The organism is Tenacibaculum aquimarinum (assembly GCF_022478115.1).
In the GTDB taxonomy this organism is placed as follows: Bacteria; Bacteroidota; Bacteroidia; order Flavobacteriales; family Flavobacteriaceae; genus Polaribacter; species Polaribacter aquimarinum_A.
The window spans coordinates 1-57,671 of sequence record NZ_JAKGSC010000010.1 but is presented as its reverse complement, the minus strand read 5'-3'; the positions used below and the strand labels follow the sequence as shown (position 1 = coordinate 57,671).

Here is a 57,671-nt window from a genome sequence, read left to right as displayed (position 1 = left end):
ACTGACGTTTATATTCCTCCAAGTAATTTTTCAGCAACTCCTTTTATGGGCTTCACAAAAAAAGAACCAACATTTATTAAAAATAATGAAGTAGCCAACAGTATAACTGTTTTAGTAAGTGATTTACTTAATAATGACAATATTACTAGTAAAATTATGAGTACTTCTTATATGAAAGAAATTAGCGTACCTTGCTTTAAACTAAACAATTACATCGTTTGGGGAGCAACGGCAATGATTCTTTCAGAAATTAAAGAATTATTGAACTCTTAACTTGGTTAATTCTTTTGTATTTTTGTAACTCTTACAAATTAAAAACTTATGCCTTTATTTAAAAGGAACCCTTTTGGACATATCTTATTCTTAAAGAAATGGCTTATTCGAATATTCGGAGTTATCTCTCACGGAAGATACAGACGTTTTAATAATTTACAGATTGAAGGTTCTGAAATTCTTAGAAATTTACCCGAAAACAATGTTCTTTTTGTCTCTAACCATCAAACTTATTTTGCTGATGTAGCTGCAATGTTTCATGTTTTTAATGCTTCTTTAAAAGGAAGAGATAATACCATTAAAAATATCGGATACATTTGGCAACCCAAATTAAACTTATATTATGTTGCAGCTGGTGAAACAATGCGAGCTGGATTGTTGCCTAAAATATTTGCTTATGTTGGTTCTGTTTCAATTGAAAGAACTTGGCGTAGCGAAGGAAAAGATGTAAAAAGACAAGTAAAAATGTCTGATGTTTCTAACATTGGAAAAGCACTAAATGATGGTTGGGTAATTACTTTTCCGCAAGGAACAACTACAGCTTTTAAACCAATTAGAAGAGGAACTGCACATATTATAAAAAAGCATAAACCTGTTGTTGTACCTATTGTAATTGACGGTTTTAGGCGTTCTTTTGATAAAAAAGGATTGCAAATTAAGAAACGAAATGTATTACAATCTATGGTTATTAAAGAACCTTTAGATATTGATTATGAGAATGAAGATGTTGCCGATATTGTGACTAAAATTGAATATGCAATTGAACAACATCCTTCTTTTTTAAAGGTACTTACACCTAAGCAACTTGAAGAAGAGCAAGATTTTATTGAAAGTCGTCGTTTTTGGGGAGCAGATTCAAAGGAAAAAGAAAATAAAAAAAAGTTGTAAACTAAGTTTAATTTAACAACTCTTCTAACTCTAATTTATAATCGTATTGTAAATCTTCATGTAAGGTTGCTATTGCTTTTTCTATTAAAATTACCTGTCTGTCAAATGAATTTAATAGTTGCTGACTATTCTTAATTGAAGGCTTAAAATTCTTGAGTTTATAACAAAAATGCAATAACAGTTCTACTTCTGTTTCTTTCTTTTTTGAATATCTGATAAACTTCTTTGCAAGCTTTAAAATTTTACGAACACTTTTTCTGATGTAAAAGAAACTCTTGGTATTTATTTGTTCAAACAAATCGTCCATTTGTTCTTTTACACTCTCTATATAACCTTCTTCGTTATGAGATTCAAAAAGTAAATAAGTAAGTAATTCTTTATTTTCTTTTTTAAATTTAGAAAGCTGTAAGCACAACTCAATCAACTCATTGGTTGATTTATGTGCTAGTTCATCTTTTATTTTTTTAACGGTAACTGCTTTCATATTTATTTTTTTACAAGATAAAAGTAAAAAAGAAACCTCATAGAATTTCTACGAGGTTTTTAATATCTTTTGAATATTTATTATTGAATACTTGGTACTTCAACCAATTCATTAACATCTGCATCATAATCTATTCCTGGTACTTTAAACCCAAATAACTTAAAAAATTCGTTGCTATATTCTTCTAAATCTCCAATTTCTGATAAATTTTCAGTTGTAGCTTTTTTCCATAATTCAGAAATTTCAACTTGCACATCTTCACGCATTTCCCAATCATCAACTCTAATTCTTCCTTTTGCATCTAAAGCTAAATCTCCACCAAACAAACGTTCGCTATACAAACGTTGAATTTGCTCAATACAACCTTCGTGAATTCCTTTCTCTTTCATCACTTTAAATAATAAAGAAATATATAAAGGAATTACTGGAATTGCAGAACTTGCTTGTGTTACTAATGCTTTATTTACTGAAACATAGGCCTTTCCTCCTATTGATTTTAAATCGTCTGTAATAGTAAAAGCTGTAGCTTCTAAATGGTCTTTTGCAGCACCAATTGTTCCGTTTCTATATACTGGTTTTGTAACTTCTGGGCCAATATAAGAATAGGCAACAGTTTTTATTCCTTCTGCTAATAAGTTTTCAGCTTGTAAAGCGTCCATCCACATTTTCCAATCTTCTCCACCCATAACAGTTATCGTGTTTTCTACATCTTCTCCTTCTGCAGGATTTATAGAAATTTCTGATACTTTTCCTGTATGGAAATCTACTGTTTTATTGGTAAAAACTTCGCCAATTGGTTTTAAAACCGATTTAAAACGTTTTCCTGAAGTTGGATGTGTTCTTACAGGTGAAGCTAAACTATATATTACCAAATCAATTTGACCTAAGTCTTCCTTAATTAAGTTTACAACTTGTTCTTTTACTTCATTTGAAAAAGCATCTCCATTAATACTTTTCGCATACAAACCAGCCTTGTTTGCTTCTTGTTCAAAAGCAGCTGTATTGTAAAATCCTGGTGAACCTGGTCTTCCTGCTGTTGCTGGCTTGTCAAAGAAAACACCAATTGTTGCTGCATCTGATCCAAATGCGCTTGCAATTCTTGACGCCAATCCAAAACCAGTTGAAGAACCTAAAACTAATACTCTTTTAGCGCCTTCAATTTTTCCTTTAGATTTTATATATTCAATTTGATCTTTAACATTTTGAGCACAACCTGTTGGATGCGATGTTAAACAGATAAATCCTCTTGTTCTTGGTTCTATTATCATTGTTGTTTGTTTTTATTGAATTTTAGATTGACTATCTTTTATTCTTTGACCAATCATGGTTAAAATTCTTTTATTAATTTCTGAATCATTCTCTTTATAGAACTCAAATTCGGTAATTGTAAACTGACCTACAGTTAAACCTATAAATTGATTTCTTAAAGCGATGTTCTTTTTTGTAACTGTATTTATAACTTTATTAAACTTACTTTTTTCTAAGTTTAAAATGTCTATTTTTTGTTTCAGACAGAAAAAAGTAAAAACCTTTAAAATAAGATCGTGTTGTAACTTTAAAACAGGACGAACAGTTTTATTCTGAAAACCTTCAATTGGTATTTCTGAAGATAAATTTAATACTGGTCTAATGCTTAGTTTTAAACTATCCATTTAAAAACTCAGTTACATTCTTTTCTATTCTTGCCAATACATTTTCTGTGGAAGCTTTTACAAACTTCTCTCCTGTTATTTGTTCGTATAATTCAATATATCTGTTAGAAATTTCGATAATTTTTTCATCATCCATTTCTGGAATTTGTTGTCCGTCTTTTCCTTGAAAACCATTTTCAATTAACCATTGACGTACAAATTCTTTTGATAATTGTTTTTGAGATTCGCCTTTTTCTTGGCGTTCTTTATATCCTTCAGCATAAAAATAACGAGAAGAATCTGGCGTATGAATTTCGTCAATCAAGACAATTTTACCGTCTTTTGTTTTTCCGAATTCATATTTTGTGTCCACTAAAATTAATCCGCGAGAAGCAGCAATTTCTGTTCCTCTTTGAAATAAAGCTCTTGTATATTTTTCTAAAACTAAGTAATCTTCTTCTGAAACAATGCCTTTAGAAAGAATGTCTTCACGTGTTATGTCTTCATCATGATCTCCATTGTCTGCCTTAGTTGAAGGCGTAATTATTGGATTTGGAAACTTATCATTTTCTCTTAATCCTTCAGCCATTTCAACACCACACAAAACTCTTTTACCAGCTTTGTATTCTCTTGCTGCATGACCAGACATGTAACCTCTAATTACCATTTCTACTTTAAATGGCTCACATAAATGACCAATTGCAACGTTTTCATCTGGATTTGCAACTAACCAATTTGGAACAATATCTGCTGTATCGTTCATCATTTTTGTTGCAATCTGATTCAAAATTTGACCTTTAAACGGAATTTGACGCGGTAAAATTACATCAAAAGCAGAAAGCCTATCCGAAGCTATCATTACTAATACTTCGTCATTTATATTGTAAACTTCTCTTACTTTTCCTTTATAAACACTCTTCTGTTTTGGAAAGTTAAAATTCGTTTCGTTAATTGTATTCATCTATTTATTTGTTGTGTTGTTACTGCAAAAATACTTTAAACACTATTGATTAACAACTAAAACCTACTCCGTTTCTATACTTTTATAAGCTATAATAATTTTTCTTACTAATTTATGACGCACAACATCTTTATCATCTAAAAATACTTGTGCAATTCCGTCAATATCTTTTAAGGTAAGTAAAGATGCTTTTAATCCAGAAACCTGTTTTCTAGGCAAATCAATTTGACCTGGATCTCCAGTAATAATAAACTTTGCGTGTTTTCCCATTCTGGTTAAAAACATTTTCATTTGGTTGTGCGTTGTATTTTGTGCTTCATCTAAAATTACAAAAGCATTGTCTAAAGTTCTACCACGCATAAATGCTAATGGTGCAATTTGGATTATTCCTTTTTCTATATGAGATTCTAATTTTTCATGCGGAATCATATCTCGTAATGCATCATATAATGGTTGCATGTATGGATCTAACTTTTCTTTTAAATCTCCTGGTAAAAAACCTAAATTCTCTCCTGATTCTACAGCGGGTCTTGTTAAGATAATTCTACGTACATCTTTTTCTTTTAGTGCTTTTACAGCCAAAGCAACAGCTGTGTAGGTTTTACCTGTACCTGCAGGACCAACGGCAAAAAGCATGTCGTTTTTTTGCATTAAAGAAACCATTTTACGTTGATTTAAACTTTGTGGTTTTATTTGCTTTCCGTTAACTCCATGCACTAAAATATCATCTCCTTTTCCTGAAGATTTACGGGTTTCTTCTTCTTTTCCTGTTGAAGTAACTAAACGTTCAATACTATTTTCGTCTAATTTATTGTATTTATTAAAATACTTAATTAACATTTCAACTCGTTTTTCAAACTCATCTAAAATATCTGATTCTCCATAAATTTTCAATTTATTGCCACGTGCAACAATTTTAATTTTAGGAAAATATGTTTTTAATTGAGTAATAGTACTATTCTGTGCTCCAAAAAAATCGTTTGGATCAATTTCTGTCAATTCAATTATACGTTCTGTCAAATGATAAATTTTTTAAAAATTAACAGCCATAGACTGTTTTGTTAATATAAACTGCGTTAAAAAATATTTGATTAAAATACAGTAGAAATTTAGAAATTATTTTTGAGGAAATCATTAGATTTGCGTTAAATAGTCAAAAACTTTTTCACAACTAATTAACAGTTATTTTTTTAATGTCTCTAATTACTTTAACTACAGATTTCGGAACTAAAGATCACTTTGTAGGTGCTGTAAAAGGAGCTATCTACACAGAACTCCCAGACGTTAAAATAATTGACATTACACATCACATTACTCCTTTTAACATTACAGAAACTGCATACATTTTAAAAAATGCATATAAAAGTTTTCCTAAAGGAAGCATACATATTGTTGGTGTAGACTCTGAGTTATCTATAGAAAACAAACATATTGCTTTAGAATTAGATGGGCATTTTTTTGTATGTCCAAATAATGGATTAATTTCTATGATTGCTTCTGAAATTAACCCTACAAAGATTGTAGAAATTAATATTCACGACAGAATTGAAAGCAGTTTTCCTGTTTTAGATGTCTTTGTACAAGTTGCTTGCCATATTGCTCGTGGAGGAAATTTAGGTGTAATTGGTAAAGAAATTAAAGAATATAAAAAGTTAGTTGAAATTCAACCAAAAGTAAATCAAACGCAAACTATTATTAATGGAGGTGTAATTTATATTGACAATTACGGAAACGTAATTAGCAACATAAATAAAAAAATGTTTAATGAAATTGGTAAAGGAAGACCTTTTAAAATTTCTGCTCGTCGTTATTCATTTTCAAAAATATATAGTAGATATAATGAGTTTGTAGATTTTTCTGTACCAGAAGAACGCCGAAGAAATGATGGTGAACGTTTAGCAATCTTTAATTCTGCAGGTTTTTTAGAAATTGCTGTATATAGAAGTAATCTAACCACTGTTGGTGGCGCATCTTCTTTGTTAGGAATGAATTATAGAGACACAATTTCTATAGAGTTTGAAACAATTAAATCACCTGATTTTATAACCTTAAAATAAAAAAAATGTTTGTACGCATCGTGAAATTAAGTTTTCACCCAGAAAAAGTTGAAGAATTTTTATCAATTTTCGATAAAAAAAAAGAGTTTATTAGAGGATATGAAGGTTGCTCTTTATTAGAAGTATATAGAGATAAAACTAACCCAAATGTCTTTTTCACTTATAGCTATTGGGAAAAAGAAGACCATTTAGAAAACTACAGAAACTCTGTCCTTTTTAGGGGGATTTGGGCAAAAATTAAAGTTTTATTTAATGATAAACCTTTGGCATGGAGTGTTGACAAAACAATAAGTTTGAAATAATGAACTTTAATTTCTCTTCTTTTCCTGTTTTAAAAACTGAACGATTAATTTTACGTCAATCTAACTTAGATGATGCAGCTACTTTTTTAGAATTACGTTCAAACCCTATTATAAACAAATATATTGAGCGAGAAATTCCTACAAAAATATCTCAAGCCGAAGATTTTATCAATAAAATAACACAAGAAGAAATTGATGAGAAAAGCATTACTTGGTTAATTACTTTAAAAGAAAATAACAAAGCAATTGGTTCTATTTGTATTTGGAATATTAACCATGACAATAAATACGGAGAAGTCGGCTACTCTTTACTCCCTGAGTTTTTTAAAAAAGGTTTTATGAGTGAAGCCATGGATACTATTTTAAACTTTGGTTTTACTAAAATGAATTTAAAAACCATAGAAGCTTACACTCATAAAAATAATATTGCTTCCATTACGTTGTTAGAGAAATACAATTTTGTTTTTCAACCAGAAAGAAAAGATGATGATGTTGAGGACAATATAATTTATAAAATAGTAAACAATTAAGTAAAATGAAAAATTCTTTTTTTAAAACCAAGCTTTTATACTTTAAACAATTACAAGCATAAACCAATAAACTTTTTCACATTGACACCAATATTAAAAAAAGAATTCACTGCATTTTTTGCATCACCAATTGCCTACTTGGTTATTGGAGTTTTCTTGGTTATAAACGGATTATTTCTTTGGATTTTTAAAGACGATTTTAATATTCTAAACGCAGGTTTTGCTGATTTAAACAACTTCTTTTATTTAGCGCCTTGGGTGTTTTTATTTTTAATTCCAGCAATTACCATGAAGAGTTTTGCTGATGAATTTAATAGCGGAACTATAGAAATTTTAAAAACAAGACCAATTACCAATTGGCAAATTGTATTAGGTAAATTTTTAGCTTCGCTACTATTAGTTGTTGTTGCTCTCTTACCAACTTTAACTTACGTTTACACGGTTTATCAATTAGGAAACCCTATTGGAAACCTGGACTTTGGAAGCACAATTGGCTCTTATATTGGTTTATTATTGTTAGCTGGAACCTATACTGCTGTTGGTTTATTTACATCTACATTATCAAAAAATCAAATTGTGGCATTTATTTTAAGCGTTTTTATAACCTTCTTTTTATACTTCGGTTTTGATGCTTTTGCAAATTTAGTTGGCAATCAAAATATTTCTAAATTCGGAATAAATGAACATTTTAAAAGTATTTCCAGAGGTGTTATAGACACTAGAGATATTGTTTATTTTGCATCTGTAACAGCTTTCTTTTTATTCATTACAAAAACACAATTAGATGAATAAGAAAATAAAAAATATAGCTTTGGTTTTAGCAGGAGCTTTTCTGTTGAATTTCGCCAATCAATCAATTTATAAACGATTCGATTTAACACAAGACAAACGTTATACTTTATCAGAAATTACAACTTCAATTCTTGATAAATATGAAGATCAAGTTACTATAAAAGTATATTTAGAAGGTGAATTCCCTACAGAATTTCAACGATTACAAACTGAAACTCGTCAGTTTTTAGAAGAATTAAAGGCTCAAAATTCAGTTATAAAAATCCTTTTTATCAATCCTGATAATCAACGAGAACAATTGACAAAAAAAGGAATGTATCCGAGTCAATTAACCGTTGAAGAAGATGGAAAATTATCGAATGCCATTATTTTTCCTTGGGCTGAAATTTCTTATAAAAACAAAGCAGCAATTGTTTCTTTATTGCCAGAAAGTCAAGCAAAAACTCAAGAAGAACAATTACAAAATGCAGTTGAAGGTTTAGAGTATTCGTTTGCAAATGCATTGAATAACTTAAAGCAAAATAACAAGAAAAAAATTGCTATAATCTCAGGAAACGGAGAGTTACAAGACATTGAATTGTTTAGCTTTTTAAGTGAAGTTAGTAAGAAGTATCATTTAGCAAAATTTACATTGGATTCTGTTGCAAAAAACCCGCAAAAAACATTGCAAGGTTTAACAAACTTTGATCTTGCTATTATTGCAAAACCTACAGAAAAATTTACCGCTGAAGAAAAATTTACGCTCGATCAATTTATTACAAACGGCGGAAAAACGTTGTGGATGCTAGACAATGTCCAAGCTGATACTGATAGTTTATTTAACAACGGTAAAATGCTAGCGTATCCTAGAGAACTAAATTTAACTGATCTACTTTTTGCTTATGGAGTTCGAGTAAATAGCAAATTAGTGCAAGATTTATATGCGTCTAAAATTCCGTTAGCAACAGGAAATGTTGGAAATCAAACACAGTTTCAAAACTTACCTTGGTTTTACAATCCGTTAGTTTCTGGAAATCCTAATCATCCAATTAGTAAAAACGTTTTACCTGTTCGTTTACAATTTGTAACACAAATTGATACTTTAAAAAACAACATTAAAAAAACGCCTTTATTAGTAAGTTCAGTATTAACAAAACAAGTTGGTTTACCTACAATTATTGAACTATCAAGCATTGCAAATGAACCTACTGAACAAGAGTTTTCTGGAGGAAATCAATTGTTTAGTGTGTTGTTAGAAGGCGAATTTAATTCAGCCTACGCAAACCGAATTAAACCGTTTAAAAGTTCAATTTTTAAAGGAAAATCTTCAGACAATAAAATGATAATTATTGCTGACGGTGATATTGGAAAGAATCAAATTTTAAAAGGAGAACCACACGATTTAGCAACTGATAAATGGACAAACGAGCGTTTTGGAAACAAAGATTTTCTTCTAAATTCAGTAGATTATTTATTAGATGATTCAGGTTTAATCAACTTAAAAAACAAATCGCTTCAACTTAATATTTTAGACAAACAACAAGCTTTTAATGAAAAAGGATATTGGCAATTTCTAAATATTATTGTTCCGCTTTTATTGTTATTTGCTTTTGGGTTTGGTTTTAATTATTGGAGAAAGAAGAAGTATCAGTAGACAATATTCAGTATTCAAAAATAAAAAACTCCTCTAGAACTGGCAGATTAAATAACTTTGAAACTTAAATTGACAATAAATCATCGTGAATAAAAGTATAACCTAATACTTCTTGCACTTTTTTAGAACTGATAATTTTCCACTCATAAATCTCATTATTTTCAAATTCAGGAAGTGCTAATCCATTACTTAATTTTGCAAATGAATAAAATTCTCTTCTAGTTGGATGATGATTAGAACAGGCGTTTAAAGTAATATTCCAACAATTTTGATCTATAATTTCATGAATAATTTCTATACAATCTTCTTTATGAATCATGTTTACAAATCCTTTTGGTTGTGGTATTTTTCTCGCCTTAAACCAATTAGAAGGGTGTCTTTCATCTCCAAATAAACCAGCAAAACGTAGTATTGTAGTTTCAAAAAAAGTGTTTTCTCTAAACAGATTTTCAATTTCAGTTAATGGTGTTTGTAAAACTTCATCTTCTTCAGTCATTACTTTATTTAGCCTTCCATAGACCGAAGTAGAACTGATAAATAGTACTTTTTGAGTGTTAGAATTTTCAATTTGAGAAATTAAATTTTCAAAGCCATCAATATCTTTTGAGGTAATTGCGATGATTAAAATATCAGAATTTAAAAAGCTATCAAACTCTTCAAAATCAGTAATATCAATTATATAAGGCTCTATATTATTGAATTCTAATGTTTCTAATTTTTCTTCACTTGTGGTAGAACCTTTTACTGAATAACCATCATTTAACAAAGAAACAGCTAACGATTTCCCTAACCAACCACAACCTAAAATACTAACACTTTTCATTATCGCAACAATTTTCGTCTTTTACTAATTTACAAGAAACAACTGCCAACAAAGCACCTAAGATTGGTGCTAAAAGATATAACCATAAATGTTCTGTATGACCTGAAATTAACGCTGGTGCTATTGAACGAGCAGGATTCATAGAGGCTTTTGTAACGGGACCAGCAAACATTGCTTCTAACAAAACTACACCACCAATTGCAATACCTGCAACCACACCAACCTCTTTACTTCCTGTGGAAACATTAATGATGGTAAGCATTAAGAAAAAAGTTAATAGTAACTCTAAAATAAAGGCTCGCCAAACATCTATTGTGGGTATTGTTGCTCCGTAAAATTCACTTGTGGGAAATAAAATCCACAGCATTAAACTACCCAATAAAGCGCCAAGAACTTGTGCAATTATATATTTCGGAACTTCTTTCCATGCAAACTTTTTTGCATAGGCAAAAGAAATAGTAACTGCTGGATTAAAATGTGCTCCAGAAATATCTCCAAAAGCATAAATCATTGCCATAACAATAAATCCCCAAGTAATTGCAATACCAACGTGTGTAACATCACCGCCAGTAACTTCATTAATAGTCATTGCTCCTGTTCCACAGAAAACCAAAGCAAAAGTCCCTATAAATTCTGAAATATATTTCTTCAATTTTATAAATTTTAGCAAAGATACAACCTACTATTTTAAGTTTTCATTAACATTTATCGTTTTAATTCATCGTAAATTTAGCCTCATAAATTAAAAACTATCTAATCATGAAAAAAATACTATTAAGCTTATTGGTAATCGCTTTTACAGTAAGCACAAATGCACAAATTAAAACACCTGCTCCAAGTCCATTTTCTAAAGTGGAACAAGTTGTTGGTTTAACAGATGTTACTTTAGAATACTCAAGACCAGGAGCAAAAGGACGTACAATTTTTGGAGATTTAGTTCCTTTTAATAAAATTTGGAGAACAGGAGCAAATTCTAGAACTAAAATTACATTTTCTACTGATGTTTCTATTGATGGACAAAACTTAAAAAAAGGAACGTATGCTATTTTTACTAAACCAAGCGCAACATCTTGGGAAGTATATTTTTACACAGAATATAAAGGAAATGGAGCACCACAAAAATGGGACGACACTAAAATTGCAGCAAAAACTACAGCACAAGTACAACCAATGCCAATGAAAATTGAAACATTTACAATGACTTTTGACGATTTAACTAGCAGTTCAGCTATGTTGGGTATGTTATGGGAAAATGCTTATGTTGGTGTAAAAATTGATGTGCCAACTGGTAAAATGGTTGCTGATAACATTACAAAAGTAATGGCAGGACCAAGTGCAGCAGATTATTACGCTTCAGCTTCTTACTATTTAGAGGAAGGTAAAGACATACAAAAAGCAAAAGCTTGGATTAACAAAGCTGTTGATATGACTAATGGAAAAGCTCCTTTTTGGTATTTACGTAAACAATCTTTAATCTTAGCTAAAGCTGGTGATAAAGCAGGTGCAATTACTGCAGCTAAAGCTTCTTTAGCAGGAGCTGAAGCAAGAGGAAATGCAGATTATATTAAAATGAATAAAGAGTTCTTGAAGAAAATGATGTAAGAATTATTTCTTTCTTAAAATATTAAAACTCGCAGGAAACTGCGAGTTTTTTTGTGTCTTTATTTTTATGTTTAAGATAAACACTTCTCCTTTTACAGGAAATTCCCTTTTGAAATTTCATTTTTTTAACGCTATATAACTTGGTACTTACACTTGCAACAACAAACTTGTACTTGCCTAATTTTGTGGTAGTTAAATGATAATTAATCCTATTGTAATTTAAACAGATTAAATATTTATTTAACTAAAACCAAAGTATTAATAGTGTAAAATTAATTAAAATGAAAAAACTACAAACAATCTTAAAGCAAGATCATTCTAAAAAAACAAAAAAAGAATTGATCGAATTATTAACCGGAATTAATGAAATAGTCGGTGATGATTTTGGAAAAATTACTGGTATTCAATTAAGTGAATTATCTAAAACCAAAAATGATGATTTGGTGGCAATAATAAATTCATTTAAAGAAAATTATGATGTAAAATGGGAAGAAAGCTTTGGAGAAGCATCTACTAAAATATTAAAAACAATTTTAGCACAAATAGAAAAAGATGAAAACCAGTTCTCTACCTCAAACGCTTCAAATGCAGATTTTGCTGCTGAACTTGGTAGTATTGATTTTGAAAACTTAATTGGTGGTCCATTAAATGCATGTGTTACAGCACAAGCTAATGCATCTATGTCTACTGTAAACTTTATTAAAGAAGTTGGTTTTGAAGACGACGGAACTCTTAGAATGGTTGATTTTTCATACACAAAAACGGTGCCTAATGATGATGGAACAGGAACTACAACAGAAGATATTTCATTAATTGTTCCTTTTGTATCTGTATTAAATGTTCCTAGTTTAAGAATAGAAACTTGTGAGGTAGATTTTAATGTTAAATTAAATTCTGTTTACACAAAAGACGTAAGTAGCGATTTTGGTATTGATGCAGAAGTTAGTGGTGGTTGGGGGCCCGTAAAATTTAAAGTATCTGCTTCTTACAAAAGATCTTCTAGCACTGGTGTAAAAGTAGAAAAAGAATACACGATGGGTGTAAAAGTTGTTGCTACAAACGATCAAATGCCTGGTGGATTAGAAAAGGTTTTAGGAATTTTATCTGAATAAAATTATGATAAAGCTATCTGATTATATGGACTATCTCAATGAAGAGATAGTCCTTGCTAGAAAAAAAGCCGACGAACAAGCAATACTTATTGCTAAAGAATATGCTAAAGATCCGTATCTAAAATATTTTAGAGTACCTAGATTTACAATGCCTTCTGTTAAACTAAATATTCCTATTAAAATTTCTGAATTAAACTCGCAAACAAAGTATAATTTTAAAATGGATGATGATGCTTTTATAAGCGAAGTAAATGACAAAATAGCCATAATAAATAAAGAAAAAAGCTTAAAAATAAACCCAATAAATAAGGAAACACTTAAAGCTGATGACTTTAAAAAAGTAGTTACAAAACTAGAAAAAGTAGATTATAGTTACGTTAAAAAATTAGATGATAATTTAACCAAAGTAGATATTAAAGCACCTATAAAAAACATTGTTAAAAAGCAAGGTTTTAGTGTTGCCAACAAAGAGCTAGAAAGTGAAGAAATGGCTATAATTTTAAAAGATGCTTTTAAAAATAGATACACACCCGTTTCTGCTAAATTAGACGACATTTATTTCGACCCAAATACAAGTAATGAAACTGATAAGGGCAAAATTTTACTTACATTAAATGTAGAAATGGTTGAAGAAGGTATTAGAATACATAATGCAACTGATGAAAAAGGAAACAAAATTGAAGAAATAATTTTTGAATAATGAACGTATTAATTCATTTTAAAAAACAACAATTAGAAGCTTTTTTAAAACTACTTATTCTAGAGAATGAAAAGTTTATAAAAAAGGACTTTAATCTTGATAAATCATTAATGATATTACTTAATGATGTTCAGGAGTATTATAGAAAAATTGGAGAAAGTACAGAAGAAGGAAACGTTAGTCAATTAAAAACGCACTTAGATATTGCCGTATCTGGAATAGACCCAGTAAAATTAGAAAGAGTAAAAACTAGAAGAAGAGATATTGTAAAAATTGCTTGTTATCATTGTTTATCTAGTTTAAATCAAACTTTAGAAAACTCACTAGTTCAAGTAAAAAACATTATTAATGAAGCTACAGAAAACATTAACCAAGTTCTTTTATCTGCTTATCAAGCTAAATTAATTACAGACGCAATTATTAAAAAAGTAGACACAATAGATAAATGCACTTCTTTATGGGAAAAACTAAAAGAAAACGAGCAAATTTTACTTTTAGATAAGAAATTAAAACTAACCATTTTACAACAAGATATAAGCATAATTTTAGATCAAGCTTTATCTAAACTTAATAATTAAACCGCCATGAAAACTACTAAAAAATATATCATTCAATTAAAAGACGACAGCAAAAGTAGTCTTTCAAAAGCAGCAAAAGTGTTAAGCTTAAAAATTACATCATCCGCAGAATTGAGTTCTAAAGTAAGAGCGCAAGATGTATTAGATTCAGGTAACGGATTGTTTCTTAAAAATTTAGGTTTAGCAATTGTTGAAGATTATGAGGTAGAGAAACTTCATCATTTAACAAATACATCATCTAACCCAATAATTTACTGGGAAAAAGAAAGAGAATTTAAACCTGTTACAGAGTTAGGTTTATTAGATGAAATGAAAATTAATCTCAATAACATTTCAGAAAAAATAGCACAATTAAAAGAGTTAATTGAGGCTAGCAATAAACTTAACATTAATAAGAATTTAACTTGGGGTTTAAATGCAGTTGGAATTGAATTAAGTAATTATACCGGTAAAGGAATAGATATTGCTATTTTAGATACTGGTTTCTATAAAGATCATCCAGATTTTGTTGGAAGAAATATTTCTGGAAAATCTTTTGTTCCTGGAGAAAAATGGGATCTAGATGGACATGGACATGGAACTCATTGTACAGGAACCGCAGCAGGAAGTACTTCTCTAATAGATAACAAACGATATGGTGTAGCTCATGAAGCAAATATTGTTATTGGTAAAGTTTTAAGCGATTCTGGAAATGGATCTACTAGTGGTATTATTGATGCTATTGATAATAGTTTAGAAAAAGGACATAAAATTATATCTATGTCTTTAGGCTCTTCAGTAAAAATTGGAGAGAAACCTTCACCTATATTTGAACAAGTTGGACGAAAAGCATTAGAAAAAAACACATTAATAATTGCTGCGGCTGGTAACGACAGCAATAGACCAAACTTACCAAAACCAGTTAGCAGTCCAGCAAATGCAGAGTCAATAATGGCCGTAGCGGCTTTAGATGAAGCTTTAAAAATAGCTAACTTCTCTAATGGTGGAATTAATGCAAGTAACGGAGGAAGAGTAGATATTTCTGCTCCTGGTGTAGATATATTTAGTTCGTATTCAAAAAATGGCTCTCAAAACAAATTATACACAACCATGAGTGGTACAAGTATGGCAACACCACATGTAGCAGGTATTGCAGCTTTATATTGGGAAGCATTCCCCAATTTATCGGCAGAAGGTATTTGGCTAAAATTAGAAAAAAGAGCAAAACAACTTTCAGACCAATTGTATAGAGATATTGGCCAAGGAATAATACAAGCAATATAATTATGTATGTTTATTTAGCAGTTTTAAAAGAAAATGTAATACTTAATAAAGATGTATTAAGCTACTTTGCAGACATGAATTTTACGCTACTTGCTTACTATCCTAAATTAGGTATCATAAAAATTGATAGCGCCGTTTTATTAGAAGACACAGTCTTAAATTTTATAAGTTCAATTGAACAAGAAAAAACTATAGGTTTATAGTTTTTTTTGTAAGTTATAATTAATCAATTTTCAAATAATGATGATTAGTATTTGAGCTTAAGCTTATCTCAATTCTCTGAAACAACTTGTTTGACATTGTAGTATGTACACCAATTCTATCAGCATTTAAATAAATACTGATATTTCCTATTTGATTATTTATGTCATACTTACCTTTTCCATAATAATCACTATTAAAAGTTCCATCTTTATATAAAATTAAAGTATCGGCTATATGTGGTGTTTCAAAACAACAATATTTAGATTCATAATTCTTATTTATATAAGTTCCAGAAGCATTATAAAGAGGTACATCACAACTTAGAATTAAAATAAAAAATAAAAAAGACACTAAAATTGTTCTTGAAATATATTTAGCAATCTTATTCATAACTTTTTTCCTTCTTTCCCATAAACAACTGTAAAATAATTGCAATTCCCATAACCAAACCACAACCTAAAGCGTTTAACCATAAATACGGTAACCAATCTAAAAGAAAAACCCAAACTATTAAAGCTTGTGTAATTAAAGCCGCAATAAAAACAGCATTTCCTTTCACAAATTTTATAAAGAAAGCCAATAAGAAAATACCCAAGACATTTCCATAGAAAATAGAACCAATTATGTTTACCAACTGAATTAAATTATCGAATAAATTGGCAACACAAGCAACAGAAATAGCTATAATTCCCCAAAGTAAGGTAAACCATTTAGAGGCTTTTACATAATGTTCGTCGCTCTTTTCTTCACCAACATTACGTTTATATAAATCAATTGCAGTTGTACTTGCCAACGCATTTAATTCAGACGCAGTAGAAGACATTGCAGCAGATAAAATTACAGCTAATAAAAGCCCGATTAATCCTCTTGGTAAATTGTTTATTATAAAATGAATAAAAACATAATCTTTATCGTTCGATTCAATTTTCTTGATTGATTTTTCATTAACCTTTTCAATAATCTCCTTGGCTGAAGCTTTTAAAGCTAAATCTCTTTCGTTTAATTTTTGAATCTTCTCTTTCTCTTCAACCTGAAAACCATCTAAAAATATGGCTCTTTTATCATTTTCAATCTCAATATGCTCTGCTTCTAATTGCTGATATTCAGCAACGTATTCAGATCTTAAAACTTCCTCGTTTGCACCTGGATTAAAATTTAAAGGCGATGCGTTAAATTGATAAAAAACAAAAACCATTACACCAATTAACAAGATAAAAAACTGCATTGGCACTTTTAACAATCCGTTAAATATTAAACCTAATTGGCTTTCTCTAACAGATTTCCCTGATAAATAACGCTGCACCTGACTTTGGTCTGTTCCAAAATATGATAACATTAAAAACGTTCCGCCTAAAATACCTGTCCAAACAGTATATCTATTGCTTAAATCGAAAGAAAAATCTAACACTTCCATTTTATTACTTGCGCCCGCAATTTCAAGCGCTTTAGTAAACGTAATATTTGCAGGAAGCTGACTCATAATCATAAAAAACGCGATTAACATTCCTATAAAAATGATAATCATTTGTTGTTTTTGGGTTACGTTTACCGCCTTTGTTCCTCCAGAAACTGTGTAGATAATTACCAAGAAACCGATAACGATATTCAACAATAATAAATCCCAACCTAAAACTGCTGACAAGATAATTGCAGGTGCAAAAATGGTGATTCCGGCAGCCAAACCACGCTGAATTAAAAATAAAATTGCCGCTAAACTTCTCGTTTTCAAATCGAATCTTCCTTCTAAAAACTCGTAAGCCGTGTACACTTTTAACTTGTGATAAATAGGTATAAAAACCAAGCAAATAATTACCATTGCAATTGGCAATCCAAAGTAGAATTGCACAAAACCCATTCCGCTATGAAATGCTTGTCCTGGCGTAGATAAAAACGTAATTGCACTCGCTTGCGTTGCCATAACAGACAACCCAATTGTCCACCATTTAGAGTCATTTCCACCTTTTATATAGTCCGTAACGTTCTTGTTTTTTCGGGTTACATAGGTTCCGTAAGCAACAATAAAAATTAAAGTTACCGATAAAATTATCCAATCTATTGCGTGTAATTTACTTGCTACTTCCATCGATTAAACTGTAAAAATATTTGTTATAAAATAGAATGCAATAATGTAAAGTATATTGGCAATTAATACCAACGAATACTCTTTTTTCCAGGTGTATTTTTTAGAATCCATATATTTTTATTTGAAGCTATTTCCTGCTTTCCGCTATATCTTTTTGTGAAAAACAAAAAGGATGTCACTGCAATCAGGGCTAAGCATTTTTATTTTATTTCTCGTTTATTCTAACGCAATCGAGAACTAATTTCCTTCAACTTACTTTTTCCCAACCGAAAGCATATTTGCAAACAATTTATACGCACCAGAAACGCCAACAGGCAATTCTCTAAAGAAACTTAAACCCGTATAAATGTAATTCCCTTTACCATATTTTGCAATTAGTAAACTACCTTTTTTAGTAGATTCACCTTTATCATTCATTGCTAAAATTGGTGTGTATTCCGAGCTCCAAGTATTTGGAAAATACAAACCACGTTCTTGCACCCAACCTTTAAAATCTTCTTTGGTAATCTTATTTGGGTAATTTAAAATTGCATGATCTTTTTCTAATAAAGTAACCTCTGCATTTTCATCGGTAACTCTATCTCTCGATAATCCTAATTTAAATGGCGCAGCAACATCAACACGTCTATTGGTGTTGTATTGCACAATCATATTTCCACCATTTTCAACAAATGTTAATAAATGCTTTTGCTTGAATTTTAGTTCAGAAATTGTATTGTAAGCTCTAATTCCTAGTACAACAGCATCAAATTGTTGTAAATTTTTATCGTTTATTTCATTCACATTTATTTCTGTTACTTGATATCCAATCTGACGTAAACTTTCTGGAACTGCATCTCCAGAACCTTGAATATAACCAATTGAATTTCCTGCTTTTTTAATATCTAAACGCACAATCTTTGCTTCAGAATTTAATAAAACCGATTGTTTTGGAATGTGATTGTAATTAATTTCCACCAATTCTTTGGTGTATTTTTTTCCGTTTGCAGTTGCCACAACTTTTAACTTTCCTTCCGACTGATTTTTTGGTGGTATTACCATAAAATCAACAGTTTTTAAATCGTTTTTCTGTGCAATTGTAAAATCGATAAACTTAGGTGAAACCGACCAATCTTTTGGCATTTCTAAAGAAACACTTCCGCTTGTGTTTTGCGCTCCTGCTCTAACTGCAACTGAAACTTTTTGCGGCGTATCATCAGAAAAAATTAATACTTTGTTTTTTAATTTAGTTGATATTTTAGGTAAAACCTCAAACGGTTCGTAAATTTCTCCAACATCTCTTTTAGAGTATCTACGAACAACATCTTTAGTAATTGTAATTGACTCATTTTCAATCATTAAATTAAATTGAACTTGTAAAGGTCTTGGCGTTTCTGGCAAACCAATTAATTGCTGATTATCAACTTTATACATTCCTAAATCGGCTTCTTTATTTAACCAATATGGCGAAGAAAAATCGGTATTTGCAATACTAACAGTTTCTTTAAAATTCTTTTTTTTATTGTTTCCTAAATCAATATTTTTAGAAACAACTTTATTAGCAGGCAATAACTTTATTGAGGTTAATTCCACTTTAGCGACACTTCTATTTAATGTTTCAAAACTTACATCAATAGTAGAATTTGGTGTTGCACTTGAACTGCTTGCCGAAGCTTCTAAATACAAACCTGCACAAGCTTCAATAATTTCTTGTAATTCTTTTGACTTTATATTTTTCCAATGCGCATCTTTTAAATTCTGAACCAATTTATAAGCATCCATTAATGCTGGTAAATGTTTCGCCGGATTTACAAAATCAAAATTATTTTCTACATCGTATAAAATATCACCAATTTTCCCACCACCTTCTACTCTATTCCAAGTTGTATTTATGCCAGAAAAAATATCGTTTTTATCTTTTGGTTCGTTTCCTTTTAAAAACTCTACATATTCGGTTTGATTTCCACGAGTTGATAAACGTCCAAAACCTTGACATAAATGCTGGCTACTTGCCATGGAAGCTAACTCGTTGTTAGAAACTCCTTTTAACGGATAATACACACCAACATCAAACGATGTAAAGTTTTTTGAAGCTTCTTCAAATTGTTTTTTATCTCTATAAAACCATGAAGAAGTATTGTAAAACAAACGTTTTGGCTGCCAAGTTTCTGTATATTTTAATTGATTAGAAAACTTGTTTTTATCATTTGCCAAATCAAAAGCCTCAACACTTAACATTGCAGAACTTGTATGATGACCATGCGTTGTTCCTGGAGTTCTGTGGTTAAATCGATTGATAATAACATCGGGTTTAAAAGTTCTTATTGCCCAAACAACATCTGCTAAGACCTTTTCTTTTTGCCAAATTTCTAAAGTTTCATCTGGATGTTTAGAGTATCCAAAATCGTTTGCTCTTGTAAATAATTGTTGTCCGCCATCTACATTTCTTGCTGCTAATAATTCTTGGGTTCTTATTACTCCCAACAATTCGCGCATTTCTGGGCCAATTAAATTCTGTCCACCATCTCCACGTGTTAACGATAAATACGCCGTTCTTGCTTTTACATTGTTTGCTAAATAGGCAATTAAACGTGTGTTTTCATCATCTGGATGCGCAGCAATGTATAAAGCAGTTCCTAAAAAATTAAGTTTTTGAACTTTTTCGTATAGCTGATTTGTGTTAAGTTTTTGTGGTTTTTGGGCAACTATTGATGTAATTATCAATAGAAAAGAAAGCGAGAGTATTGCTTTTTTCATTTTTAATAGTTTGATTGAAAACAAAAGTAGTTTTTTAGTTTTCTAAAATGGTTAAAGAAATTCTAAATTTTGCCTTTTTAAAAAGGTACTCGTTTCAATGCTACGTATTGATTTCATTTGTTATTAGAAAAACCCAAAATTGTAGAAATAACAAATTGCTAACAAATAAGCCCGCGTTAGCGATTGCAACGGCATCCTTTTTTGGAGGAACGAGAAAAAAGATATAGTGGAAAGCGCGACCTGAAAGGGAACGCCCAAATAATAATGAACAATCCGCTAAAAACTGTTAATAATTTTATTTTAAAACCCAGTAAAATAGAATATATTTGTAATCCATTTTTAAAAAGGAAAATACATGAAATTTATAGTTTCAAGTTCGCAATTATTAAAACAATTACAGGTTTTAGGCGGCGTAATTAATAGCAATAACACCTTACCAATTTTAGATAATTTCTTATTAGAATTGTCTGAAAATCAGTTAAAAATATCGGCTTCTGATTTAGAGACAACAATGAGCTCTATTGTAGCTGTAGAAAGCACTGACGAAGGCGCAATTGCAGTTAATGCTCGTTTGTTATTAGACACTTTAAAGACGTTTCCGGACCAACCTTTAACGTTTAAAACTGAAGGCGAAAGTACTATAGAAATTAGTTCTGACCAAGGTAAATACGACATGGCATTTTTTGGAGCTGAAGAGTTTCCGAAGGCTGTAGAATTACCTTCTCCAAGTAAAACTTTAGTGCCTGCTCATATTTTAGGAACGGCAATTTCAAAGACAATTTTTGCTTCTGGAAATGATGATTTACGCCCAGTAATGAGCGGTGTTTTCTTCCAGTTTTCTTCTAATAGCTTAACTTTTGTTGCTACAGATGCACATAAATTGGTGAAATATACAAGAACTGATGTTACTGCAGATAAAACGGCAGAATTTATAATGCCTAAAAAACCTTTAAACTTATTAAAGGGAATTTTAAGTGGTTCTGAAGAAGAGGTTTCTATTGAATACAACGATTCTAACGCTAAATTTACGTTTGATAATACGGTTTTAGTGTGTAGATTAATTGATGGAAAATATCCTAATTATGAGGCGGTAATTCCGAAGGAAAACCCGAATAAATTAACGGTTGATAGAGCTTCTTTCTTAAACTCGGTTCGTAGAGTTTCTATATTTTCAAGCAAAACTACGCATCAGATTCGTTTAAAAATGGCGGGAACAGAATTAAATATTTCTGCGGAAGATTTAGATTATGCTAACAAAGCTGATGAACGTTTAAGCTGTGACTACCAAGGTGATGACATGCAAATTGGTTTTAACTCTCGTTTTTTAAGTGAAATGTTAAGTAACTTAAGTGCAAACGATGTGTTAATTGAAATGTCTTTACCAAACCGTGCTGGAATTTTAACGCCAATTGATGGAACTGACGAAGGTGAGCAAATTACAATGCTTGTTATGCCTGTTATGTTGAATTCTTAAAATTTAACTCAATATATATATTTAAAAACCACAACTTTTAGTTGTGGTTTTTTATTTAATAGATATTTCTTTGTCTAATAAATCCAATATTTCTTCATCAAAATCTATATCAAATTTTCTTGCAAATAACTTCGAAGAAGGTTGATTAATAAGTTCCGATAAATCATCTTTATTAAAAGTTACTGGAAGTGTACACTTTTTACGAAACCAATTAACATATGTAACAGAATCTTCAACATTAATAGAGTTATCCGTTTTCATTAAAGTATTAATTATTGTTTGGAAAAATATTTCATCACTACAATGTGTGTATTTAAAAAATGAAAATAAATCTTCTTTATTTTTAGAAATATAAGTGTTTACTTTAGCAATAGTTTCTGTATTTAATGCCCACCAATTAGATCCTCCGTGAAAATTAACTGTATTTTTAAGTTCTTTTTTATAAAAAATAAGCCTTAAAAATTGTCTGAAAGTAATTTTACCTTTAAGTAAACATTTTACAGAATACTTATTTAGTTTACTTACAATAACACAATCTCCTCTTTTAGATGAATAATTAAAACGATATGATTTAACTCTAGAGTCACATTCTTTTTTTGACCATAACTCATTAATAGGCTTTAAAGAGATGAAATTTCCCTTTTTATTTTCTAATAAAAAACTTTCAATAGTATTTACATTTTTAATAGGATAATCTTGGCCACTTAGAAAAACAACAAAACCAGAACGATTATCTCTAATAACATTTTTAATTAAATTTAATGTCGCTTTTACTTGACTAAAGTCTCCCCAAATACAATCAACTCTTTCTTTAATAAAAAAAACATTTTCTAATGAAATTGTTTTTTTAAAATCTTCAATATTTGATTTTACATCAATATGTACATAGAACGAAGCATTTTTAGTATTTAAAACAGTTATCAGTCTCTTTAACTGAAGAGGATGCTTATGTGCCTGAATTATATATGTAATATCCATTAAGTTAGAGATTATAATCAATAATCTTTTCAAATTTAAATAAAACCAAATATAATTTATATAAAATTATATATTTTTACAAAAAAAAAGTTGAATTTCTTAGCCCATTTATACTTATCTAACAACCATAAAAATATTATGATTGGTAATTTTATTGCCGATCATATTAGAGGAAATAAGTATGAAATGTATAGTAAAGAAATTCAACAAGGAATCTTTTTACACAGAGAAATAGACACCTTTACCGATGCGCATCCAATTGTAAGAAAAAGTAAACGTCGTTTACATGAACGTTACGGACATTACGATGGTGTAATAATCGATATTTTTTACGATCATTTTTTAGCCAGAAACTGGGATAATTATTCTACGATTCCGTTGGAAGTGTACACACAATCTGTATATAATCTATTTGAAAAAGAATCAGATAATTTACCAGAAAAATCGCAACAGTTTATAAAATATATGATTGAGTATGATATTTTATTCAACTATAAACTTGAAGAAGGAATTCAACAAGTTTTAAATGGAATGAACAGCAGAACAAAAGGAAAATCTCAAATGAACTTAGCTATTGAAGACTTACAACTTTACAACAAAGAATTAGAAGAAGATTTTACCATTTTCTTTGAAGATTTACGTAACTTTTGCAATCAAAAACTATTAGAAATTAGCCAAACAACTTTATAATTATGAAAAAAACATTTTTACTTTTCACGCTTTCTTTATTACTTTTCAATTGTAAAACTACTCCGAAGAAAGAAAAAATAACCGGGTTAGTTACAGAAAAAGCTATGGTTGTTTCTGCTCGTGAAGAAGCTTCAAAAATTGGTACAGACATTCTTAAAAAAGGTGGTAACGCTTTTGATGCAATGGCTGCAACAGAATTAGCTTTAGCAGTTGCGTATCCGTATGCAGGTAATATTGGCGGTGGTGGATTTATGGTTTATCGTAAAAATGATGGACAAATTGGTGCGTTAGATTATAGAGAAAAAGCACCGTTAGCTTCCAGTAAAGATATGTACTTAGATGAAGACGGAAATATTATTAAAGGAAAAAGTACTATAGGCGCAATGGCTGTAGGAATTCCAGGAACCGTTGCTGGAGTTTTTGCTGCTCATAAAAAATTTGGTTCTTTACCTATTGAAGACATTTTAAAACCTGTAATTGCTTTAGCTAAAAGAGGTGTTATTGTTACTAAAAAGCAAGAAGATAGAATAAAAAAATACCAACCTTATTTCTTAAAAGCGAATAAAGAACCTATTATTTTCAATCAAGATTGGAAACAGCATGATACTATAAAATACAATGCATTAGCTGAAACTTTAGGACGAATACTTAAAAACGGTAGAGACGAGTTTTATAAAGGTGAAACTGCAAAACGTTTGGTAAAATTTATGCAAGCCAATGGCGGAATTATGACTGAAGAAGATTTGGCAAAATATGAAGCTCAATGGAGAACTCCTGTTACTTTTACATATGACGACTTAAAAGTGATTTCAATGTCGCCACCATCAAGTGGTGGAATTTGTTTAGCGCAAATTATGAACGGAATTGAATCGTATGATTTACATGAATTTGGGCATAATTCGACCAAAACAATTCAAGTTATTGCGGAAGCAGAAAGAAGAGCGTATGCTGATAGAAGTTTCTTTTTAGGCGATCCTGATTTTGTAAAAATTCCATTAAAAACATTAATTTCTAAAGAATATACCAAAGGAAGAATGGATAATTTTTCATTTAAAAAAGCAACAAAATCTTCTGATGTAGCGCACGGAACTGTAGAAATGATAGAAAGTGATGAAACAACCCACTACTCTATTGTTGATCAATTTGGTAACGCAATTTCTGCAACTACAACCATAAATGGCGCTTATGGTTCTAAATTATACTGTGAAGATTTAGGGTTCTTTTTAAACAATGAAATGGACGATTTTTCTAGCAAACCTGGAGTTCCAAATCAGTTTGGATTAGTTGGTGCAAAAGCCAATGAAATTATGCCAGAAAAAAGAATGTTAAGTTCTATGACACCAACAATTGTAGAAAAAGATGGTAAACTTTGGATGGTTGTTGGAACTCCAGGAGGTTCAACAATTATTACTTCAGTTTTACAAACTATTTTAAATGTGCATGAATTTAACTTCGGAATGCAAGAAGCTGTAAATCAACCTAGATTTCATCATCAATGGTTACCAGATATGATTATGATGGAACCAAATAAATTTGATAGAACTGTTGTTGAAGACCTTAAAAAAGTTGGCTATACAATTAATGAAGAAGATGCTCCTGTTATTGGAAAAGTAGAAGGTATTTTAAGATTACCAAACGGAAAATTAGAAGGTGGCGCAGATCCTCGTGGAGATGATAAAGCTGTTGGATTTTAATATAAATCAATTTCTATGTTTACATTTTTGCTTGAAAAATTAGAGGAATTAAAAGAATTAGATACTGACTTTAATGTATTTGGAGCTAATTCACATAAATACTCTTTTAACCCAACAATAAATGAAGAAGAACTTGTTTTATTTGAAAACAAATTTGAAGTTAAACTGCCTAAAGATTATAGAAATTTTATAACCAATATAGGTAATGGAGGTTGTGGTCCTAATTTTGGTTTCTTTCGACTTGAAAATGGAATTTATGATATTCCCTTAAACAAAAAACAATCAGAAATTATAACACTTAAAAAAGAATTCAAATTTAAAAAAAGTTGGAATCTTGAAGATTTCCCTAAAAATGATTATGATAAATGGTTAGATGAATATGATGATATAAAATGGACAAATGGAATGCTTCGAATTAATCATTTAGGAAGCGGAATGTATTCTAATTTAATTATATCTGGTATAGAAAAAGGGAATATTTGGATAGATAGTAGAACTAATGAAGGAGGAATTTATCCTTCAAATTATTACAATAAAGAATTAAAAAATGATTTTTTATCCTGGTATTTAAATTGGATAGAAAGCTCAATTAAAAAACTAAAAAATAAATAGTTACATGAATATTCAACCATTCCATTTAGCAATTCCTGTTCAAAATCTAGAAAAATGCAGAGCGTTTTACAGAGATATTTTACAATGTAAAGAAGGTAGAAGTACTAATCATTGGGTAGATTTTAATTTCTTTGGACATCAATTTGTTATTCATCAAAAAGAAGGTTTTATACCAACTGAAGCAGTTACAAATCCTGTAGACGGACACGCAGTTCCTGTTCCGCATTTTGGTGTTGTTTTAACTTGGGAAGATTGGCACGCTTTAGCTGAGCGATTAAAAGTAGCAAACACTCAATTTATTATTGAACCAACTATTCGTTTTAAAGGCAAAGTTGGAGAACAAGCTACAATGTTTTTTAATGATCCAGAAAACAATGCTTTGGAGTTTAAAGCTTTTAAAGATATGAGTCAAATTTTTGCAACTTAATGCAATTAATAGAATCACATAAAGTTCCTGCTTTAGAAAAATCAATTCGTTTACAAGATTATGGTGTTGGAATTTTTAGCACAAATCCCACCAAATCTGGACTTAAAAAAGCCATTAAAAAAGGACTTGTTTTTGTTGATGGAAAAATTGCAACAACAGCACTTTATATTATTGGGAATGAAACTATAGAATTCTTTCAATCAGAAGAAAACAGAAAGGAATTCGATTTTGATTTAAAGGTTTTATTTGAAGATGATTTTTTAGCCGTTATTTACAAACCTGCCGGAATTTTAGTTAGCGGAAATTCTTTTGCAACTATTGATAACGCACTCTTTCAAAATATAAAAAAAAGCACCCAAACTGATGCTGTAAAACCAAGACCAGTTCATAGATTAGATTATCCAACAAGCGGATTATTATTAATCGGAAAAACAAATTCTTCAATAATTGCATTGAATAAACTATTTGAAAATAAAGAAATTCAGAAAAAATATCACGCAATTTCAATCGGTAAAATGGAAACTCAAGGCACAATTAAGTTGCCAATTGATGATAAAAAATCGCTAACTCATTTTAAGGTTTTAAAAACAGTAACTTCTGAACGCTTCGGGTTTTTAAACTTGGTGAAATTATCACCAAAAACTGGCAGAAAACATCAACTTAGAAAGCATTTAGCATCTTTAGGAAATCCTATTTTAGGCGATAAAGAATATTATTTAGACAACTTAATTTTAAACGGAAAAGGTTTGTATTTACATGCTTCCACTCTTGAGTTTGTACATCCGTTTACAAAAGAGAACATCCGTGTAAGTGAAAATCTTCCGAAGAAATTTAAAAAAATATTCCCACATTAAATATATCTTTGCCAAATGCGAATAGATATTATTACCGTTTCTCCAGAATTAATTAAAAGCCCGTTTGAACACTCAATGCTTAAACGAGCAATTGACAAAGGTTTGGTTGAAGTTCATTTTCATAATCTTCGCGATTACGGAATTGGTTCTTACAAAAAGTTAGACGACACACAATTTGGTGGCGGAGCAGGAATGGTTTTAATGATTGAACCTATTGATAAATGCATTTCAAAACTACAATCTGAACGAAACTATGATGACATAATTTACATGACACCAGATGCAAAAACGCTAAATCAATCAGTTGCAAACACACTTTCTTTAAAAGAGAATATCATCATTCTAACTGGTCATTACAAAGGTGTTGATCAGCGAGTTAGAGACAAATTTATTACGCGAGAAATTTCTATTGGCGATTACGTTTTAACTGGAGGAGAATTAGCAGCTGTAGTTTTATGCGATGCTGTTATCAGATTAATTCCAGGTGTTTTAGGTGACGAGCAATCTGCGTTAACAGATTCTTTTCAAGACGATTTATTATCTCCACCAGTATACACAAGACCTGCAGAATATGACGGAATGAAAGTTCCAGAAATACTACTATCAGGTAATTTTCCTAAGATTGATAAGTGGCGAGAAGAAAAAGCATACCAACACACAAAAAACATAAGACCCGATTTGTTAGACGAATAGTTTTAACTATTTGATTATTAAATAGAAAAAACTTTTTCAGAAAACATTTTATCTATTAAAAATAATCACTAAATTTGCACTCGCAAAAATAACCTCTGACGAAGACATCGTGTAAGTTGCTTTTGTATGAATCCAATATAACATATTAATATGGAAGCTTTAGTAAAATTTGTACAAGAAGAATTTGTAACAAAAAACGAATTACCAAAATTTAGTGCAGGAGATACAATTACAGTGTATTTCGAAATTAGAGAAGGAGACAAAGTACGTACACAGTTCTTTAGAGGTGTAGTAATCCAAAGAAGAGGAACAGGAACATCAGAAACTTTTACAATCAGAAAAATGTCTGGTACTGTAGGTGTTGAGCGTATTTTCCCTGTAAACTTACCAGCAATTCAAAAAATTGAGGTAAACAAAAGAGGTATTGTACGTAGAGCACGTATCTATTACTTTAGAGATCTTACTGGTAAAAAAGCAAGAATTAAAGAAAGAAGAGGATAAAATCTTCTATTCATATAATTTAAAAGCCTTGAGAATATTCTCAAGGCTTTTTTAATTCACAATTGTTAATAACGTCAGTTAATAACTTGTTGATTTCTAATTCGTTAAAAATTTTCAAAAAAGCATATTGTAATATATATTTGTACAAGAGTTTACAAAGTAATTGATTCATAGTCGCAAGATAATTGTTCAACAAAACGTAAATGATAAAGTAACGTTCTTTATATAGATTGATTTTCTTAAAACTGAAATAAATTTTGGATTTAAGCTAAGATTGATAAATGGTAATAAAAACTAATTTTTAAAGGAAAATTTTTAAGTAGACTTTAGCAACTTAAACGAAAGTTTAAGGAGATAAAGAGTAACTAATAAAGACACTTTGTTTATTTAATAGGATTTATAACTTTTTAAAAAATTAAAGCTTAAGTAAATATTTGAATTCTATTGAAGTATAAAAAGAAATCAATTAGAAACATTAATAAAGTCTAGCAAGTATTTGCTTGTTATGCAAGGATGTTTCATTAGAGATAGTGTAAATAAATAATTTCTTCTTTGTAAGAAATACAGCGTTTAGAGCGGTGTTTGATTTGTAGCAATACAAATCAATATTAAAAAAACTATTTCGAAAAGCCATATTGTAACATTAACTTGTTAAATATGGCTTTTTTTATACTTCCTTTTTTTATTATTTGTTAAATCCGCAAAAAACTAAGTTAAATAATAAGATTTTAGCAATAAAAATCTCAAGCAAAAGTTGTAAATTTGCTACCGTTTCAAATTAAATTTATTCGTTGTTAACGCAACATAAAAAAACACATATAAAACATGAGTACAACAGCTAAAATTATGTACACAAAAACGGATGAAGCGCCAGCATTGGCAACACGTTCGTTCTTACCAATTGTAAAAGCATTTACAAAATCTTCAAACATAGAAATTGTAACAAAAGATATTTCTCTTGCTGCAAGAATTTTAGCAACTTTTTCTAGTTACTTAAAAGAAGATCAAAAAGTAGAAGATGCATTAGCATTCTTAGGAGAGTTAGCAAAAAAACCTGAAGCTAACATTATTAAATTACCTAATATTTCTGCTTCTGTACCACAATTAAAAGCTGCAATTTCTGAGCTACAAGCTTTAGGATATACTTTACCTAATTATCCAGAAGAAGTAAATACAGATGAAGAAAAAGCTGTCTTAGCGCTTTATAATAAAGTAAAAGGTTCAGCTGTAAATCCTGTTTTACGTGAAGGAAACTCTGATCGTAGAGCACCAAAAGCAGTTAAGAATTATGCTAAAAAGAATCCACATAGAATGGGTGCTTGGTCTGCAGATTCTAAAACTCATGTTGCAACAATGTCTCATGGAGATTTTGCACATACAGAAAAATCTGTAACCTTAACAGATGCTACCGATGTAAAAATTGTACATACAGACACAAACGGAACACAAACAGTTTTAAAAGCAAGTACACCTTTATTAGCCGGAGAAATTATTGATGCTTCTGTAATGAATAAAAAAGCGCTATTAGAATTTTTAGATGCACAAGTTGAAGATGCAAATAAAACTGGCGTATTGTTTTCTTTACACATGAAAGCAACAATGATGAAAGTTTCTGATCCAATTATTTTTGGACACGCAGTAAGAACATTCTTTAAAGATGTATTTGCAAAGCACGGAGAAACTTTCGAAGAAATTGGTGTTGATGTAAATAATGGTTTTGGTAACTTATTAAGTAATCTTGATGAAGTTTCAGAAGAAAAAAGAAAAGAAATCTTAGCAGACATCCAAACGGTTTATGACAATAATCCAGATGTAGCTATGGTAAATTCTGACAAAGGAATTACTAATTTACACGTTCCTTCAGATGTAATTATTGATGCATCTATGCCTGCAATGATTAGAACTTCTGGTCAAATGTGGAACAAAGAAGGAAATCAACAAGACACAAAAGCTGTAATTCCAGACAGTTCTTATGCAGATTTATATGAAGCAACTATTGCTTTCTGTAAGAAAAATGGCGCTTTTGACCCTACAACAATGGGTACAGTTCCTAATGTTGGTTTAATGGCTCAAAAAGCTGAAGAATATGGTTCTCACGATAAAACTTTTGAAATTTCTGCTGAAGGAAAAGTTGAAGTTTTAGATTCAAATGATACTGTTTTACTTTCTCATAATGTAGAACAAGGAGATATCTGGAGAATGTGTCAAACAAAAGATGCACCAATTAAAGATTGGGTAAAGTTAGCAGTTACTAGAGCTAGAGCTTCTCAAACTCCAGCTGTTTTTTGGTTAGATGAAAACAGAGCACACGATGCAGAAATCATCAAAAAAGTAAATAAATACTTACCAGATCACGATACAACTGGTTTAGAAATTAAAATTTTAGATGTTGCAAAAGCAACAACATATACCTTAGAAAGAGTTAAAGAAGGTAAAGACACAATTTCTGTTTCTGGAAACGTTTTACGTGATTATTTAACAGACTTATTCCCTATTTTAGAATTAGGAACATCAGCAAAAATGTTATCTATTGTACCATTAATGAATGGCGGTGGATTATTTGAAACTGGTGCTGGAGGATCTGCTCCAAAACACGTGCAGCAATTTGTAGAAGAAAACCACTTACGTTGGGATTCTTTAGGAGAATTCTTAGCATTAGCGGTTTCTTTAGAGCATTTAGGTACTTCTAACAACAATGCAAAAGCATTAGTTTTAGCAGAAACGTTAGATGATGCAACTGATAAATTGTTAGAAAACAAAAAAGGACCTTCACGTAAAGCTGGTGAAATAGACAACAGAGGTTCTCATTTTTATATAGCAATGTATTGGGCACAAGAATTAGCAAATCAAGACAAAGACGCTGAGTTAAAAGCACAGTTTTCTTCAGTTGCTAAAGACTTAAAAGAACAAGAAGATGCAATTATTTCTGGGTTAAATGAAATTCAAGGAAAATCTTTAAACATTGGAGGTTATTACGAACCAAATGATTCTTTAGCAGATTCTGCAATGAGACCAAATACTATTTTAAACAGTATATTAGAAAAAATATAATTCAAATACATTTTACTAAGAAAAAGCAGACTTTTAAGTCTGCTTTTTTTATTTTTGAAAATATGAGTTTTACCAAAACAACAGAACAAGCATCAAAATATAATCATTTAGAAAAAATGAGTATTTCTGAATTATTAACTAATATTAATAATGAAGACAAAACCGTTCCGCTTGCGGTAGAAAAATCGCTACCACAAATAGAAAAGCTAACAGAAGTCATTGTTGAAAAACTAAAAATTGGCAGACGTTTATTTTACATTGGAGCAGGAACTTCCGGAAGATTAGGAATTGTTGATGCTTCGGAATGTCCACCAACATTTGGTGTTCCTCATGAACTTGTAGTTGGTTTAATTGCTGGTGGAGATTATGCTATTAGAAAAGCTGTAGAATTTGCTGAAGATTCAACAGAACAAGGTTGGGCAGATTTACAAGAACACAACATTTCTAAAAATGATGTTGTAATTGGTATTGCTGCTTCAGGTACAACTCCTTATGTAATTTCAGCGCTAGAAAAATGTAATAAAAACAATATCATAACAGGTTGTATAACTTGTAACACAGGAAGTCCTTTAGCTGAAACAGCACAATTTCCTATAGAGGTTGTTGTTGGACCTGAATTTGTAACAGGAAGCTCGAGAATGAAAGCAGGAACAGCTCAAAAATTAGTTTTAAACATGCTTTCTACTGCTGCAATGATTCAGTTAGGAAAAGTAAAAGGCAACAAAATGGTAGACATGCAACTCTCTAATAATAAATTAGTAGATAGAGCAGAAAAAATGTTAATTACTGAATTAAATATCGACCAAGAAACTGCTAGTGTTTTATTAAAAAAATACGGAAACGTTAGAGAAGCTTTAAAAAATTATACAAATGCCTAAACCTGCAACTTTTGAAAAAGGAATTAAGCAACTACTAATCTTATTAGGTTTGTTAGTCTTCTCTCCTATTGTGTTAAGTCTTGGTTTTAAATCGTTAAGAATTTATACAGAGAGTCCGCAAATATATATTTCTTACTTTTTATTAGCAATTGGAGGTTTACTAATTCTATTTACAGTGTACTTTGGTTTTAAAACCATTAAAACATTTTTAGACACCTTATTTGAAAAATAATTTGAGCACTAAAAAAAGCATACAAAAACTCTTAAGCTGGGAATATTGGCCAATGTACATGTTTTACTTGCCAAACATTCCGTTTGCTTTATATCAAGCCCTAAAAGGAGGCAGTTTAACTTTTTTTACAGCCACAAATCCGGCAATAGAAAATAGTGGAATTGGAACAGAATCTAAATACAAAACCCTACTTCTACTTCCAAAAAAACACTTACCAAAAACGGTATTTCATAAAGCAAACTCATCCATAAAAAACACTTTAAAAAGTTTAACTTCTGAAGGAATTACCTATCCAATTATAGCAAAACCAGATATTGGTTTTAGAGGCTTATTAGTTAAAAAAATTGAAAATGAAACTGCTTTAATTACCTATTTAGAGAAGTATAAAATAGCTGTTTTAATTCAAGAATTTTTAACCCAGGAAAACGAATGCGGTATTTTTTACCATCGTTTACCAAACGAAGAAAAAGGCACAGTTTCTTCAATTACTTTAAAGGAATTTTTACATGTAATTGGTGATGGAAAATCTACTTTAGAAGCCTTAATTTTAAAAGATAAAAGAGCTACTATTTACCTCAATTTAGTTAAAGAAAATCCAGCTTTAGATTTAGATGAAATTATTGAAAAAGATAAAAAAGTAAACCTTTCTGCTATTGGAAACCATTGTAAAGGAACTCGCTTTATAAATGGTAATTATTTGATTTCAAACAAATTAGAAAACACATTTGATATTCTAAACAAACAGTCTAAAAATTGGTTTTATGGTAGATTGGATGTTAAATATAATTCTTTTGAAGATTTAGAAAATGGCGATTTTAAAATTCTTGAATTGAACGGAATACTTGCAGAACCAACTCATATTTACGATGCTGAAAAAACCACGTATTTTAAAGCATTAAAAACAATGAGAACTCATTGGAAACAGTTAACTAAAATTGCTATCTACAATAATAAAGTACAAAATGTGCCGCATAGAACAACTTTAGGTTTGCTAAAAGATGTTAGAAAATTAAATAAATACACCAAGTATATTTCTAAGCTAAATAGAATTGACTAAATCTTTTTTTGGTGTGGTTGGATTGTAGCCAAAATCGGCATCAGGTAATTCAATTCCTAATTGATAAATTATAAAACCAATACTTGCAAAATGATGTATTGCATGGCTATGTGCTTGTGCCAAAGCGCTTCCTAATGTATAATTTGCTGTTATTTTTCCTGTTCCTAAATCGTCTGTTACCGAAATAATTTGATCGAAATCTACAGTTTCTAAATTGTATAACTGAGTTAATACTTGATCAAAATAAGCCAAACCTGCTGCTGTAGTTTGTTCTGCTAAACAGTTGCGTTCTCTTGCCGAAAAATCTACATTTTTACTTTCTAAACCGTTAAAAATACAGGTAAAAGCATCTAAAATATGACGCATATTACAACCAATACTAGAATTATATGGAAGAATTGTTGCGTTGCTATATTGTTCGTCTGAAATAGAATTTAATAATTTTATTCCTCTTTGTAAGTTTTTCTCTATTGCTTTAATCATTAAGAATTAGGCTTTTTAAGATAAGTCGCATAAATATATAACTATTTACTTTTTTAAATAAAATATTCTAAAAAAATCTATTAACAACTTAATTGTAATAAAAGCTGCAAATAAGCTTAGCCCTGATTGAACGGCGTGTTTGAGCTCTTTTTGAAGTATGAAAAAAAGCGAGTAGTGAAAGCAGGAAATAGCTCCAAAAAAGAAAAAAAAGAGACCAGAAAACTACTTACTGAATACCGCTAACTAAGTTTTGGCACGCTTATTGAAAACTATACAATAATTGCGGAAGCCGAAAAGCATATAGAGTAAGCGTAACCCTAAATCTAGAATTATGAAAAAAGGGATATTTTTATTAGTAGCATTATTAACTTTAGGTACAACAGTACAAGCTAAAGAAATTGCACCAACTAACAAAATTGGGGTTAACTATACTTATAGTGAAGCCGTTAGTTTTGTAGAACGAAACATTAAGTTTCACGTATTTTTAAACGGAGATTTTGATTTTGATACTCATTTCAGAAAAAATAACGGCGTTAGAATTGAAAGAAATTACAGAGGTCAGGTATCTCGTATTGGAAACACATTTATTAATTATGATGTTCGCGGAAACGTAAAACGAATTGGTAGTGTGTATATAGATTATAGCTTTGGAAACTTAGCAAGAGTTGGTAATTTAGAAGTGAGGTATGACAGATGGGGAAATCCACGTTTTTACGGTCATGTAAAAAATTACAACACGTATTATAATTCTGGTAACGGAATTAGCATACACATTGGAGGTATTTACGATTATTATGATAACTACTTTTACAGAAACGATTTTAGAAGAGATTATACTCGTTTTAGAGAAGACAACAACTTCTTTTACTACAGAGCAAATACTAATGCTAAAATTGGTAAGCGTAGCAAAATTATAAAAAGAAGAAAGCCAAGTGCTACACACAACAGAACACGTGGTAACACAACTTATAATAAGAAAGTAAATAAAAGAAGCGCTGTTAATAAGGCTCCTGTTAAAGTTGCTCCAAAAAGAAAAGCAGTAAAAAAAGTTACACCTAGAAAAGTTGCACCAAGAAAAGCAACCGTAAAAAAGGTAACTCCAAAGAGAACAACTTCTACAAGAACTACTACTAAGAAAGTTACTCCTAAGAGAGCAATTTCTAAGAGAACAACTCAAAAGAAAGCTACTCCAACTAAGAGTACGACTAAAAGAAAAGTAGCTAAAAGAACTACTAGAAGATAAATTGAAGAAGAAGAGTAAATTAGAAATCCCGCATAGTATGCGGGATTTTTTTGTGCTTTATATTTTTTAAAAACTAAACTTAATGAATTTCTAATAATTGTAAAGAACTGGTATTTTTAATTGCAACCTCTTCAGAAAAATTACCATGAATTAATAAATTGTTTTCATGACGATTAACCAATTCTTTCATTTTTTTTCTATTTAAAAGAAGTATGGTGGCTTTTCCTGAATGATCTTTTGTCTCTAAAATATTTTCTCCATTAAACTCTACTATCCAATTACTTTCATGAATATTCTCTGTATAATCAAATTCTATTTTAGGCATTTTATAAAAGTTAACATCTTTAATATACCCTAATTCTACTTTAACTCTTAAATTTCCTCCCTCTACTGTATACACTTCATTTAAACCAGCATCTTCTAATGTAAACTGATTAGCAACTGCTTTTTCCATTGTTATTTTTAATTGCCCTTCCGTTAAATTTAATCCTAAATTATCCATTTAATATTGTTTTAAAACGTTAATAAATCTATCCTTAAACAAAAGTATTGCATGTACAGTTATTTTAATATGATATAAATCATATAACTATTAATCTGAAAAAAGTTCCGTTTAGGTTTTTATTTGTGATACTATTTTGGGCGTTCGAGCGGGCTTTTCGCTACAATCTTTTGTTCATACTTCACAAAAGGATTTCCGCTGCAATCCCTAACGCGAGATTACGTATAAAGAGGTAAAGATTATTTTTCTAATTTACATTTTATTCTGCCAACATTTTCTGCTTTCTTTTGTGTAATTTTTTTAATTATAGATTTACATTTAATTAAACCTTTACATTCTTTTTTTATATGATAGGTTTTACTTGATGTTGTGGTGCAGATAAATACTTCTTTTTCTTTAGCTTGAAAAGCTGTAAAAAAGATGAAAATTGATAATAATATATATTTCATAACTTACTTTATTTACTTTCAAATGTAAAGGTTCTTTAAATAATAAAAACTCCAAATAAAATAATTTAATCGGTATAGATAATGCCCCTACACATTATTATATGATGCAAAATTATAATAGATGGAGTTTAATTTTTCCAACGACACAAATTTTTCTTTAAAATAATGTTACTTTTTTTTTACAAAATATATTATATGAAAAATTATTTATTTAAAAACTTCTTAATTGTTTCATCTAAATTTGATGGTAAATCTGCTGTTTTAATGGCAAAATTTGTAATTCCCATATCTTTAAACCAATTTTCCCATAATAATTTCATTATTTCTAATTCATATGGGTTTTTGCTTTTTTTGTCAACATTCAAACCTATTACTATAACTTCTAAATTTCCTAAATTTTCATTAGCTGGTAATATGCCTATATTCTTTTTTGTGAATGTTGCATTCCAATTAGAGTTATTTAATTTAAAATTTTTAATTGTGTTGCTTGTAAAATTTGCGTATTTCTTTCCAGACTTTAGGCCTTTATTTGTTTTATCATATAAATAACCATCTGTTAGAATAACTAAGACATTTTTATGATCTTCTTTTATATAATCATTTACTTTATTCTTAAAAAAGCCCCAAATATTTGAACCATTATATTCTTTTTGTTGAGAAGCAATGTTATAAATATCATTAATATTTTTTTGGTAAATCTGACTTACACTATTAATTTTTTTAATTGTAGAATTATCTTTGTTAAATTTTAAATTTAACAAAGTTGAAATAGTGTTTAATTCAGGAATATTACTTTCAGGTTCAAAAAAAACTTTTATGTTATCATTTATTTTTCTTGACTTTTTATTGGCAATATGACATTGAAAACTCTCACTCACAGATGTAATGTAACCAATATCTCTTTTAAAGAAATCCATAGAATTATTTGGATTTGTTATAGGATTAATTCTATCAGATAAATCTAATAAAATACTAATATTTAAATTTTCATCATTTTTATTAAAACCAGAACAATCAAAATCGATAGTCTCTTTTACTTTTTGGCTTTTTTTATCATTTCCACAACTTGTTATTGTTAGTGATAAAAGAAGTAATAAAATATTTTTCATTTGTTATTTTTTGTAAATTAAATTTTCATAACTAGTATCATTAAGACCTAATCTTTCAATGTGAACAAGGTTTGTCTTTTCACATTTGTCTATTAATTCATTTTTCTCTTTATGAGGAAGGTGAATTTCTTTTTGAATTGCTAAAAACCAACCTTTTAAGTATTCAGTATGAAATAATAAATATTTTTTTTCTTCAAATATAAAACCATCAATTGTAGATTGAATTTCTTTTATTTTTCCATTAAAATCTGCTAATTCATTATTTATTGAAGAAATCTCTTCCGTAAGTTTTTGCTTATTTGATGACAAATTCTTTTTGTTTTCTTTGTGAGCACGAATAAAGCTTTGAATTTTATCAAAATTCTCATATTCTTTCATTATAAAATCAAACACAAGTCCCCAAATTATATAAACTAAAAAACCCGCAAAAATAATTGTCCAAAATTCAGGTTTTGTAAATGCAATTTGAAAATCAAAATCAGGACTTGATGGTGTTTTTTCAAAATCATATATTTTTTTCTCAATTTGAAATGCTAATAATGCATCAAAAATGAATGTAATTATAAATACACCAATGATTTTTATTGTTCCAGATTTTTTCTCTTTTTGATACATATGTATTATGTAACCTAAGCCCATAAATACAAATGGAATAGTCGCAACAAATACAGCTTCTAACCACCCTTCTTCTATTGCTTTTGTAAAAGCGTGTCCATCAAATATGGCAGCCATTACATCACCATCTTTAAACTCTTTAAAAAAGGCACTAAAAGAAGCAGAAATATAAAAAACCATTAAATAAATGGTTAAAGGAATAAGAATTAGTAACCCAATAAAAAACTGTGCTTTTGGTTTTTTGTCTGCGTCTATCCCATATTTTACTGGATTTTTTTTTACTTCTGAAATTTCGAAATTTAAATTATCAATATCTTTTTCAATTGTATCAATATAGTTTTGCTTTATATCTTTTGCAATTTCTCTTTTATGAATTTCAGTTTCAGTTTTTTTAATTTTTTCAATATGTGGTTTTTTTAATTCATCCTGTTGTTCTTTATTTTTTCTAGCCTTTTCTTTGTAATCTTCAAATACATTTTCAAGTGATGTTTTTAAAATAGTTGGATTTCCCATTGCTCCTTTTGAAGAGCCATAACCATCTTGAAAAAAAGTAACTTTAATTTGCTCAAAGTCATCAACTTTTAAAGGTCTTTCATTTTGATTTTTATTATCTTTTATTTTACTTAAACTTTTCAAAATTCCCATACCCTTATTTTAATTCATTTAATATTTCATTTTTACTCACTCCGTTTTTCACTGCATCTAAAAGATATTCGGTTAATTGGGGAATATTCTCATCTAAAAACTCAAATTTTTTGCAGTATTTGGAAAGTGTTCTCTTTTCATCTTCAGTTACTTTTCCATCTGCCCAAATCATTCTTGATAAATCATACAAATATTCAATCCTTAATTCAATGGTTTCTGGAATTGCTATATTACCTGTTGTTGATAATAATATTCTATCTAATTCTTGTTGTGTAATTCCTCTTTCTTCTGCAAATAGATATAGCATTTTCCATTCTTCTGGACTAAAGTCTCCATCAGTCATTGCCATTTGAAATAGTCTTAAAAAGTGTCCTTTTACCTCCAGGCTTATTTGTGTTTTTTCCATATTAATTTATGTTTTTAATTACTTACAACCATTTTTATTACAAGTAATTTTACTAGTAGAATGAACCCAATGATCTGAATGTTCTGTAGTATTGAAACCACAACCAGTAATCCCTCCTTTTTGTCCTTTATGTACTTCTTGTGTAGGTATATGTTTTACTGCCATAACTTTAAATTTAAAATGAATATTTACTCAAAAGTAAAACCTATAAAAAACAAAACCTTACGGAAATCCGTAAGGCTATATAAATTAATAAATGTTCTTTATATTATCTATGTTGATAGCAATAACCAGTTCCTTTTACTTTTCTTCTACAAGATTTTCCAGATTTAGTTCTTGCTCCACAAAGGGTAGCTTTATTACTTGAAAAAGAAGTTTTTTGAATCTTTTGTTTTGAATCTTGATTAGTATGTTGGTAGCAATATCCATTTGCAATTTTAGTTACATGTTTACACCTTGTTCCTTTTTTAGTAACACCTTTACATCTTACAGATTTAGATTTACCTACAGCTTTATTTTTTGAATTAAAAGATTTCACCAAACCTTTTAAGATTGGAGGTTTACAAATTTTACATGGACTTAAATGAAATTTAGAAACATCACTAATTCCTAATAACTTTTTAGAAACGTTTTCGACCATTCTGCAAGACGCTAAGTGGTATTTTTTTCCTGAAGGTGTTTTATAAACATTTTGAGATTTACTATTAAAACTCAGAAAAATAAAAAAAATAATTGTAATATATTTCATAGTAAATTTAGTCTTATAAAAATAGTAAACTATTATTAAAGAAAAAAACCTTACGAAAACTCGTAAGGTTAAGTAGACTATTTTAAGAGTCTCTCAGCAATCTCTTTTTCATCGATTGTTTTATTGTTTGGAAGTATCATATAAATTCTTTTATTTATTGGATCTTCATATAATTCAAAACCATACTTACAATTGTTAACTCTATACCTTAATGCTTTTAAACCAGATATAAAGCCTTCTTTACAAGTTTTATCATATACATAATGTGAACAAGATTTTCTAAAAATACAACATGGTGCTTTTTCTTTTGATTTGAAAAACCAGTAGAATTTTATTAAAAAAATTAAAACTATTCTCACACTTTTTTATTAAAAACAAGCATTTGTCTTGAAGCCATATAACCCGGTTTTGCTCCTAAACCAAAACAACCCGCGTCTGGTTGTATAAAAGTTTCTACACTTTCTAAACGAACATAAACCCAACCTTGGTTAGATTGATTTTTGATAATATCTTCTAACTGTTGTGCTACTTGAGTAGAGTTTTCTTTGTTTCTATTTATTGATGCTATAAATGGTATTACTTTATATTCCATAATTATTTATTTTTCCAATTATATTTTACCAATTATCATTTGCTGATTTATCTTTCATGTGCTTTTCAAATTTTTCAGCTAAAGATTTAGCTGATAATGAAAACATTTCAGGAGTAAACCCCGCTTTACTTCCCATGAAGTTTGTTATAACAAATTCACTTATTGGAGATATTTCTATTTTTGACGCTTTATCTTTAACTCTAATAGTTATAATTGAAAAATAGGGTTTTACTTCAGCCGTATATTTGGTCGCTGCTTGACCGGAATACATAACATATTTTCCTTTTACAATACCTGCATCTTTATCAGAGAATTGAATTATACTTTTTGGATCATTAAAAGTATTTACCATCCATTCATTAGCTTTGATATAATTTGAATTATGATTAGTTTCTAATATTAAAGATTTTTGAAAGTCAGCTGGTTTTTCTAGTTTTGTAACAGAACCACATGAGGTCAAAAGGATTATAGTTGCTAAAAAGTAAATTTTCTTCATTTTATAAATTTTTAGTTAGATTACACTCCAAAAATAATCCTCTAAAACAAAAAAAGACTACGGGTTTCCGTAGTCTAAATATTTAGTTTCAAAAAAGCATTTTTAAATAAGCCCGAAATCTTTAGCAATAGCAACTAAATGCGCTGGATTATTAGCATTAAAATGTTCTTTTAAAAATTTTAATCTTTTTTCAATAGAACTTTTACCAGATGGTTTTATTTGCTTTTCTTCAAATATTTTAGGTAAATTATCTTGTAAAACACCTTTAGAGAGCTGCTCAATTATATGAATGTCATAAGATGTAATTTCAATTGTTTCTTTTGGGTGAACAGCACTCTTTAAGCCTGGTGAAATACAAAACTCGTTTGAAGTAAATGTTTTATGTATTGCTTTCTTTAATTCTTTTAATCCGTTTCTATTTTTCCAAATATAGCCTTGAATATTTAAGTTTTTGTATAAATTTTGAATCCTAAAAGGTTTGTCTTCTACAGAGAAAACAATAATTTTTAAATCCGAAAATTCTTTACGTATTTTTTCAATCAGTTCATCACCAGATTTTAATTTTTGAGGAGTTCCATCATTTTCAAAAGATAAATCAGAAATTAGTAATTGATATGGTTTATTTATTAAATGCGCTTTTTTTATTTTTAAAAAGGCTTCATCACAATAAGAAACATAATCTACTTCTTTTACATTAATCTCTTCTAAAGCAATTTTAATTCCGCTATTAATAACGTCAAAATCTTCTACCACTAAAATTTTTTCAAACATTTTTAATTTTTAAAATTGAATGTAACTTTTAAACCTTTCTTTGGTTTACTTTCAAAATTAACGGTTCCTTTTATCATTTTTATACGGGTTTCCATATTTTTAAGTCCGTTTTTAAAAACAATGCTATTATCTTTAAATCCAACTCCATTATCTGAATAAGTTATTTGTGAAAAATTATTCTCTTTTTTACAAGAAATAACTACTAAATTGGCTTTACTGTGCTTTTTCATGTTTACAAACAACTCATTAAAAACTCTATATATAACAATTTGCTTGTTATTCTTTAAATTATTTAAATCTAAAGAAGATAAATTATTTAATATAATTTTACAATCATCAGAATTATAACTAGATATTAATTCTCTAAAATAATTTTCAAATTTATCACCTGTTTCAACAGAATCATTTTGATGAGAAATTGCCCGTGTTTGAAGATATATTTTATCTAAATCATTTACAATTTCTTCTCTTTTGTAATTAGTATTTTGCACTTTAGTAAGAACATTATACATATCATTACCTAGTTCATCATGCAACTTTTTAGAAATCCTTGTTTCTGTCTTATAACTTTCTAGTAAAATTCGTTTTTTATGTTGTTGTTTTCTTCTATAAATTAAAAATATTAAACCCGTAGTTAAGACAACACCAGTAAATAAAATATTTTTCTTCTGACTACTTTCTTGTTCTGCAATTAACTTATTTTCTGCTGCTAATGTTTTAAATTTCAATTTTAGTTTTTCTTCTTCTTCATAATTGTATTTAATTTTAGCAAACTTGTATTGCCTCTTTGTATCCGCTACTTGTAAACTATCTCTTAAATGAATACTTTCTTTATAAAATTTCATTGCTTTATGAGGTGTTTGTAGCGCTACAATTTTGTCTATTGACTCAATTATATCATTCGGACTTCTTTCTTTTTTAGATACTTTATACATTTCATTTGCATAAAACAATGATTTACTTCTATTTTTATTATTAAAAAATTCTGATAAATGACTATAACTTGCAATCAATCCATAATTATCCTTAAATCTTTGTTTGTTAGAATTTGCTAATAATAAATCTTTTAAAACATTCGCTTTGGGGTTTTGCAACCATTTAATATGAGCTAAATTATCTATAATTCTAATTCTTGTTTTTGTGCTTTTTATTGAATCTTGCAATAAACCATCTAGCGTTAAAATTGATTTCAAATAATTGCCTTGTTCTTTATAAACATTCGCAATATTTTTTTTAATAATAACCACATTTTTTTCTGAAGGCTTATAAGATAATGCCCTATTATAATTATAAATAGCTTCCTCAAATAAAAATTGTCTTTTTGAGTTTATGGCTAAAGTATTATAAGAAGATATAATGGTTTTTTTTCTTCTACCATTTAAATATTTTAAACTATTAATTCCAGAGATATCACTATTTGCATAATCACCAAAATCAGATTCTATAATTGCAATATTTAATAAACATCTTGCAACTTGAATACTATCATTTTCTTGTAGATATAATTCTTTCGATTTTTTGTAATAATAGAATGCACTGTCTTTAACCTTTAATTTTCTTTGAAATTCTGCAATTTTATAGTATGATCTTGCTTCTTGACTTTTATTCTTATTCTCCAAAGCTCTATTGAGTAACTTTCTAGAATACATTAAAGCTTTTGTATTTTCTTTTTTCTTTCTATAAACATTGACCTCTTTATAGATACTATCAAAAGATTTATTTAATAATTGTTCTTGAAAACAAAACAGGTTATTATTCAAAAAAGAGATAAAAAAAAAGAGGAATAAGGTTTTCAATTTCATTCCTCTAAAATACTATAAATCCTGGTTTAAAAAATTTTAATTTCCTCCTCCAAAATCATCATCATCATCATCATCATCATCATCATCAGGAATATGACTATCCTCACCTCCAGTTGCTAAAGTTTCTACTTCCGTAGGTTCATTTTCTAAATTTTCATCTAAATCTGTACAAGATGTAAAAACTCCGGTTGCAAATAACATTGCGAATACTAAAAACACTTTTTTCATTATTATTCTTTTAAAAATTAAACAATAGTGTTGCTATCCGAATTTTATAATTCAGCTTGTTTGTTGTTCACAACACATTAAAATTTAAAAGAGTCGCGCGCCTCTTTTGCGGGAAGTGGTAGAATGAAATAGTGTTATTAATTTGTTTTCCCAATTCAATAAAAACAACACTATAGCATTCAGTTTTTTGCAGTAATAGTTCTCTTATTTTTTCTAGGAAACTATTTCTATTACAAATATCGGAAGTGATTTTAAGTTACGAGTAGCCAACATTTGGACAATTTAGAAGCAAGTCTAATTTGTCTAATTTTAGACAGTTTTAACCCTGTTTTGTCTAAAATGTCTATTTTTGGACAACAAAACAACTTACTATGATTAAAGTACTTATAATTGATTTTTTTAATGAGATTGAGAAAAAGGAACTTAAGAAGAACAAAAATGCCAAAGCCACTTTTTGGGTAGAAGAACTACAAAAAGTTACCTCTATTGATAAAAATTATATTAGTGTTAAAAAAGCAACACGTTTATATAATAAATATGTTGAGGAAAAAGAACAGGTAATTGTTAAGGAACCAAATAAATATCTTTTAGACTTTATGTCTCAGTATATAGGTTTTAAAGATTTTGAAGAATATGAATCAAAAAAGGAATCAAAAGAAGAAATTAGCAAACAAAATGAACCCCATTTTTTTTATCAAAATGATAAAGAATCATTTCTAAAGCAACATAAAAAACTCATTATTACTCTTTCTGTAGCAACTACTTTTTTACTGTTTTTTTTCATCATTAAAAACTATAAGAATGAATTAGAAACTTGTATTATTTGGAAAGATACTCGTTTCAAAAAAAGTTCTTGTAAAGTAAAAAATAGTATAGATAATGCTATTTATAATATCAATATTCAAGATTTTGAAAAAATAGAAGCTACAAAAGAAACTCCTTTTTTTAAAAATGGAAAACCTCAGGTTTGGTACGGAAAATCATTTAAAGGAAAAATGGAATATTTTACACAAAGAGGAATTCATCCAGAAACATTAAAAGAATTAAACCCAATTACAGAATATATTATTAATAAATATGTTTTTACAAAAGAGGATGATAAAACTATTGTAAACTAAAAAAGCAGCTAATTAAATTAACTGCTTTTTTTTTATAAAATATTCAACTAGAATTACCTAATCAATTTTCTGTATTTAATACGTTTTGGCATTAAATCTCCACCCAAACGTTTCTTTTTATTCTCTTCATAATCAGAGAAAGAACCTTCAAAGAAATAAACATTACTATCTCCTTCAAAAGCTAAAATATGTGTACAAATTCTATCTAAAAACCATCTATCGTGACTAATAACTACGGCACAACCTGCAAAGTTTTCTAAACCTTCTTCTAAAGCTCTTAAAGTATTTACATCTAAATCGTTTGTTGGCTCATCTAAAAGTAAAACGTTACCTTCTTCTTTTAGGGTCATTGCTAAATGCAATCTATTTCTTTCTCCACCAGAAAGTGAAGAAACTTTTTTGTTCTGCTCGCTTCCACCAAAATTAAAACGACTTAAATATGCACGAGAGTTTACTTGTTTTCCTCCCATCATAACTAAATCTTGTCCGTCAGAAAAGTTTTCCCAAATAGATTTATCTGCATCAATATTAGAGTGTGCTTGATCTACATACGCAATTTTAGCAGTTTCACCTACATTAAAAGTTCCACTATCTGGCGCTTCTTCACCCATAATCATTTTAAAAATTGTGGTTTTACCAGCACCGTTTGGCCCAATAATTCCTACAATTCCTGCTTGTGGAAGGTTAAACTCTAAATTATCGTATAATAATTTATCTCCAAATGCTTTAGAAACTCCTGTTGCTTCTATAACATTGGTTCCTAAACGTGGACCATTTGGAATATAAATTTCTAATTTTTCTTCAGTTTGTTTTTGATCTTGACTCATCAACTTTTCATAGTTCTTCAAACGTGCTTTTTGCTTTGTTTGACGACCTTTTGCTCCTTGACGAACCCAATCTAACTCTCGTTCTAATGTTTTTTGACGTTTAGAAGCTGTTTTGCTTTCTTGCGCCATTCTTGTAGATTTTTGATCTAACCAAGAAGAGTAATTTCCTTTCCAAGGAATTCCTTCTCCTCTATCCAATTCAAGAATCCAACCGGCAACGTTATCTAAGAAATATCTATCATGCGTTACGGCAATTACGGTTCCTTTATATTGTGCTAAATGATGCTCTAACCAATGTACAGATTCTGCATCCAAGTGGTTTGTTGGCTCATCTAATAATAAAATTTCTGGTTCTTGTAATAACAATCTACAAAGTGCAACACGTCTTTTTTCTCCTCCAGATAAAACACCAATTTTCTTATCAGAATCCGGAGTTCTTAATGCATCCATTGCAATTTCTAGTTTGGTATCTAATTCCCAAGCATTTGCTGCATCAATTTTATCTTGTAAATCGGCTTGTTGCGCCATTAACTTTTCCATCTTATCGGCATCAGAATAAACCTCTTCTAAACCAAACATGTCGTTAATTTTGTTGTACTCATCCAAAATTGCAACAGTTTCTGCAACACCTTCTTTTACAACTTCTAAAACAGTTTTCTCAGGATCTAACTGAGGTTCTTGTTCTAAATAACCAACTCTGTAACCAGGTAAAAAAGAAACATCTCCTTGATAATTCTTTTCTACTCCTGCTATAATTTTTAATAAAGTTGATTTACCAGATCCGTTAAGACCTAAAATTCCGATTTTTGCTCCATAAAAGAAACTTAAATAAATATCTTTTAAAACTTGTTTTCCTGTTGATTGATAAGTTTTTGACAACTTATTCATGGAAAAAATGACTTTTTTATCGTCAGACATAATATGTTTTTATTAAATAATTTAAAATTGAAACTATTGTTAAAACTACAATAGTATATAAAATACTGAATTTAAACCCTTCCTTTTAAGGCGTTAAACACCCAAGCAATACAGAAGAAACCTATACCAACGGTTGCAAAACCCCAACCAGCTACTTCAGTATATCTATAAATACCCATTAAGATTAACACAACACCCATAATTAACATTAATAGTGTTGCCCAGCCTAAAACTGTATTTTTATTCATTGCCATAATTAATTAGTTTTTTAAATAAGTTGAATCGCAAATATCTGAAAAATAAAGCACTTTTTAGGTATTAATATAGATTGAAACCACTTTAAATATTGGCAAAACTATCTTTGTCTTTGTCCACGTCCTTGACCATTACCTCTTTGTCTACTAGTATTCCCTTGTTCTTTTGGCTGAAGACTTTCTTTCTTTTTCTTTTGATATTTCAACCATTTTTTCAGTTGTTTTTCTGACAATAAACCTTTTAAAGATTCATTTAAGATTAGCTCATTTTCATTTACCTCATCACGTATTGGTTTAATAATTTCTCTTACTCTTGAGCGTATATCATTTTTAGATTCATTATCATCTACTGAGGTTCTTTGTTGTGGTTTTGAATTTATAATTAAATCTAAACCATCTAACTTTTCTGAATTTAAAAATAAAATCTCTTTAATCTTATTGTTATAGATTTTTAAAGATTTAACTACTTTATATTCTAAATCATCGTCTTTAACCTTTATCTTTTTTATTACTTTATCTTCTTCATAATAAAAAATACCAGCTGCATCTTTAGCAACAAATTTTTCAGGTTTTGGACGTTCTTGTTGTTCATTACCTCCTTGTTGGGATCTTCCTCCTCCACCTCTTCCTCCTCTTCCTTGAGAAAAAAGAAAAACACTTTGAAATAAAACTAAAGCAAATACTATTTTTTTCATTTTTATATTTTTAAATAATCTACAAAAGTAGATTTATGCTATTATTACTACTGTTAGGATAAACCAAATTTTTAGTTAAGAAAAACCCAATAAAAAAGAAAATAAGTAAGACTTCTTTAACTTCTTGCAAGTCTACGAATTGCTACCCATTCTTTCATTTTTTCTCTTGCATCTGCAGCTGGATAACCAACTACCGTTTTACCTGCAGGCACATCTGCAATAACACCAGAACCAGCACCAACGGTAGCACCTGAATGTATTGTTGTATGGTCTTTTATAGAAGCGCTACCGCCAATAACAACACCATCGCCTAAAGTTACTGAACCCGCTAAACCACTATTTCCTGCCATAATACAGAACTTTCCAAGAACAGAATTATGTCCAATTTGCACTAAATTATCAATCTTACAACCGTCTCCTAAAATAGTTGAGCTAAATTTACCTCTATCTACACAAGAGTTTGCTCCAATTTCTACATAATTACCAATAACAACATTTCCAATATGAATAATTTTTGTTAAACCTTGTTCGCTTGGTCTATAACCAAATCCGTCTGCTCCAATACTTACATTTGTATGAAAAATACAATTACTTCCTATTTCTGTTCTTTCTCTGATTACAGTTCCAGACCAAATAGTTGTGTTATTACCAATTGTAGTATCATCAAAAACAGAAACATTAGGATATATTATTACATTATCCTTTAAAACTACATTTTTACCAATGTAAGAGTTTGCACCTATTTTACAACCTTCACCAATTTTTGCTGAACTATCAATTACAGCAGTTGGATGAATATCTACGCTAAAACTTGGTGATGCTGGCTCAAAAGCTTCCAAAAGAATTGCCATTGCTAAATCGGCATTTTTAACTTTAATTAGTGCTTTGTTTTCTCCTGGCTCAAGATCTAATTTCTCATCTATAATTGCTGCACTTGCATTAGAATTTTCCCATAAACGAGCAAATTTTCTATTTCCAATAAAAGTAACTTGACCTTTTATTGCTTTTTCTATTTGCTCTGGAGCAGAAATATTCTCTGCACAAGCACCTATTAATTCACCTTTAACTAATGAATTAATTTCTTGAATTGTAAATGATTTCATTTTAATGTTTTGTAATTTGTTTGATAAAAATACTCTTTAATTTTTAAAAACTATAAATCCTGCAATAAAGCAGGATTTATAATTAATATAGTCTTCTATTATTTCTGGGCCTAGATGTTTGTTGCTCTTCTCTTTTAGGTTGTTTAGGGCGTAATTCTTTTTTCTTCCTTTTTTGATATTTTTTCCACCTCTTAAACTGTTTTTCTGTTAAGGCAGGTTGTAAAGTTGTGTTTAATATCTCTTCGTTTTTCTTTATAGAATCTCTAATAGGCAAAACAACTATTTCTATTCGTTGTCTAATTCTTTTACTTAAATCTGGATTATTTCTAGCTTCTTTCCCCATTGTGTTAACAATAACATCTAGTTCTTGAAACTTTTGATTATTTAAAAAAGTTATAACTCTAATTTTATCATTATATACTTTTAAAGCATTTGTTACTATTGATTTTGTGTTGTCTTTTTTAATTTTTATTTTTTTAGAAACCTCATCTTCATCATAATAAAAAACATTTGACGCATTTTTCGCATTATATTTTAACATCTTTGGCGGTTCTTGCGCAAACACAAAATATTGTTGTAATATTAGAAATAATATTATTATTTTTTTCATTTTATAAATTATTGAGGAACAAAAATAACGCTTTTATTATATTTCAGCTGCCAACCTACTTCCTTGGTTAATTGCACGTTTTGCATCTAATTCTGCAGCGATATCTGCACCACCAATTACATGCGTAATAATTCCTTTTGCCTGTAAAGGTTCCACTAACTCTTTAAACGGTAATTGACCCGCACAAATTACAACGTTGTCTACAGCCAACACTTTTTGTTCTTCATTTTGAACATAATGCAAACCTTCATCATCTATTTTTGTGTATTGTACTTCATTTATAAATTGAACTTTCTTCTTCTTTAACGTAGAACGATGAATCCAACCAGTAGTTTTACCTAAGTTTCCTCCAAATTTTCCTTTACTACGTTTAAACATAAAGATTTCTCTTGGTGAAGGATGTGCTTCAGCTTTTATTCCTTCAATACCAGAACGTGCTTCTAAGCTTTTGTCTATTCCCCATTCTTTTAACCAAGCATCAATATTTAGAGAAGTACTTTCGCCTTCATGTGCTAAATATTCAGAAACGTCAAAACCAATTCCTCCTGCTCCAATAACGGCAACACGTTTTCCTACTGGCTTTTTAAGCTTTAAAACATCAATGTAATTTAATACTTTTTTATGCTCAACTCCTTCAATTCTTGGTGTTCTTGGTGAAATTCCGGTTGCTACAATAACCTCATCAAAATTTCCTTTTGCCAAATCATCAGCATTTACACGTGTGTTTAATTTTACAGTAACATTATGTAACTCTAATTGTTTACCAAAATAACGGATAGTTTCATAAAACTCTTCCTTTCCCGGTATTTGTTTAGCAATATTAAACTGTCCGCCAATTGCTGCATCTCCATCAAAAAGTGTTACTTCATGCCCTCTTTGTGCTGCTACTGTAGAAGCTGCTAAACCAGCAGGACCAGCACCAACTACAGCTATTTTTTTCTTTTTATCAGTTGGATTGTAATTTAATTCAGTTTCATGACAAGCTCTTGGATTTACCAAACAACTTGCAACTTTTTGCTCAAAAACATGATCTAAACAAGCTTGATTACAACCAATACATGTATTAATTTCATCATCTCTTTCTTGTTCAGCTTTATTTACCCATTCTGGATCTGCCAAAAATGGACGCGCCATAGAAATCATATCTGCATGACCTTCTGCTAAAATCTCTTCAGCTGTTTCTGGCATATTTATTCTATTTGAAGTAACTAACGGAATCGATAATTCTTCTTTCATTTTTTTGGTAACCCAAGTAAATGCGGCTCTAGGAACTGAGGTAGCAATTGTAGGAATTCTTGCTTCATGCCAACCAATACCTGTATTAATAATGGTTGCTCCAGCTTTTTCAATTTCTTTACCTAATTGAACAACTTCTTCCCAAGAAGAACCGTTTTCAACCAAATCTAACATAGATAAGCGGTAAATAATTATAAAGTTTTCTCCAACGGCTTCTCTTGTTTGTTTTACAAGTTCTATTGGTAAACGCATTCTGTTTTCATAAGAACCTCCGTAGTTATCTGTTCTTTTATTGGTTCTTTTTGCTATAAATTGATTAATTAAATAACCTTCTGAACCCATAATTTCAACTCCATCATAACCTGCTTCTTTAGATAGTTTTGCAGAGTTTACAAAATCTCTAATTGTTCGTTTTATACCAGATTGTTTTAATGCAAAAGGCTTAAACGGAGTTATTGGTGATTGTATTTTTGAAGGAGCAACAGATAAAGGATGATAACCATAACGTCCAGCATGTAAAATTTGCATACAAATTTTACCGCCTTCTTTATGTACCGCATCTGTAATTATTTTATGATGGCGTGCGTGCTTTTTTGTACTCATTCTTGCAGAAAATGGCCCGGTCCAACCTTGTACATTTGGCGCAATACCACCTGTAACAATTAAACCAACACCTCCTTTTGCTCGTTCTGCATAATAAGCTGCAATACGTTCTAATCCATTTTTTTCTTCTTCTAAACCTGTGTGCATAGAACCCATTAGAATTCTATTTTTTAAAGTTGTAAAACCTAAATCTAAGGGTTCAAAAATGTGTTTGTATTTGCTCATCTTCTTTATATTATTTTAAGAAATTTATTATGCGCGCATAATAAGTTGCAATATAAAGAAATAAGTTAATACTAAAAAAGAAAGATTATAACATTGGAACTTCTACTAAAAGTAATTCTGAAGTTTCTAGAGCTTTAATAGTAAAATCTGAAGTTTCAGAAAGTCCAATTGCATCTCGTTGCTTTAACAAAGTACTATCAACAAGTATTTTACCCGAAATATTCATTAAATAAACACCAGAGTTATTATATTTAAACTGATACTTAAATTCTATATTCTCTTCTAAATCTAATCGAGAAATTTGTGCATTTTGATGAATTTTTAAACCTGAATTTTCTTCATCATCAAAAGAACTTACTACTATTTGAAGTTTGTTTTTTCGATCTTCTGAATTAAAAACCTTTTGATCATAACGAGGAGAAACTCCTTCTTTGTAAGGTAAAATCCAAAGTTGAAATAGGCTTAAATGTTCATTTACAGATGCATTCATTTCTGAATGATAAACACCCGTTCCTGCAGACATAACCTGAACTTCATTAGATTCAACTGTTAACCACTCATTAGCCAAGTTGTCTTTATGTTTTAACTTACCACTTAATGGAATTGTAATTATTTCCATATTTTGATGCGGATGTGTACTAAAACCCATGGACGGAGCAATTAAATCGTCATTTAAAACCCTTAATGCCCCAAATTGAATTCGCTCTTTATCAAACCAATTTGCAAAACTAAATGAGTGATTGGCTTGCAACCAACCATGATCTGCAAAACCTCTACTTTCTGCTTTATGAATTATTTTTTTCATTTTTAGTTAATATTATTATCTAATTTTATCTAAAAGATCACTTAATTGTTTTGCTTCTTTTTCTGTTAGATTCTTTAAAATATTTAACTCTGAGCTCACTTTATCTATTTCAGACAAAAGAGATAATCCTTTATCAGTAATTGTTACGTAAACCACTCTTTTATCGTGCTCACAACGTTCTCTTATCGTTAAACTTTTTTCGCATAACTTATCCATTAATCGTGTAGCATTAGGAGCTCTTTCTACCATGCGCTCTTTTACAGTTTGCGCTTTCATTCTTTCTCCTGCTCCTCTTAAAATTCTCAAGATATTGTATTGCTGTGGAGAAATTCCGAAAGGTTTAAAAAAAGTATTTTCATTGCTGCTTAACCAATTAGCAGTGTATTTTATGTTAAGAAATGCTTTTACTTTATGATTTTTAAAAGTGGATTGTATGTCTTTAGAAATATCTCCCATTATTCAGTATTCAGTATTCAGTATTCAGTATTCAGTTTATAATAGTTCTATTTTAAACCTGCTTCTTTTATAATTTTATTAAATTCATCTGAAGTTGGTGTTAAATAAACTTCTCCATCAATAATTATGGTTGGGTATTTTAAAGCACCATTGTATAATTCTTTAGTATGTTTTTTAGCTTCTGCATCTACAGCTACATCTTTGTACACAAAAGGAATGTCTGACATTCTTAAGTGATTTTTAAAAGCAACTGTGTGTGCATGTCCTTTTCTACCGTAAATTATAACTTCCATATTTCTGATTTATTAATTTTTAAATTCCGCTACCAACTCTTTTAATTGTGAGTTTAAAGCTTCATTTGTTATTTCATTTTCTTTAAAGTTATCAAAAAAACTTGGTAAAGAAAAATCTGCTACAAGATTTGCTCCAAAACGAGGAAATGCATTCTTTGCAGTTTCTAAAACAGTTTTACCTCCACGTGCCCCTGGAGAAGTTGCCATTAACAACATTGGTTTATTTTTAAAAATTGATTTATCTATACGAGACATCCAATCAAGTAAGTTTTTAAACGCAACAGTATAACTTCCATTATGCTCAGCTAATGACACTATAATTCCATCTGAACTTTCTATTAAACTTAAAAACTTGTTTGCGTTAGCCGGAATTCCCTTTTCAGTTTCTTCATCTATTCCGTAGATTGGTAATGGAAAATCATTTAAATCTAAGATTTGAACAGCTACATTTTCTACTAAACTAGATGTATATGTTGCTAATTGTTTATTTATTGAGTTTTTACTATTGCTTCCTGCAAATGCTATTATGTTTTTCATTTATATAATTTTTGTAGATATTGCTGTTTCTCCTTTCACCATTTTAGCTACAGGACATTTACCAGCAATTTCTTGGAGTCTTTTTCGTTGTTCTTCCGTTACTTCTTTTTCAAAAGAAATTTCTTCAATTAATTCTTTTTGCTCGTTTTGGGTAACATTTACTGTTATTTTTCCTAAATCCCAACCTTTACGTTTTGCGTACATTCTTAGTGTAATAGAAACACAACCACCAATTGCTGTTAGTAAATACTCAACTGGAGTTGGACCACTGTCGTCTCCTCCAGAAGCTACAGGTTCATCAATAACTGCAAAATGATTTCTCATTTTAGCTTCGGCTAAATAATTTTTATCCGTTAAAACTACTTTACTTGTTGTAAGTTTATCCATTTTGTACTTTTTTACCAAAGAAATAAGAAACTAGTAATAAAACCATTGCTATTAAAGCGCCCCATTGTTCTCCATCACCAATCATAAAATGTGCGAAAAAAGCTAAAATAAATGCAAAGAAAAAACCTGCATACGCCCATTCATTTATAAATTTACCTCTAAAAAACCATAAGGCAACTAATCCTAAAATTTTAACAACTCCGTATGGTTGAATTATATATGCCGGATAGCCAAAGTTAGTAAACATACCTGCTACTTCTTCATAATTAAAAAAATACATACCCGCAGACATTAGCATCATTACGGTTAATAAACCTGTTGATGCATAGAAAATTATTTTGTTAGTTTTCATTCTTTATAAATTTTAAATTCTTTACAAAGTTACAATTAATTATTTTATTTTCCATGGAAAATAAAATAATTAAAATATGTTAATAAAAAAAAGAGTTTTTACCTAATGATGAATACAATAGAAATTAATAAATTCGTAGATAAATATTATTGAAATGAGAATTATATTATTATTCATTACTTTGCTAACATTCACTAATCTATTTTCTCAAAAGACTAGAATTGAAGTTTCTCCTAAAACAATCTTAGGAACCTCATCTATAGTCACTCAAGTTTCAGAAAAAGGAAATTATACCTTAAAAATAGTAGATGAAAAAAATAAAGTTTTTTTTGAAAAAGAGTTAGTTATTGAAGAAGTGCATGTTATGAAACATCGTTTTACAAATTATCCAAAAGGAACTTATAGTTTTATTCTTTTAAAAGACAATAAAATAAACTATAAAAAAGTAATTACAAAGACTTATTATGAAGAATAAAATTATATTAATATTCGTTTTAAGTATAGCTTTTAATCAATTTTCTTACTCACAAATTTCAGATTGTAGCAACGCAATCGCTGTATGTGAAACTGGAAGTCAAAACTATACTGTAGATGGTATTGGAACTGATGATTTTCCTGGTCAAAGTGCTTCTGGTTGCCTAGGTGCTGGTGGTAATCCAGACATCAACAATCCTAATACAGTAGAGGGAAACTCAATTTGGTTTCGCTTTAAAGCTTCTAGATCAGGAGAAGTAGGTTTTAATATTATACCTACAACACCGAGACCAGGTGAAGACCCTGATGATTGGGATTTTGCTTTATATGGGCCAAACGCTAGTTGTGGTAGTTTAGGTAATCCGGTTAATTGGACAGGAGCTGGAGATTGTGGTATCTCTAATTATGATGGTTTAGCAGGAAACGGTACTACAGGTGCTGGTAATCCTCCAGCTGGTGCTGCTGGAAGTTCTTACACACCTTTTTTCACAGTAAATGCTGGTGAAGAATATTTATTATTAATAAATAGTTTCCAAGGTGGAAATGATTCTTTTACACTAGAATGGACAGGAAGTTTAATTGATGATGGAGGAGGAAATCCTTTAGATTGCTCAATTGTAGAAACTGCTTTAGGACCAGACCAAACAGTTTGTGAAACTACCCCACCAAGTACTGTTACTTTAGATGCAACTCCGACTACTGGTACTGCAGCCTCGTATGAATGGTTCTTAGATACAAATGATGGAATGGGTTTTCAACCTCTAATTCCTGCACAAACAAACGCAACTTTAACTATAAACAATAATGTTTCTGGTAACTATCAGGTTAAAATCACAGATACAAACAGCCAAGAAACAGAACATGAAGTAGAAATTACATTTGTACCTCCACCAACAGCAACACAACCAACTTCTATTGAAATTTGTGATACAGATGGTGCCGGAGAAACTTTTGATTTAACAACACAAACTGCAACTATTATTGGTACCCAAATAGGTGTAGATGTTAAATATTATACATCTTTAGCAGATGCAAATGCTAACACTGGAGAAATTACTAGTTTTAATTTTACAACCAATAGTGTTCAACAATTTTGGGCACGTGTTTTTAATACAGCTATAGAAGACGATTTAAGTTGTGATACCATAACTGATTTTGAAGTAACTTATGCTATAGAACCTACACCTGCAACTGCAACTGATATTATAGTTTGTGACGATGCTGTTTCTGGTAGTTCTACTGACGGGATTTATACTTTTTCTCAATTTATTGATAAAGATGCTGAAATTTTAGGAACTTTATCTGCCACAGATTATTCGGTTAGTTATCATACAACACAAAGTGGCGCACAAACAGATGCAACTACAGATGTTATTGACAAAAACACAACATTTACCAACACAACTAGCTATAATCAAGAAATCTTTGTTAGAGTAGAAAACACATTAAACACTATGTGTACAGTTGACCAAAGTTTTTTTCTACGAGTTTTAGATTTACCAGTTGCCAACCCAGTAAGTACAATTGAAAAATGTGATGCTTCTGGAGGCACAACAGCCACTTTTAATTTTGAAACAGAAGTAACACCTGATGTATTATTAACGCAAAGTACAACAGATTTTGAAGTGTTATATTTTGAAACTTCTCAAGCTGCCATAGACAATGTTACCGGAACAAATATTACAGGAAATTACATAAATACTGCTGCAAACCAAACAATATATGTTAGAATACACAATGTAAGTAATCCTGATTTATGTCCGCAGTTTACTAACTTTCAAATAACAGTTTTTAGCACACCAATACTAAATACAACTTTTGAAGACACAACTCATTGTGAAAATGATACGTTTAATATTACCATTGATTCAACAGCAGACACTTTTATTTGGCAAGTTAGCACTGACAATGGCATCAATTGGAACGATGTAGTTGCAGATGTAAATTACAGTAATGAAACTTCTACAGCATTAACAATAACTGACGCTCCTTCTAGCTTTGACACAAATCAATATAGAGTTAGAATGTTTAGATCTGGAAGCTCTTGCGAAGCAACATCAAATGCTATAACACTTACAATAAATTCGTTACCCGTTTTAAATTCAATTGAATTAAAACAGTGTGATGATGATACTGATGGATTTTCTGCATTTAACCTTACAGAAGCCAATGAGTTAATATCTAGTAATTACACAAATGAAACTTTTGTATATTATTCAGATGCAGCATATACTTCAGTAATAACAAACGATACTGCTTATACAAATACAAACACACCTAATGATGTTGTTTATGTTAGAGTTACAGACAATACTACATTATGTTCTAATGACATTGCTGTAAATTTATTAGTAACTGCTTCTCAAGTGCCAAGCACTTTTTCTGAAAACATCAATAATTGTGATGATTTTCTAGATATAAATGGAAATGATAACGCAAATAATGATGACTCTGATGGTGTAACAACATTTAACTTTGAATATGTAAGAGCTACAATTGAAGCTATGTTTACAACGCAAGTTGTTACTGTTACCTTTTATAGAAATGAAGCTGATGCTCTTGCTGAAACTAATGAAATTACGGATGCTACAAATTATAGAAATATCGGTTATCCAAACACACAACAAATTTATGTTCGTGTAGATAATAATTTAGATAATGGTTGTCTAGGATTAGGGCCTTATATTAATTTAAACGTTTCTCCAACTCCAGTAGCAAATGATATTAATCCTGATAATGAATATGAATTATGTGATGATTTTGTAGATGGAGATGGCTCAAACGGAGTTATACAATCTTTCGATTTAGAAAGTCAAACTGCAGCTATTTTAGGTTCTCAAGATCCTTTAGCTTACACAGTAACCTACCATGATTCTTCTAGCGATGCTACTTCTGG

At 29.7% G+C, this 57,671-nt stretch carries 65 protein-coding genes and 1 pseudogene (1 of these 66 running past the window's edge); 29 read left to right on the top strand and 37 right to left on the bottom strand.

Annotation, left to right across the window (positions count from 1 at the left end; translation table 11 throughout):
• Together L1S33_RS13085 and L1S33_RS13080 are read left to right on the top strand one after the other, a co-directional pair.
• Positions 1-273, top strand: partial view of an NUDIX hydrolase gene (locus tag L1S33_RS13085; protein ID WP_240562668.1) — the 3' end only. 357 nt of this gene lie to the left of the window's left edge; only the last 273 of its 630 coding nucleotides appear in the window; the start codon falls outside the window, past its left edge; the stop codon is at positions 271-273.
• Between the two features lie 48 nt (positions 274-321).
• Complete coding sequence (locus L1S33_RS13080) at positions 322-1,161, top strand: lysophospholipid acyltransferase family protein (RefSeq protein WP_240562667.1); 840 nt, start codon at positions 322-324, stop codon at positions 1,159-1,161.
• A gap of 7 nt (positions 1,162-1,168) precedes the next feature.
• Here the strand turns inward: L1S33_RS13080 and L1S33_RS13075 are convergent, their stop codons facing one another.
• From L1S33_RS13075 to L1S33_RS13055, 5 genes are all read right to left on the bottom strand, one after another.
• Complete coding sequence (locus tag L1S33_RS13075; RefSeq protein ID WP_240562666.1) at positions 1,169-1,645, bottom strand: hypothetical protein; 477 nt, start codon at positions 1,643-1,645, stop codon at positions 1,169-1,171.
• An 80-nt stretch (positions 1,646-1,725) separates the two neighbouring features.
• A complete protein-coding gene (gene fabV / locus L1S33_RS13070) occupies positions 1,726-2,913 on the bottom strand; it encodes an enoyl-ACP reductase FabV (protein ID WP_240562665.1) in 1,188 nt (395 codons plus the stop codon).
• A gap of 12 nt (positions 2,914-2,925) precedes the next feature.
• Positions 2,926-3,297, bottom strand: coding sequence for a glyoxalase (locus L1S33_RS13065; protein WP_240551963.1), 372 nt, complete (start codon positions 3,295-3,297; stop codon positions 2,926-2,928).
• Positions 3,290-4,237 carry a phosphoribosylaminoimidazolesuccinocarboxamide synthase gene (locus L1S33_RS13060; RefSeq protein ID WP_240551962.1) on the bottom strand — a complete coding sequence of 316 codons (948 nt, stop codon included), beginning with the start codon at positions 4,235-4,237 and terminating at the stop codon, positions 3,290-3,292. The genes L1S33_RS13065 and L1S33_RS13060 overlap by 8 nt, the downstream gene beginning before the upstream one ends.
• Positions 4,238-4,300: 63 nt before the next feature.
• Positions 4,301-5,257 carry a PhoH family protein gene (locus L1S33_RS13055; RefSeq protein ID WP_240551961.1) on the bottom strand — a complete coding sequence of 319 codons (957 nt, stop codon included), beginning with the start codon at positions 5,255-5,257 and terminating at the stop codon, positions 4,301-4,303.
• Positions 5,258-5,430: 173 nt separating this feature from the next.
• Between L1S33_RS13055 and L1S33_RS13050 the strand changes: the two genes are divergently transcribed.
• The 5 genes from L1S33_RS13050 to gldG all read left to right on the top strand — a co-directional run bounded on the left by L1S33_RS13050 (position 5,431) and on the right by gldG (position 9,551).
• On the top strand, positions 5,431-6,294 hold the full coding sequence (locus tag L1S33_RS13050; protein ID WP_240562664.1) for an SAM hydrolase/SAM-dependent halogenase family protein: 864 nt from the start codon (positions 5,431-5,433) through the stop codon (positions 6,292-6,294).
• A 5-nt stretch (positions 6,295-6,299) separates the two neighbouring features.
• Positions 6,300-6,596, top strand: coding sequence for a putative quinol monooxygenase (locus L1S33_RS13045; RefSeq protein ID WP_240562663.1), 297 nt, complete (start codon positions 6,300-6,302; stop codon positions 6,594-6,596).
• Positions 6,596-7,126: a GNAT family N-acetyltransferase gene (locus L1S33_RS13040; RefSeq protein WP_240562662.1), complete on the top strand. Its 531-nt coding sequence runs from the start codon at positions 6,596-6,598 to the stop codon at positions 7,124-7,126. Before L1S33_RS13045 ends, L1S33_RS13040 begins: the two co-directional genes overlap by 1 nt.
• A gap of 81 nt (positions 7,127-7,207) precedes the next feature.
• Positions 7,208-7,918: a gliding motility-associated ABC transporter permease subunit GldF gene (gene gldF, locus L1S33_RS13035; RefSeq protein WP_240562661.1), complete on the top strand. Its 711-nt coding sequence runs from the start codon at positions 7,208-7,210 to the stop codon at positions 7,916-7,918.
• Complete coding sequence (gene gldG, locus L1S33_RS13030) at positions 7,911-9,551, top strand: gliding motility-associated ABC transporter substrate-binding protein GldG (protein WP_240562660.1); 1,641 nt, start codon at positions 7,911-7,913, stop codon at positions 9,549-9,551. Before gldF ends, gldG begins: the two co-directional genes overlap by 8 nt.
• Positions 9,552-9,615: 64 nt before the next feature.
• Here the strand turns inward: gldG and L1S33_RS13025 are convergent, their stop codons facing one another.
• A complete protein-coding gene (locus L1S33_RS13025) occupies positions 9,616-10,374 on the bottom strand; it encodes an NAD(P)H-binding protein (RefSeq protein ID WP_240562659.1) in 759 nt (252 codons plus the stop codon).
• Positions 10,361-11,026 (bottom strand): MIP/aquaporin family protein, encoded by a 666-nt coding sequence (locus tag L1S33_RS13020; RefSeq protein ID WP_240562658.1) that lies wholly within the window; start codon positions 11,024-11,026, stop codon positions 10,361-10,363. The genes L1S33_RS13025 and L1S33_RS13020 overlap by 14 nt, the downstream gene beginning before the upstream one ends.
• 107 nt (positions 11,027-11,133) lie before the next feature.
• On the opposite strand from L1S33_RS13020, the gene L1S33_RS13015 reads away from it, so the two are divergent.
• From L1S33_RS13015 to L1S33_RS12990, 6 genes are all read left to right on the top strand, one after another.
• Entirely contained in the window at positions 11,134-11,976 is an 843-nt protein-coding gene (locus L1S33_RS13015; protein WP_240562657.1) for a DUF2911 domain-containing protein, read from the top strand.
• 281 nt (positions 11,977-12,257) lie between these two features.
• Positions 12,258-13,088, top strand: coding sequence for a DUF2589 domain-containing protein (locus L1S33_RS13010; RefSeq protein WP_240551952.1), 831 nt, complete (start codon positions 12,258-12,260; stop codon positions 13,086-13,088).
• Between the two features lie 4 nt (positions 13,089-13,092).
• Positions 13,093-13,788, top strand: coding sequence for a hypothetical protein (locus tag L1S33_RS13005; RefSeq protein WP_240562656.1), 696 nt, complete (start codon positions 13,093-13,095; stop codon positions 13,786-13,788).
• Positions 13,788-14,366, top strand: coding sequence for a hypothetical protein (locus L1S33_RS13000; RefSeq protein ID WP_240562655.1), 579 nt, complete (start codon positions 13,788-13,790; stop codon positions 14,364-14,366). The genes L1S33_RS13005 and L1S33_RS13000 overlap by 1 nt, the downstream gene beginning before the upstream one ends.
• A 6-nt stretch (positions 14,367-14,372) precedes the next feature.
• Complete coding sequence (locus tag L1S33_RS12995) at positions 14,373-15,629, top strand: S8 family serine peptidase (RefSeq protein WP_240562654.1); 1,257 nt, start codon at positions 14,373-14,375, stop codon at positions 15,627-15,629.
• A gap of 2 nt (positions 15,630-15,631) precedes the next feature.
• Complete coding sequence (locus L1S33_RS12990; RefSeq protein ID WP_240562653.1) at positions 15,632-15,832, top strand: hypothetical protein; 201 nt, start codon at positions 15,632-15,634, stop codon at positions 15,830-15,832.
• A gap of 19 nt (positions 15,833-15,851) precedes the next feature.
• On the opposite strand, the gene L1S33_RS12985 is transcribed toward L1S33_RS12990, so the two are convergent.
• The 3 genes from L1S33_RS12985 to L1S33_RS12975 all read right to left on the bottom strand — a co-directional run bounded on the left by L1S33_RS12985 (position 15,852) and on the right by L1S33_RS12975 (position 20,652).
• A complete protein-coding gene (locus tag L1S33_RS12985; protein WP_240562652.1) occupies positions 15,852-16,223 on the bottom strand; it encodes a hypothetical protein in 372 nt (123 codons plus the stop codon).
• On the bottom strand, positions 16,216-17,916 hold the full coding sequence (locus L1S33_RS12980) for a sodium:solute symporter (protein ID WP_240562651.1): 1,701 nt from the start codon (positions 17,914-17,916) through the stop codon (positions 16,216-16,218). Before L1S33_RS12980 ends, L1S33_RS12985 begins: the two co-directional genes overlap by 8 nt.
• A gap of 252 nt (positions 17,917-18,168) precedes the next feature.
• Positions 18,169-20,652 carry a PIG-L family deacetylase gene (locus L1S33_RS12975; protein ID WP_240562650.1) on the bottom strand — a complete coding sequence of 828 codons (2,484 nt, stop codon included), beginning with the start codon at positions 20,650-20,652 and terminating at the stop codon, positions 18,169-18,171.
• Between the two features lie 355 nt (positions 20,653-21,007).
• Here L1S33_RS12975 and dnaN point away from each other — a divergent pair, with 355 nt between their 5' ends.
• Positions 21,008-22,126 (top strand): DNA polymerase III subunit beta, encoded by a 1,119-nt coding sequence (gene dnaN / locus L1S33_RS12970; RefSeq protein WP_240562649.1) that lies wholly within the window; start codon positions 21,008-21,010, stop codon positions 22,124-22,126.
• 51 nt (positions 22,127-22,177) lie between these two features.
• On the opposite strand, the gene L1S33_RS12965 is transcribed toward dnaN, so the two are convergent.
• Entirely contained in the window at positions 22,178-23,104 is a 927-nt protein-coding gene (locus L1S33_RS12965) for a beta-1,6-N-acetylglucosaminyltransferase (protein ID WP_240551946.1), read from the bottom strand.
• Between the two features lie 90 nt (positions 23,105-23,194).
• Here L1S33_RS12965 and L1S33_RS12960 point away from each other — a divergent pair, with 90 nt between their 5' ends.
• From L1S33_RS12960 to L1S33_RS12910, 11 genes are all read left to right on the top strand, one after another.
• On the top strand, positions 23,195-23,794 hold the full coding sequence (locus L1S33_RS12960; protein ID WP_445195075.1) for an acyl carrier protein phosphodiesterase: 600 nt from the start codon (positions 23,195-23,197) through the stop codon (positions 23,792-23,794).
• 2 nt (positions 23,795-23,796) lie between these two features.
• Entirely contained in the window at positions 23,797-25,488 is a 1,692-nt protein-coding gene (gene ggt, locus L1S33_RS12955) for a gamma-glutamyltransferase (RefSeq protein ID WP_240562648.1), read from the top strand.
• Positions 25,489-25,503: 15 nt separating this feature from the next.
• Entirely contained in the window at positions 25,504-26,100 is a 597-nt protein-coding gene (locus tag L1S33_RS12950) for an SMI1/KNR4 family protein (protein WP_240562647.1), read from the top strand.
• 4 nt (positions 26,101-26,104) lie between these two features.
• Positions 26,105-26,527: a VOC family protein gene (locus L1S33_RS12945; protein ID WP_240562646.1), complete on the top strand. Its 423-nt coding sequence runs from the start codon at positions 26,105-26,107 to the stop codon at positions 26,525-26,527.
• Entirely contained in the window at positions 26,527-27,381 is an 855-nt protein-coding gene (locus L1S33_RS12940; protein WP_240562645.1) for an RluA family pseudouridine synthase, read from the top strand. The genes L1S33_RS12945 and L1S33_RS12940 overlap by 1 nt, the downstream gene beginning before the upstream one ends.
• 15 nt (positions 27,382-27,396) lie before the next feature.
• Positions 27,397-28,074, top strand: a complete 678-nt coding sequence (gene trmD / locus L1S33_RS12935) for a tRNA (guanosine(37)-N1)-methyltransferase TrmD (RefSeq protein ID WP_240551942.1) — start codon at positions 27,397-27,399, stop codon at positions 28,072-28,074.
• 150 nt (positions 28,075-28,224) lie between these two features.
• The gene (gene rplS / locus L1S33_RS12930) at positions 28,225-28,575 is read left to right on the top strand and encodes a 50S ribosomal protein L19 (RefSeq protein ID WP_240551941.1); all 351 of its coding nucleotides are present in this window, start codon (positions 28,225-28,227) and stop codon (positions 28,573-28,575) included.
• 825 nt (positions 28,576-29,400) lie between these two features.
• Positions 29,401-31,626: an NADP-dependent isocitrate dehydrogenase gene (locus L1S33_RS12925; RefSeq protein ID WP_240562644.1), complete on the top strand. Its 2,226-nt coding sequence runs from the start codon at positions 29,401-29,403 to the stop codon at positions 31,624-31,626.
• A 62-nt stretch (positions 31,627-31,688) separates the two neighbouring features.
• Complete coding sequence (gene murQ / locus L1S33_RS12920) at positions 31,689-32,504, top strand: N-acetylmuramic acid 6-phosphate etherase (RefSeq protein WP_240562643.1); 816 nt, start codon at positions 31,689-31,691, stop codon at positions 32,502-32,504.
• On the top strand, positions 32,497-32,736 hold the full coding sequence (locus tag L1S33_RS12915; protein ID WP_240551938.1) for a DUF6095 family protein: 240 nt from the start codon (positions 32,497-32,499) through the stop codon (positions 32,734-32,736). Before murQ ends, L1S33_RS12915 begins: the two co-directional genes overlap by 8 nt.
• 1 nt (position 32,737) lies before the next feature.
• Positions 32,738-33,793: an ATP-grasp domain-containing protein gene (locus L1S33_RS12910; RefSeq protein WP_240562642.1), complete on the top strand. Its 1,056-nt coding sequence runs from the start codon at positions 32,738-32,740 to the stop codon at positions 33,791-33,793.
• Here the strand turns inward: L1S33_RS12910 and L1S33_RS12905 are convergent.
• The gene (locus L1S33_RS12905) at positions 33,776-34,276 is read right to left on the bottom strand and encodes a DinB family protein (RefSeq protein WP_240551936.1); all 501 of its coding nucleotides are present in this window, start codon (positions 34,274-34,276) and stop codon (positions 33,776-33,778) included. The two genes, L1S33_RS12910 and L1S33_RS12905, sit on opposite strands and share 18 nt — an antisense overlap.
• 331 nt (positions 34,277-34,607) lie before the next feature.
• Between L1S33_RS12905 and L1S33_RS12900 the strand changes: the two genes are divergently transcribed.
• A complete protein-coding gene (locus L1S33_RS12900) occupies positions 34,608-35,519 on the top strand; it encodes a hypothetical protein (protein WP_240562641.1) in 912 nt (303 codons plus the stop codon).
• 79 nt (positions 35,520-35,598) lie between these two features.
• On the opposite strand, the gene L1S33_RS12895 is transcribed toward L1S33_RS12900, so the two are convergent.
• From L1S33_RS12895 to L1S33_RS12840, 13 genes are all read right to left on the bottom strand, one after another.
• Positions 35,599-36,021 (bottom strand): hypothetical protein, encoded by a 423-nt coding sequence (locus tag L1S33_RS12895; RefSeq protein ID WP_240562640.1) that lies wholly within the window; start codon positions 36,019-36,021, stop codon positions 35,599-35,601.
• A 239-nt stretch (positions 36,022-36,260) separates the two neighbouring features.
• Complete coding sequence (locus L1S33_RS12890) at positions 36,261-36,470, bottom strand: hypothetical protein (protein ID WP_240562639.1); 210 nt, start codon at positions 36,468-36,470, stop codon at positions 36,261-36,263.
• Positions 36,471-36,673: 203 nt separating this feature from the next.
• A complete protein-coding gene (locus L1S33_RS12885; protein ID WP_240562638.1) occupies positions 36,674-37,579 on the bottom strand; it encodes a hypothetical protein in 906 nt (301 codons plus the stop codon).
• 3 nt (positions 37,580-37,582) lie between these two features.
• Positions 37,583-38,839, bottom strand: coding sequence for an ABC transporter permease (locus tag L1S33_RS12880; RefSeq protein WP_240562637.1), 1,257 nt, complete (start codon positions 38,837-38,839; stop codon positions 37,583-37,585).
• Positions 38,840-38,843: 4 nt separating this feature from the next.
• Positions 38,844-39,188 (bottom strand): tellurite resistance TerB family protein, encoded by a 345-nt coding sequence (locus tag L1S33_RS12875; RefSeq protein ID WP_240562636.1) that lies wholly within the window; start codon positions 39,186-39,188, stop codon positions 38,844-38,846.
• 75 nt (positions 39,189-39,263) lie between these two features.
• Entirely contained in the window at positions 39,264-39,410 is a 147-nt protein-coding gene (locus tag L1S33_RS12870) for a hypothetical protein (RefSeq protein ID WP_240562635.1), read from the bottom strand.
• A gap of 103 nt (positions 39,411-39,513) precedes the next feature.
• Positions 39,514-39,993: a DUF5763 domain-containing protein gene (locus L1S33_RS12865; RefSeq protein ID WP_240562634.1), complete on the bottom strand. Its 480-nt coding sequence runs from the start codon at positions 39,991-39,993 to the stop codon at positions 39,514-39,516.
• A gap of 77 nt (positions 39,994-40,070) precedes the next feature.
• Complete coding sequence (yidD, locus tag L1S33_RS13250; RefSeq protein ID WP_368389519.1) at positions 40,071-40,352, bottom strand: membrane protein insertion efficiency factor YidD; 282 nt, start codon at positions 40,350-40,352, stop codon at positions 40,071-40,073.
• Positions 40,349-40,585 (bottom strand): hypothetical protein, encoded by a 237-nt coding sequence (locus tag L1S33_RS12860; RefSeq protein WP_240562633.1) that lies wholly within the window; start codon positions 40,583-40,585, stop codon positions 40,349-40,351. The genes yidD and L1S33_RS12860 overlap by 4 nt, the downstream gene beginning before the upstream one ends.
• Before the next feature lie 25 nt (positions 40,586-40,610).
• Positions 40,611-41,081 (bottom strand): DUF4468 domain-containing protein, encoded by a 471-nt coding sequence (locus tag L1S33_RS12855; RefSeq protein ID WP_240562632.1) that lies wholly within the window; start codon positions 41,079-41,081, stop codon positions 40,611-40,613.
• Positions 41,082-41,183: 102 nt separating this feature from the next.
• Complete coding sequence (locus L1S33_RS12850; protein ID WP_240562631.1) at positions 41,184-41,852, bottom strand: response regulator; 669 nt, start codon at positions 41,850-41,852, stop codon at positions 41,184-41,186.
• A 2-nt stretch (positions 41,853-41,854) separates the two neighbouring features.
• Positions 41,855-43,501 carry a tetratricopeptide repeat-containing sensor histidine kinase gene (locus L1S33_RS12845; protein ID WP_240562630.1) on the bottom strand — a complete coding sequence of 549 codons (1,647 nt, stop codon included), beginning with the start codon at positions 43,499-43,501 and terminating at the stop codon, positions 41,855-41,857.
• Between the two features lie 189 nt (positions 43,502-43,690).
• Positions 43,691-43,882, bottom strand: a complete 192-nt coding sequence (locus L1S33_RS12840) for a hypothetical protein (RefSeq protein ID WP_240562629.1) — start codon at positions 43,880-43,882, stop codon at positions 43,691-43,693.
• Positions 43,883-44,253: 371 nt separating this feature from the next.
• Here L1S33_RS12840 and L1S33_RS12835 point away from each other — a divergent pair, with 371 nt between their 5' ends.
• Complete coding sequence (locus tag L1S33_RS12835) at positions 44,254-45,000, top strand: hypothetical protein (RefSeq protein WP_240562628.1); 747 nt, start codon at positions 44,254-44,256, stop codon at positions 44,998-45,000.
• Positions 45,001-45,053: 53 nt separating this feature from the next.
• On the opposite strand, the gene ettA is transcribed toward L1S33_RS12835, so the two are convergent.
• The 12 genes from ettA to L1S33_RS12775 all read right to left on the bottom strand — a co-directional run bounded on the left by ettA (position 45,054) and on the right by L1S33_RS12775 (position 54,301).
• Positions 45,054-46,745, bottom strand: coding sequence for an energy-dependent translational throttle protein EttA (gene ettA / locus L1S33_RS12830; protein WP_240551924.1), 1,692 nt, complete (start codon positions 46,743-46,745; stop codon positions 45,054-45,056).
• 71 nt (positions 46,746-46,816) lie between these two features.
• Positions 46,817-46,999 carry a CAL67264 family membrane protein gene (locus L1S33_RS12825; protein WP_240551923.1) on the bottom strand — a complete coding sequence of 61 codons (183 nt, stop codon included), beginning with the start codon at positions 46,997-46,999 and terminating at the stop codon, positions 46,817-46,819.
• A gap of 101 nt (positions 47,000-47,100) precedes the next feature.
• Positions 47,101-47,694 carry a hypothetical protein gene (locus L1S33_RS12820; RefSeq protein WP_240562627.1) on the bottom strand — a complete coding sequence of 198 codons (594 nt, stop codon included), beginning with the start codon at positions 47,692-47,694 and terminating at the stop codon, positions 47,101-47,103.
• A 116-nt stretch (positions 47,695-47,810) separates the two neighbouring features.
• Positions 47,811-48,797 (bottom strand): UDP-3-O-(3-hydroxymyristoyl)glucosamine N-acyltransferase, encoded by a 987-nt coding sequence (gene lpxD / locus L1S33_RS12815; protein WP_240562626.1) that lies wholly within the window; start codon positions 48,795-48,797, stop codon positions 47,811-47,813.
• Positions 48,798-48,879: 82 nt separating this feature from the next.
• The gene (locus tag L1S33_RS12810) at positions 48,880-49,407 is read right to left on the bottom strand and encodes a hypothetical protein (protein WP_240562625.1); all 528 of its coding nucleotides are present in this window, start codon (positions 49,405-49,407) and stop codon (positions 48,880-48,882) included.
• Between the two features lie 36 nt (positions 49,408-49,443).
• On the bottom strand, positions 49,444-51,471 hold the full coding sequence (locus tag L1S33_RS12805) for an NADPH-dependent 2,4-dienoyl-CoA reductase (protein WP_240562624.1): 2,028 nt from the start codon (positions 51,469-51,471) through the stop codon (positions 49,444-49,446).
• Positions 51,472-51,556: 85 nt separating this feature from the next.
• Complete coding sequence (locus tag L1S33_RS12800; protein ID WP_240562623.1) at positions 51,557-52,276, bottom strand: pirin family protein; 720 nt, start codon at positions 52,274-52,276, stop codon at positions 51,557-51,559.
• A 15-nt stretch (positions 52,277-52,291) separates the two neighbouring features.
• Entirely contained in the window at positions 52,292-52,732 is a 441-nt protein-coding gene (locus L1S33_RS12795; protein WP_240562622.1) for a MarR family winged helix-turn-helix transcriptional regulator, read from the bottom strand.
• A 47-nt stretch (positions 52,733-52,779) separates the two neighbouring features.
• Positions 52,780-53,025, bottom strand: a complete 246-nt coding sequence (locus tag L1S33_RS12790) for a glutaredoxin family protein (RefSeq protein WP_240562621.1) — start codon at positions 53,023-53,025, stop codon at positions 52,780-52,782.
• Positions 53,026-53,037: 12 nt separating this feature from the next.
• Positions 53,038-53,562, bottom strand: coding sequence for an NADPH-dependent FMN reductase (locus L1S33_RS12785; protein ID WP_240551916.1), 525 nt, complete (start codon positions 53,560-53,562; stop codon positions 53,038-53,040).
• Positions 53,563-53,949, bottom strand: a complete 387-nt coding sequence (locus L1S33_RS12780) for an OsmC family protein (RefSeq protein ID WP_240562620.1) — start codon at positions 53,947-53,949, stop codon at positions 53,563-53,565. It abuts the gene before it with no gap.
• Positions 53,942-54,301: a DoxX family protein gene (locus L1S33_RS12775; RefSeq protein WP_240562619.1), complete on the bottom strand. Its 360-nt coding sequence runs from the start codon at positions 54,299-54,301 to the stop codon at positions 53,942-53,944. Before L1S33_RS12775 ends, L1S33_RS12780 begins: the two co-directional genes overlap by 8 nt.
• A gap of 154 nt (positions 54,302-54,455) precedes the next feature.
• Between L1S33_RS12775 and L1S33_RS12770 the strand changes: the two genes are divergently transcribed.
• Together L1S33_RS12770 and L1S33_RS12765 are read left to right on the top strand one after the other, a co-directional pair.
• Positions 54,456-54,776, top strand: a complete 321-nt coding sequence (locus tag L1S33_RS12770; RefSeq protein ID WP_240562618.1) for a hypothetical protein — start codon at positions 54,456-54,458, stop codon at positions 54,774-54,776.
• Positions 54,766-57,671 (top strand): annotated as a pseudogene (locus L1S33_RS12765) (hypothetical protein); the annotation flags it as partial. The gene L1S33_RS12770 and the pseudogene L1S33_RS12765, both read left to right, overlap by 11 nt.

Bases quoted from the DNA above. Each gene is read 5' to 3' on its own strand.
- L1S33_RS12865 (WP_240562634.1), bottom strand. From the start codon at position 39,993: ATGAAATATATTACAATTATTTTTTTTATTTTTCTGAGTTTTAATAGT.
- L1S33_RS13045 (WP_240562663.1), top strand. From the start codon at position 6,300: ATGTTTGTACGCATCGTGAAATTAAGTTTTCACCCAGAAAAAGTTGAA.
- L1S33_RS12820 (WP_240562627.1), bottom strand. From the start codon at position 47,694: ATGAAAAAAATAGTATTTGCTTTAGTTTTATTTCAAAGTGTTTTTCTT.
- L1S33_RS13050 (WP_240562664.1), top strand. From the start codon at position 5,431: ATGTCTCTAATTACTTTAACTACAGATTTCGGAACTAAAGATCACTTT.
- L1S33_RS12895 (WP_240562640.1), bottom strand. From the start codon at position 36,021: ATGGATAATTTAGGATTAAATTTAACGGAAGGGCAATTAAAAATAACA.
- L1S33_RS12790 (WP_240562621.1), bottom strand. From the start codon at position 53,025: ATGGAAGTTATAATTTACGGTAGAAAAGGACATGCACACACAGTTGCT.
- trmD (WP_240551942.1), top strand. From the start codon at position 27,397: ATGCGAATAGATATTATTACCGTTTCTCCAGAATTAATTAAAAGCCCG.
- L1S33_RS12860 (WP_240562633.1), bottom strand. From the start codon at position 40,585: ATGGAATATAAAGTAATACCATTTATAGCATCAATAAATAGAAACAAA.
- L1S33_RS12940 (WP_240562645.1), top strand. From the start codon at position 26,527: ATGCAATTAATAGAATCACATAAAGTTCCTGCTTTAGAAAAATCAATT.
- L1S33_RS12915 (WP_240551938.1), top strand. From the start codon at position 32,497: ATGCCTAAACCTGCAACTTTTGAAAAAGGAATTAAGCAACTACTAATC.
- L1S33_RS13040 (WP_240562662.1), top strand. From the start codon at position 6,596: ATGAACTTTAATTTCTCTTCTTTTCCTGTTTTAAAAACTGAACGATTA.
- L1S33_RS12890 (WP_240562639.1), bottom strand. From the start codon at position 36,470: ATGAAATATATATTATTATCAATTTTCATCTTTTTTACAGCTTTTCAA.
- L1S33_RS12780 (WP_240562620.1), bottom strand. From the start codon at position 53,949: ATGGATAAACTTACAACAAGTAAAGTAGTTTTAACGGATAAAAATTAT.
- L1S33_RS13065 (WP_240551963.1), bottom strand. From the start codon at position 3,297: ATGGATAGTTTAAAACTAAGCATTAGACCAGTATTAAATTTATCTTCA.
- L1S33_RS12785 (WP_240551916.1), bottom strand. From the start codon at position 53,562: ATGAAAAACATAATAGCATTTGCAGGAAGCAATAGTAAAAACTCAATA.
- ggt (WP_240562648.1), top strand. From the start codon at position 23,797: ATGAAAAAAACATTTTTACTTTTCACGCTTTCTTTATTACTTTTCAAT.
- L1S33_RS12810 (WP_240562625.1), bottom strand. From the start codon at position 49,407: ATGAAAAAAATAATAATATTATTTCTAATATTACAACAATATTTTGTG.
- L1S33_RS12905 (WP_240551936.1), bottom strand. From the start codon at position 34,276: ATGATTAAAGCAATAGAGAAAAACTTACAAAGAGGAATAAAATTATTA.
- L1S33_RS12775 (WP_240562619.1), bottom strand. From the start codon at position 54,301: ATGAAAACTAACAAAATAATTTTCTATGCATCAACAGGTTTATTAACC.
- L1S33_RS12900 (WP_240562641.1), top strand. From the start codon at position 34,608: ATGAAAAAAGGGATATTTTTATTAGTAGCATTATTAACTTTAGGTACA.
- L1S33_RS12800 (WP_240562623.1), bottom strand. From the start codon at position 52,276: ATGAAAAAAATAATTCATAAAGCAGAAAGTAGAGGTTTTGCAGATCAT.
- ettA (WP_240551924.1), bottom strand. From the start codon at position 46,745: ATGTCTGACGATAAAAAAGTCATTTTTTCCATGAATAAGTTGTCAAAA.
- L1S33_RS13075 (WP_240562666.1), bottom strand. From the start codon at position 1,645: ATGAAAGCAGTTACCGTTAAAAAAATAAAAGATGAACTAGCACATAAA.
- L1S33_RS12840 (WP_240562629.1), bottom strand. From the start codon at position 43,882: ATGAAAAAAGTGTTTTTAGTATTCGCAATGTTATTTGCAACCGGAGTT.
- fabV (WP_240562665.1), bottom strand. From the start codon at position 2,913: ATGATAATAGAACCAAGAACAAGAGGATTTATCTGTTTAACATCGCAT.
- L1S33_RS12875 (WP_240562636.1), bottom strand. From the start codon at position 39,188: ATGGCAATGACTGATGGAGACTTTAGTCCAGAAGAATGGAAAATGCTA.
- L1S33_RS12965 (WP_240551946.1), bottom strand. From the start codon at position 23,104: ATGGATATTACATATATAATTCAGGCACATAAGCATCCTCTTCAGTTA.
- L1S33_RS13005 (WP_240562656.1), top strand. From the start codon at position 13,093: ATGATAAAGCTATCTGATTATATGGACTATCTCAATGAAGAGATAGTC.
- L1S33_RS12845 (WP_240562630.1), bottom strand. From the start codon at position 43,501: ATGTATTCTAGAAAGTTACTCAATAGAGCTTTGGAGAATAAGAATAAA.
- L1S33_RS12995 (WP_240562654.1), top strand. From the start codon at position 14,373: ATGAAAACTACTAAAAAATATATCATTCAATTAAAAGACGACAGCAAA.
- L1S33_RS12885 (WP_240562638.1), bottom strand. From the start codon at position 37,579: ATGAAAAATATTTTATTACTTCTTTTATCACTAACAATAACAAGTTGT.
- L1S33_RS12980 (WP_240562651.1), bottom strand. From the start codon at position 17,916: ATGGAAGTAGCAAGTAAATTACACGCAATAGATTGGATAATTTTATCG.
- L1S33_RS12975 (WP_240562650.1), bottom strand. From the start codon at position 20,652: ATGAAAAAAGCAATACTCTCGCTTTCTTTTCTATTGATAATTACATCA.
- L1S33_RS12950 (WP_240562647.1), top strand. From the start codon at position 25,504: ATGTTTACATTTTTGCTTGAAAAATTAGAGGAATTAAAAGAATTAGAT.
- L1S33_RS12795 (WP_240562622.1), bottom strand. From the start codon at position 52,732: ATGGGAGATATTTCTAAAGACATACAATCCACTTTTAAAAATCATAAA.
- gldG (WP_240562660.1), top strand. From the start codon at position 7,911: ATGAATAAGAAAATAAAAAATATAGCTTTGGTTTTAGCAGGAGCTTTT.
- L1S33_RS12945 (WP_240562646.1), top strand. From the start codon at position 26,105: ATGAATATTCAACCATTCCATTTAGCAATTCCTGTTCAAAATCTAGAA.
- L1S33_RS13025 (WP_240562659.1), bottom strand. From the start codon at position 10,374: ATGAAAAGTGTTAGTATTTTAGGTTGTGGTTGGTTAGGGAAATCGTTA.
- L1S33_RS13060 (WP_240551962.1), bottom strand. From the start codon at position 4,237: ATGAATACAATTAACGAAACGAATTTTAACTTTCCAAAACAGAAGAGT.
- L1S33_RS12835 (WP_240562628.1), top strand. From the start codon at position 44,254: ATGATTAAAGTACTTATAATTGATTTTTTTAATGAGATTGAGAAAAAG.
- murQ (WP_240562643.1), top strand. From the start codon at position 31,689: ATGAGTTTTACCAAAACAACAGAACAAGCATCAAAATATAATCATTTA.
- lpxD (WP_240562626.1), bottom strand. From the start codon at position 48,797: ATGAAATCATTTACAATTCAAGAAATTAATTCATTAGTTAAAGGTGAA.
- dnaN (WP_240562649.1), top strand. From the start codon at position 21,008: ATGAAATTTATAGTTTCAAGTTCGCAATTATTAAAACAATTACAGGTT.
- L1S33_RS13010 (WP_240551952.1), top strand. From the start codon at position 12,258: ATGAAAAAACTACAAACAATCTTAAAGCAAGATCATTCTAAAAAAACA.
- L1S33_RS12985 (WP_240562652.1), bottom strand. From the start codon at position 16,223: ATGAATAAGATTGCTAAATATATTTCAAGAACAATTTTAGTGTCTTTT.
- L1S33_RS12990 (WP_240562653.1), top strand. From the start codon at position 15,632: ATGTATGTTTATTTAGCAGTTTTAAAAGAAAATGTAATACTTAATAAA.
- L1S33_RS12880 (WP_240562637.1), bottom strand. From the start codon at position 38,839: ATGGGAATTTTGAAAAGTTTAAGTAAAATAAAAGATAATAAAAATCAA.
- L1S33_RS12855 (WP_240562632.1), bottom strand. From the start codon at position 41,081: ATGAAGAAAATTTACTTTTTAGCAACTATAATCCTTTTGACCTCATGT.
- L1S33_RS12825 (WP_240551923.1), bottom strand. From the start codon at position 46,999: ATGGCAATGAATAAAAATACAGTTTTAGGCTGGGCAACACTATTAATG.
- L1S33_RS12870 (WP_240562635.1), bottom strand. From the start codon at position 39,410: ATGGCAGTAAAACATATACCTACACAAGAAGTACATAAAGGACAAAAA.
- L1S33_RS12925 (WP_240562644.1), top strand. From the start codon at position 29,401: ATGAGTACAACAGCTAAAATTATGTACACAAAAACGGATGAAGCGCCA.
- L1S33_RS13000 (WP_240562655.1), top strand. From the start codon at position 13,788: ATGAACGTATTAATTCATTTTAAAAAACAACAATTAGAAGCTTTTTTA.
- rplS (WP_240551941.1), top strand. From the start codon at position 28,225: ATGGAAGCTTTAGTAAAATTTGTACAAGAAGAATTTGTAACAAAAAAC.
- L1S33_RS12850 (WP_240562631.1), bottom strand. From the start codon at position 41,852: ATGTTTGAAAAAATTTTAGTGGTAGAAGATTTTGACGTTATTAATAGC.
- L1S33_RS12770 (WP_240562618.1), top strand. From the start codon at position 54,456: ATGAGAATTATATTATTATTCATTACTTTGCTAACATTCACTAATCTA.
- L1S33_RS13080 (WP_240562667.1), top strand. From the start codon at position 322: ATGCCTTTATTTAAAAGGAACCCTTTTGGACATATCTTATTCTTAAAG.
- L1S33_RS13015 (WP_240562657.1), top strand. From the start codon at position 11,134: ATGAAAAAAATACTATTAAGCTTATTGGTAATCGCTTTTACAGTAAGC.
- L1S33_RS12805 (WP_240562624.1), bottom strand. From the start codon at position 51,471: ATGAGCAAATACAAACACATTTTTGAACCCTTAGATTTAGGTTTTACA.